This is a genomic window from Mycolicibacter sinensis (assembly GCF_001673565.1).
In the GTDB taxonomy this organism is placed as follows: Bacteria; Actinomycetota; Actinomycetes; order Mycobacteriales; family Mycobacteriaceae; genus Mycobacterium; species Mycobacterium sinense_C.
This window is the reverse complement of the sequence record NZ_LZMF01000129.1, coordinates 1-56,362: the sequence shown is the minus strand read 5'-3', so window position 1 is coordinate 56,362 and position 56,362 is coordinate 1. Positions and strand designations below refer to the sequence as shown.

Genomic DNA, 56,362 nt, shown 5'->3' with positions numbered 1-56,362 from the left:
GGGGCGAGCCCGCGCATCACCTTGGATGCGCTCGGCGCGACGTTCGCGATGAACGCCGGCAATATCGGCCGCGCCGCCGAGGCCGCCGCCGCGGTGCTGGCCGATCCGGCCGCCGACGACATGGCGGTGGCCTGGGCCGGCAGCGCCGCGGCGCTGTGTGCGGCGCGGGCCGGACGATTCGACGACGTCGGGCCGCTGGCCCACCGCGCGCTGGACGCCGAACATCCCGGGCTGCTGCGGTTCACCATCGGGCTGGCCGAGATCACCGTGCTGCTGATGACGGGACGGCTCACCGACGCGCGCGAACTCGCCCGGCAATTCACCGATTTCGCCGAACTGGCCCAGCCCGGGCGGGCGATCGGCGAGGTGCTGGTGGCCCAGGTGCTGATCGCGGCCGGCGAATTCGACGCCGCGACACAGCTACTGGTACCGGCCGCGGCCGCCTTGGAGCGCACCGGCTACTCGTGGGGCCCGCTGTCGCTGACCCTGCTGGCCACCGCGCTGGCCCGCCAGTCCGACATCGCCGGCGCGGCAAAGGCGCTGAGCCGCGCCGAGTCCCGGCACGGAACGAAGTCGGCGCTGTTCGCTCCGGAGTTGGGGATGGCCCGCGCCTGGCAACGGGCCGGGATGCGCGACCGGCACGGCGCCATCACCGCTGCCCGAGACGCCGCCCGGCTGGCCGAGCGCAGCGGCCAGTCGGCGGTGGCGCTGCAGGCCTGGCACACCGCCGTCCAGCTCGGCGATGCGCGCGCGGCCGACCCGCTGGCCCGGTTGTGCGACGAGATCGATTGCGCCCTGGGCAAAACGGCGTTGGCTCAGGCCCGCGCGCTGGCCGGCAGCTAGCCGGACAGGAACCGGCGCAGCAGCGCCGTCGCCGCACTGATCTGCTCGACCGGCACCCGCTCGTCGACGCAGTGCGCCAGATTGGGATCACCGGGGCCGTAGTTGACCGCGGGGATGCCGCGGGCGGCGAACCGGGCGACGTCGGTCCAGCCGTACTTGGCCCGTACTTGTCCGTCGGCGGCGGCCACCAGCGCGGCAGCGGCCGGCGCGGTGAGTCCCGGCAGGGCGCCGACGGCGGAGTCGGTCCGCTCGATCACCACGTGCAGGCCGTCGAACACCTCCTGCACGTGGGTCAGCGCCTCGTGAGGCGTGCGGTCCGGGGCGAAGCGGAAGTTCACCGTGACGCTGGCGGCATCGGGGATGACGTTGCCGGCCACCCCGCCGTCGATGCGCACCGCCGACAGGCCCTCGCGGTAGACGCAGCCGTCGATGTCGATACTGCGCGGCTGGTAGGCGGCGAGCCGGTTCAGCACCGCCCCCAGTTTGTGGATCGCGTTGTCACCCAGCCACGATCGCGCCGAGTGCGCCCGGGTACCGGCCGCGGTGATGACGACCCGCAGGGTGCCCTGGCAACCGGCCTCGATGTAGCCCCCGGTGGGCTCACCGAGGATGGCGAGATCGGCCGCCAGCCAGTCCGGCAGGTTGCGTTCGATGCGGCCCAGCCCGTTGGCCGCCGCCTCGATCTCCTCGCAGTCGTAGAAGACCAGCGTCAGGTCGTGGGCGGGTTCGGTGAGGGTGGCCGCCAGGTGCAGGAAAACGGCGTCACCGGATTTCATGTCGACAGTGCCGCAGCCGTGCAACATGTCGCCTTGGGCATCGGTGGTGCGCCGGCTGGGCAGGTTGCCGGCCACCGGCACGGTGTCCAGATGTCCGGCCAGCAGCACCCTGGTCGGTCGACCCAGCTGGGTGCGGGCCAGCACCGCGTCGCCGTCGCGGATGATCTCGAAACCGGAAGTCTGCGCCCGCAGCGCGGCCTCCACCTCGTCGGCGATCCGCGCTTCGTGCCGCGACTCGCTGGGGATGTCGACCAGCGCCGCGGTCAGCGCGATCGGGTCGGAGCGCAGATCCAGCACGGACCCAGCCTAACGGGTCGCATCTCCCGGCGAGCAGACGTGAAAGCGCCCGATTTCCACGTGCGCAGGGGCCTTTTGCGTCTGCTCGCGGAAAGAAATAGCCTGACCGGCGTGACTGGAGCTTCGGGCGTCGGAGTAGCGACGCTGGCCGCAGACGGATCAGTGCTCGACACCTGGTTTCCCGCCCCGGAGCTGGGCGGCTCGGGTGAGTCCGGAACCACCAGGATTGCCGGGGACGACGTGCCCGCCGAGCTGGCCGGGCTGCTCGGCCGCGACGAGGACCGCGGCACCGAGACGGTCGCGGTGCACACGGTCATCGGCTCGCTCGCGGACAAAGCCGTCGACGCCTACGACGCCTACCTGCGACTGCACCTGCTCTCCCACCGCCGGGTCGCGCCGCACGGACTCAACGCCGACGGCCTGTTCGGGGTGCTGACCAACGTGGTCTGGACCAATTACGGGCCCTGCGCGGTCGAGAGCTTCGAGTCGGTGCGCGCCCGGCTGCGCCGGCGCGGCCCGGTGACCGTGTACGGGGTGGACAAGTTCCCGCGCATGGTCGACTACGTGCTGCCGTCCGGAGTGCGCATCGCCGACGCCGACCGGGTGCGCTTGGGCGCGCACCTGGCGCCGGGCACCACGGTGATGCACGAAGGATTCGTCAACTTCAACGCCGGCACGCTGGGCGCCTCGATGGTCGAGGGCCGCATCTCGGCGGGCGTGGTGGTCGGCGACGGCTCCGATGTCGGTGGCGGCGCGTCGATCATGGGGACGCTGTCCGGCGGTGGCACAGAAGTGATTTCGATCGGCGAGCGCTGCCTGTTGGGGGCCAACGCCGGGCTGGGCATCCCGCTGGGCGACGACTGTGTGATCGAGGCCGGGCTCTATGTCACCGCTGGGACCAAGGTCGCCATGCCCGACGGCGGCACGGTCAAGGCCCGCGAGCTGGCCGGGGGGAACAACCTGCTGTTCCGCCGCAATTCGCAGACCGGCGCGGTCGAGGTGGTCGCCCGCGACGGTCAGGGCATCGCGCTCAACGAGGACCTGCACGCCAACTAGACCAGCGCCTCTTCACGGTCGCGCTCGATCGGCTGCGGCCAGGGCTGCGGAACCGGGCGCGGACGCACGATCTGGGGCCACCAGAACCAGCGCCCGAGCAGCGTGGCCACCGATGGCGTCATCAACGACCGGACGATCAGGGTGTCGAAGAGCAGACCCAGTCCGATCGTCGTGCCGACCTGACCGATCACGATCAACGAGCTGACCGCCATGGAGGCCATGGTGAAGGCGAACACCAGGCCCGCGGCCGTGACCACCGCGCCGGTGCCGACCATGGCGCGGATGAGCCCGGTGTGCAGGCCCGCGTGGATCTCCTCCTTGATGCGCGAGACCAGCAGCAGGTTGTAGTCCGCGCCGACGGCAAGCAGGACGATGACCGACATCGGCAGCACCATCCAGTGCAGCGGGATGCCCACCAGGTGTTGCCAGAGCAGGACTGACAGTCCGAACGCCGAGCCGAGACTGAGCACCACCGTGCCGACGATCACCGTCGCGGCGACCACGGCGCGGGTCAGCACCATCATGATGATGAAGATCAGGATCAGTGCGGCCGTGGCAACGATCAGCAAGTCGTAGTTGGCGCCCTGCTGCATGTCGTAGAACATCGCCGCGCTGCCGCCGAGGTAGATCTTGGCGCCCTCGAACGGGGTTCCCTTGATCGCGTCGGCCGCCGCGACCTTGAGCGCTTCGATGCGCGATATTCCCTCGGGCGTCAACGGGTCACCCTGGTGAATGATGGTGAACCGCACCGCATGTCCATCCGGCGACATGAACAGCTTGATGCCGCGTTTGAAGTCGGCGGTGTCGAAGGCTTCCGGCGGCAGGTAGAACGAATCGTCGTTCTTGGCGGTGTCGAACGCCTCGCCCATGGCCGTGGAGTTCTCCTGCATCGCCATGTTCTGGTCCTGCTGGGCCTTCTGCACCTGGTATTGGTTGAGCAACGTCTGCTTCTGGTTCTTCATCGACTGGATCTGCGCCGGCATGACGGCGACCATCCGCGGCATCAGCTCGGCCATGCGCTGCATGTCGGGCACGATCTCATCGAAGTCGGCAGACATGGTGTCGACGCCGTCCAGGGCGTCGAAAATCGACCGCAACGACCAGCAGATCGGGATGTCGAAGCAGTGCGGTTCCCAGTAAAAGTAGTTGCGGAACACCCGGAAGAAATCGTCGAAATCGGCCATGTGATTGCGCATTTCGCCGATGTCGACGGCCGTGTTGGACATCTTGTCGGCCATCCGCTGCGACACCTCGGCCAGATCCTGCTGGATGCTCATCATCTCGGTCATCGAGTCGATGCTGGCCTGCAGATCGTCGGCCTGCTTGAGCAAGTTCTCCAGGTTGGTCTGCATGTAGTCGTTGTTCATCAGCTGAGCGGTGCCGCTCTGGCCGAGGGTGTACGGGATCGTCGAATGTTTGATCGGGTCCCCATCGGGGCGGGTGATGGTCTGCACTTGGGCGATGCCGTGCACGTGCTTGAGTGCCTTGGCGATCTTGTCGATCACCAGGAAGTCCGCCGGGTTCCGCAGGTCCCGGTCGGCTTCGACCATCATCAGGTCGGGATTCATCTTCGCCTGGGAGAAGTGCCGGAACGCCGCCGAGTAGCCCACGTTCGCCGCGACGTCATCGGGCAGGTAGATGCGGTCGTTGTAGCTGGTGTGATACCCGGGCAGCGCAAGCAGGCCGATCAGCGCGGCCGCGACGGCCGCCACCAGGATCGCTCCGGGCCAGCGAACGGTGCTGGTACCGACCCGGTGCCAGCCGGTCGAGCGGGTGATGCGCTTGGGTTCCAGAACGCGACCGAAGCGACTGCACACCGAAATGACTGCGGGCCCCAGGGTTAACGCCGCGGCGACCACGATCACCATGCCGATCGACAGTGGGAAGCCCATCGTCTGGAAGTACGGCAGCCGGGTGAAGTGCAAGCAGAACGTCGCCCCGGCAATGGTCAACCCGGAGGCCAACACCACATGCGCAGTTCCGTGGAACATGTTGTAGTAGGCGGCTTCTCGATCCTGACCAGCTTTGCGCGCTTCTTGATATCGACCGATCAGGAAGATCGCGTAATCGGTGGAGGCGGCAATCGCCAGCGTCACCAGCATGTTGGTGGCGAAGGTGGTCAGGCCGAACAGGTTGTGGAATCCCATAAATGCCACCAGCCCCCGGGCGGCCGACAGCTCGAGCACGACCATCACCAGGACGATCAGTGTGGTGATGATGGACCGGTAGACGGTCAGCAACATCACCGTGATGACGGCGAAGGTGAGCATTTCGATGGTCTCCATGCTCTTGTCACCGACGTGGTTCTGATCGGTGCTGGTGGCCGCGGGCCCCGTCACGTAGGCCTTCACACCGGCCGGCGCGGGAACCTCGGATGCGATGTGGCGCACCGCCTCCACCGACTCGTTGGCCAGTGTCTCGCCCTGGTCACCGGCGATGTAGACCTGAACGTAGGCGGCCTTGCCGTCGGCGCTCTGGGCGCCCTTGGCGGTCAGTGTGTCGCCCCAGAAGTCTTGGACGTGCTGCACGTGGGCGGTGTCGGCACGCAGATCGCGCACCATTTGGTCATAGAACTCGTGCGCCTGCGCGCCCAGCGGCTCGTCGCCTTCGAGCACGATCATCACCGAGCTCGAAGTGTCGTACTCTTCGAACACCTTGCCGACGCGCTTGGTGGCGATCATCGACGGTGCGTCGTTGGGACTCATCGACACCGCACGCAGTTTGCCGACGTCCTCGAGCTGCGGAACGACGACGTTCAGCACGGCGATCAGGGCGATCCAGGCCAGGATGATCGGCACCGCGAACGTCCGGATGAACCGGGGCAGCCACGGCCGCCCGGTCGGCGCGGTCATGCTGCCTTCACAAAGCAGAAGGTCTCGGCATTCACTCCGGTAGCCGTCCTTTCCTGTTTGACCTCGTCGTCGACGGTGACCCGGCAGCTGATGCTGTCGCCGTCGCCCTGGGCCAGGATGTTGGGCATCACCGAGGGCAGGGTGGTCTGCAGCGTCAAAGTCCACGGCAACGCCACATCGGCGACGCGCTGCGGCTTGCCTTCGAGGTCCATGTAGTTGATGACCGCCGTCGTGCCCGAGCCGAAGATCTCGTACGTCACGAACTTCGGGTTGAAGTCCTCGGCGTTGTCCGAGGACAAGTCGGTCACCACCACGGGATGCGAACCGAACACCGTCCGCAGCTGGGCGACCGTGATGGCCCCCGCTGCGACCGCCACCGCGATCAGGGCCGGGAGCCACGCACGTTTGATGAGCCTGTTCATCGCTACCTTCCCGACGTTGATATTGCGGTCGACAGCCACGGCAGGCGCTTTCGCTGTTCCAGGTAGTCAAGCTAACTACGTAAGCGGATACAGTCAATCCACTTATGGCGTTGCTCACATTAGACTCGTCGGTGTGAGTTCCAAGAAGACGGCGGACCGCCCGCTGCGAAAGGATGCCGAGCGCAATCGGAAGCGCATCCTGGCAGCGGCCCGCGAGCTGTTTGCGAGCAAGGGCCTGGAGCCCAATCTCAACGATGTCGCGCACCATGCCGGTGTGGGAGTCGGAACCGTGTACCGGCGGTTCGCCACCAAGGAGGAGCTTCTCGAGGCGATCTTCGAAGACGGCGTCAATCAGCTCGCCGACTTGGCGGAAACAGCTCTGCAGCAACCTGACTCATGGCACGGGCTGGTCTGGTACGTCGAGCAGATGTGTGAGATCACCGCGACCGACCGAGGGTTGCGGGAGATCGCCTTCAGCAAGGCATACGGCGGCGATCGAGTGACGGCTGCCCAGGAGCGACTTGTCCCCGTGCTGAAAAGGCTCGTCGAGCGCGCGCGCGCCGACGGTCGCCTGCGTCCGGACCTCTCCGATACGGACATGCCGATCTTCGGGCTTCTGGCCGGCACGGTCAGCGAGTTCGCCGGTCACATCGACGCCGAGCTGTGGCGCCGTTATGTGGCCATCCTTCTTGACGGAATGCGTTACCGCAGTGACCAATTGCCGCTACCGGTTGCTGCGCTCGACGATGACGGCGTCGAAGCCGCGATGCGCACCTGGGAGCCCGCAGGCCCCTGCTCCCCGCCCAGGGTGGGCGTTACAGCATCGCGTTGCTGATCTTGTCGCTGTCCTTGCCGATCGTCTTGCAGTAGGCGCTGACCGCCACCCGCGTCGCCGAAAGCTCCATGTTGGACGGCTCATTGCCGTGCTTGTCCTTGAGCATCTTGGACACTTCCGACCGCTGCTTCTCGTCGTCGTGGCTGTTGAACTCCTGGCAGGTGGTGTCACCGCCCTTGTTGATGACCTTGCTGACGGACGAGCACCCGCCGAGCACGAATGCCGCGACGGTAAGGACCGTCACTATGGCGAGACTGAATCGCTTCATCGGCTTCACAGCCGCGAGCCTACGTCAGCAACGCTTTCTTGAGTACCTTTCCCATTGCGTTGCGCGGCAACGCATCGACCACCCGCACCTCGCGCGGCCGCTTGTGCGCCGACAGCTGTTGGGCCACGTACGCGATCAGCTCATCGGGTTGCGCCTCGCCGTCGGAGGCGGCGACCACGAAGGCGACGATGCGCTGGCCCAGGTCTTCGTCGGGCAGTCCGACGACGGCCACCTCGGCCACCGCAGGATGGCCGAGCAGGGCGGTCTCGATCTCGCCGGCCCCGACCCGGAAGCCCCCGGACTTGATCAGGTCGACCGATTCGCGGCCGACGATCCGGTGCATCCCGTCGGCGTCGATCACCGCGACATCCCCGGTCCGGTACCAGCCGTCGGCGTCGAACGCCGCCGCCGTCGCCTCCGGCAGGTTGAGGTACCCGTCGAACAGCGTCGGCCCGCGCACCAAGAGTCGCCCGATGCTCTCTCCGTCGTGCGGGACCGGCCCGCCGTCCTCGCCGACGAGCCGGGTCTGCACGCCGCGCAGCGGCAGGCCCACCCAGCCGGGTCTGCGCTCACCGTCGACGCGGGTGCTCAGCGTGATCAGCGATTCGGTGCTGCCGTACCTTTCGATGGGCGCATGCCCGGTGAGTGCGACGAGCCGATCGAACACCGGAACCGGAAGTGCCGCACTGCCCGATACCAGCAGCCGGGCCGGCCGCAGCGCCTCGCCGGCCGCCGAGTCGGCCACCACCCGCGACCACACCGTGGGCACCCCGAAATACAGTGAACCCCCGGCGGCCGCGTAGGACTGCGGGGTCGGCTTGCCGGTGTGCACGAACCTATTGCCGACCCGCAGCGATCCCAGCAGGCCCAACACCAGACCGTGCACGTGATACAGCGGCAGGCCGTGCACCAGTACGTCGTCGGGACTCCACTGCCAGGCCTCGGCCAGGGCGTCGAGATCCGCTGCCAGCGCACGCCGGCTCAACTGCACGCCCTTGGGCGGCCCGGTGGTGCCGGAGGTGTAGATCACCAGTGCGGTGTCGTCTTCCGGCTGTTGGGCCGACCCATACGACGATCCGGCGCCGCGCCGCGCCGGACAGTGCGGCAGGCCGGCGAGCTCGTCGGGCCGCTCCCCCAGCCACGCCTGCGCGCCCGAGTCACGCAGGATATGCGCGCGTTCGGCGACGCCGACGTCGGCGGGCACTGGCACCACCGGCACCCCGGCGAGTAGACAGCCGGCGACCGCCAGCACGGTCGACGCCGTCGGGGTCGCCAGCACCGCGACCCGCCCCACGCCGCCGAGGTCTTCGCGCACCGCGGCCGAGGCGGCCCGCAAGTCGGCCCGGCTAAGTACGGTGTCGTCGATGCGCACCGCATCGGCGATATCGTCGGTGTCGGTGTCCAGCGAGGTCAGCAGCACCTGAGCGACGTTACCGGTTAGCTGTCCGGACGGCCGCAGCCGATCGGCCGAGCAACTTTCACCCGCCGCCCCTGGTATCAATGAATTCGTTCCATTAAATTTGCGGACAACTGCTCACCGAGAGGCCTACCGATGCGCGACCAGTCCGACCCGCGGCGCGGCGCCAATCGCAGTCAGCGGTTGCCACGAAACCAGCAGCGGGAACGGGTGCTGCGGCTGGTCGCCTGCGCCACCGGCGCGGTGGACGCCACCGAGATCGCCGAGCAGATGGGCTTACACGTCACCACGGTCCGCTTCCACCTCGACGCACTGTGCGAGGACGGTTCTGTCGCGCGGACCCGGATCAAGCGGGACGGCGTCGGGCGCCCCCGCACCGGATACGTCGCCGTGCGTGACCGGTTGGACTACCGCAGCCTCGCCGAGATCCTCGCGATGGAGCTCGGCGACACCGCCGCCGAGCGTCGGCAGCGCGCCGAACGGGCCGGCCGACGCTGGGCCGGCCGGATCCTCGCCGAGGGCGCGTCCGCCGATCCGGCCGAGCCGAACGCTAGCGCTGTCGAGCCCGGCGTCGACGACTCCGCCGACCGGATCGCGCTGATCTTCGACCGAATGGGCTTCGGCCCTGAGATCACCGCGGCAGCCGACGCCGGCGAGGGCCGGCGCGAGTGCGCGATCCGGCTGCACAGCTGCCCGGTCCGCGATTTGGCGCGGTCACACCCGGAAGTCAGCTGCGCCATGCACCTGGGCCTGCTGCGCGGGCTGCTCAACCCGGACGGAACCGACAGCGAAAAAACTGCGCTGAGCGCGGAATTGGACCCGTTCGTCGAGCCCGAGCTGTGCATCGCCAAGGTGATCGCTCGCTAACCGCACCTGGATGCGTCGGCCTCACCCGGTGACGTCCTCCTTACGCCGGATGTGCAGCTCGTCGCGTAACCGGGGCACCATGTGCGGGTAGTGCATTTCGAAAGCCGGGCGCTCCGAACGGATCCTGGGCAGCTCGGTGAAATTGTGCCGCGGCGGCGGACAGCTGGTCGCCCACTCCAGCGAGTTGCCGTAGCCCCACGGATCATCCACGGTGACGACTTCGCCGAAGCGCCAACTGCGAAATACGTTCCACAGGAACGGCAGTACCGAAACGGCGAGGATGAACGCCCCGAGGGTGGAGACGATGTTGAATGGCTGGAAATCGTCGGTGGGCAAGTAGTCGGCGTAACGGCGTGGCATGCCCATGTTGCCCAGCCAGTGCTGCACCAAAAACGCGGTGTGAAACCCGATGAACGTCAGCCAGAAGTGCAGCTTGCCCAGCCGCTCGTCGAGCAGCCGGCCGATCATCTTCGGGAACCAGAAATAGATGCCGGCGAACGTCGAGAACACGATGGTGCCGAACAGCACGTAGTGAAAATGCGCCACCACGAAATAAGTGTCGTGGACGTGGAAGTCCAGCGGCGGACTGGCCAGCATCACCCCGGTCAGCCCGCCGGCCAAAAACGTCACCGCGAACCCGATCGAGAACAGCATCGGCGTCTCAAAAGTCAACTGGCCCTTCCACATCGTGCCGATCCAGTTGAAGAACTTGATACCGGTCGGCACTGCGATCATGAAGCTCATGGCTGCGAAGAACGGCAGCAGAACCGCACCGGTGGCGAACATGTGATGCGCCCAGACCGCCGTGGACAGGCCCGCGATACTCATCGTCGCGTACACCATCTGGGTGTAACCGAACATCGGCTTGCGGGAGAACACCGGGAAGATCTCGGTGACGATGCCGAAGAACGGCAGCGCGACGATGTACACCTCGGGGTGCCCGAAGTACCAGAACAGGTGCTGCCACAGCAGCGCTCCGCCGTTGGCCGCGTCATAAAGGTGCCCGCCCAGGTGCCGGTCGACCGCTAAGCCCATCAGGGCCGCGGTCAGCAGCGGGAAGACGATCAGCACCATGATCGAGGTGATCAGGACATTCCAGGTGAAGATCGGCATCCGGAACATCGTCATCCCCGGAGCGCGCATGCAGACCACGGTGGTGATCATGTTCACCGCGCCCAGGATGGTGCCCAGCCCGGAGACCGCCAGCCCCATGATCCACAGGTCTGCTCCGGCGCCGGGCGCATGCATCAGGCCGCTCAGCGGGGTGTAGGCGGTCCAGCCGAAATCAGCCGCGCCGCCGGGCGTCAGGAACCCGGCGACGACGATCAACGCGCCGAACAGGTACAACCAATAAGCGAGGGCGTTGAGCCGCGGGAACGCCACATCCGGGGCGCCGATCTGCAACGGCAGCACCAGGTTGGCGAAACCGAAGACGATCGGCGTCGCGTAGAGCAGCAACATGATGGTGCCGTGCATGGTGAACAACTGGTTGTACTGCTCGTTGGACAGAAACTGCAGTCCCGGCGCAGCCAGTTCGGTGCGCATCAGCAACGCCATCAGGCCAGCGGTCAAAAAGAAGCCGAACGTGGTCACCATGTACAAGATGCCGATCAGCTTGTGGTCGGTAGTGGTGATGACCCGGTAGACCAAGGCCCCGCGCGGGCCGCTGCGGGGCGGGTACGGGCGCACCGGTGACAGCGCCCTGCTCGGAACGCTCCCCACGCTCACGCGACGCCCCGGTTCGCCACGTCAGCCATCGGCCCGCCTCCCGCCGAAGTCCTAGCCCCGTCGGCAGCAAGCGTGCCGGCCAGACCAGCGGTTTATAACGGTCCATGCTACGTGAAATCGGTGCCGGCGGTCAGGCGATCGCCCGGCCCGCATATGCGACGGCGATCTCGGCGGCCAGCCGCGCATTAGCCAGCACCAGTGCGACATTGGCCGCGACCGAGGCGCCCCGGGTGCCGCGGTGAAAATAAGCGAGCAGGAACGGCGTGACGTCCTTGCCGCGCACCCCCGCCGCCTCGGCGGCGGCCAACCCGTCGGTGAGCACCCGATCATGCAGTGCCCGATCGAGTTCGGCCTCGGGGGCGATCGGGTTGGCCAGCACCAGCCCGTAGCCGTCGGTGCCCAGCCGGGCACGTGCCCGCAGCACCGCGGCGACCTGCTTCGGCGTGTCGACGCGCCAGTCCACCGGGTGGCCGGATTCGGCCAAATAGAACGCGGGGAACCGGTCGGTGCGATAACCGATGACCCCGACCCCGAGCGTTTCCAACCGCTCGAGCGTCGCACCGATGTCCAGGATCGACTTGACGCCCGAACACACCACCAGCACCGGAGTGCGCGACAGGGTCGTCAGATCCGCGGACTCGTCCCAGCTTTCGCGTGCGCCGCGGTGCACACCGCCCAGCCCGCCGGTGGCGAACACCGCGATGCCCGCCGAGGCCGCCAGGTGCGCGGTCGCGGCGACCGTCGTCGCGCCGTCTCCGCCGGTGGCCGACAGCATCGCGATGTCGCGGACGCTGACCTTGACCGCCATGCCCGCGGTGGCCAGATGGTGCAGCGCGCCGTCGTCGAGACCGACGTGCGGCTGGCCCCCGATGATCGCGATGGTGGCCGGCACGGCTCCGGCCGCGCGCACCGCGTTCTCGATCTTGCGGGCGATGCGCAGGTTCTCCGGGCGCGGCAGCCCGTGGGTGATGATCGTGCTTTCCAGCGCCACCACGGCCCGACCGGCGGCCAGCGCATCGGCGACTTCGGGATGGACACGCACCGGTCCAGCCTATTGCGCCCAACAAACATGTCGCAGCCGCCGATCGCGTCGGACCATGCTGATAGCGTCCGCGCCAGCACAGCGAGAGGGGAAGGTGCCGTGGTCGAGCAGAGACGCAGACGGCGGGGTTACGCCGCGGTGGCGGTGGCCTTGTCGCTGCTTGCGCCGGCCGCGCCCGCGGCCGCCGACCCGGTTGCGGTCGGTGCCGACGCATCTCTCGTACTGGCCAAGCTCGACACGCTCCCGATCAAGGGCCGGGCACCCAAGACGGGCTACGAGCGCGCACTGTTCGGCCAGGCCTGGAGCGACGACGTGACAGTGCCCGAAGGCCACAACGGTTGCGACACTCGCAACGACATCCTGCGCCGGGACCTGGTCGACATCGAGATCAAGCCGGGCAGCAACGATTGCGTGGTGCTCTCGGGTGTCCTGAACGATCCGTACACCGGTACCGCGATCGCCTTCCAGCGCGGCCGGGGCACCTCCCGTGCGGTGCAGATCGACCATGTCGTGGCGTTGTCGGATGCCTGGCAGAAGGGCGCTCAGCAGTGGGATGAGACCACCCGGCGCAATTTCGCCAATGATCCGCTGAACCTGCAGGCCACCAGCGGGCCGATCAACGAGCAGAAGGGCGACGGCGATGCGGCGACGTGGTTGCCGCCCAACAAGTCCTACCGCTACACCTACGTCTCGCGCATCGTCGAGGTGAAGGCCGCCTACGGGCTGTGGGTCACCCAGGCCGAGCACGATGCGATCGCGCGGATTCTGGGCGCACAATACGGTGCTCCCGACCAGCCGCTGCCTCCGGAAGCGCCGTCGGAGGCCACACCCCCGGTCGAGCAGACCCCGACCGAACCGGTGCCGTTCGCCGGTCCGGTTGACGGGGCGCCCGCGTTCTTCCCGAACTGCGCTGCCGCCCGGGCCGCCGGCGCCGCCCCGATACTGGCCGGGCAACCCGGATACCGCTCCGGGTTGGACGGCGACGGCGACGGCATCGCCTGCGAATAGCCGCCGCGACCGTCAGCCGGCGGAAAACGGGCGTGCCATCACCTTGTGCTGAAAGCCGTACCTGGGTCCGGATCCCCTGGCGCCGAGTCCGGCACCGGCCAGCGGCATCCCGCCCATCAGATGGCCGGAACCTTCCATATCGGGGCTGATGGCCGAGACGGTGCTGACCGGTATCGGCGCGACCGACGCCGCTGCGGGACCGGCCGTCCAGCTAGCCGGGACCGACAAACGCCCGGCCGCCGCGGCATTGCCCAGCCCAGCCGCCACCGGGGCGGCGCCGCCGAGTTGGGCGCCCAGTCCAGCCGCCGGCAGCGCCGCCGGTAGCGCCCCGGCGGCTGCCTTGGCACCGTCACCGGCCGCCTTCGCGGCGGCGGTAGCCGGCGCCAGCGCCTTGGACAGGGCCACCCCACTGTTGACCGCGCCGGTGGAGAAGTGCGCTATCGCAATGCTGCTCTGCGTCGGAGCGACATAGGACGTCCACGGGGCCAGCAAATTGGCTACCGGACTTCCGGGTGTGTATTTCAGACCCACCATCGTGTAGAGATCGCTCAACATGCTGTCCAGTGGCGACGTCGACGACTCCGCTGCTCCGACCGTCGATGAGGCAGGCGAGGTCAAGCTCGCCAGCGCGGACTGGAGCGCGGAGACCAGTTGCGCGTTCTGCGAGTCGTTCGTGGTGGTCGGATCCGGTGTGTGGAACGGTGCCACCTGCGACGCCGACGCGGACTCTCCCGCATACCCATACATGGCGGCGGTGTCGCGCGCCCACATCTCACCGTAATCCGCCTCGGTCACCGCGATCGCCGGGGTGTTCTGCCCCAGCACGTTCGTCGAGACCAGGGCAGACAACTGGTTGCGATTGGCATCGACAGCGGCCGGGTGCACCGTGGAAGCCAGCGCGGTCTCGTAGGCGGTAGCGGCCTGCCGCGCCCGGGTTGCGGCCTGCTCGGCTCGCGCAGCGGTGGTGTTCATCCAGTCCACGTAGGGCGCAACGGCGTGCGCCATCGACGCCGACGCCGGCCCCAGCCAGTCCTGCCCCGTCAGACCGGTGACGATGGCCTCATAGCCGGCGGCAGCCGAGTTCAGCTCGGCGGCCAGCCTGCTCCACACCGACGCGGCGGCGACCAGCGGTGCGGATCCGGCGCCGGCATACATGCGGGCGGAGTTGACCTCCGGAGGCAATGACCCGAAATCCATTGCTGCGGACTAACTCGCCACCGCAGCGTTGACCGCTTCGGTCACCGCATACGACTCAGAACTGCTGGCCAGGGTCCGGACGAACGCCTCGTGGATCGCTGCGGCCTGTGCGCTGACCTCTTGGTAGGCGTGCGCATGCGCAGCGAATAACGCTGCAGTCAAAGCCGATACCTCGTCAGCGGCCGCCGGCGGCAAGACGGTGGTCGGGCCCGCGGCGGCTGCGTTCTGAGCGGCCACCACCGCGCCGATACCCTGCAAGCCGCTGGCGGCAGCTGCCAATGCTTCCGGTTGGGTGTTGACGAACGACATCTGCTCACTCCTAATCGTTATCCGCGCCACCGCAGTTGGGGAGGCTCTCTACTTGGCAGACTATTCGGATCCGAAGCTGGTGTCGCCCGCCAACTCTGCCGGCGTGCGACCCCACCCGTGCGCCACACCCCGTTCAACGAAAGTTCACGAAAACATCCTGATCACTGCAAACACCACGGAGGGGGCGCCGGAATCCGTACCGTGCAACCAGCCGATCAGAGAAATAATCCCAACGCGGATAATATCTTTGGGCGCATCCCGGAACCCGCGTCCGGCTAGCCGCCGGCCGGGTGGTGCGTTAACACGTTGTACCGGAAGCCGTATCGGTTGACATACCCTTCGCTGCGCCGGGGCGCGCCGGCGCTCATCGGCATCCCCCGCAGCAAGCCCTTGGGCTGGTTCTCGATGGAGCCGGATGCGGGAACGGCCTGCGGCGCCAATGCCTCTGGACCTGTCGGCGGCGTGGCGCCGGCCCAGCTGGGAGGCACCGACAACTTGCCGACGGTTCCGGCTCTGCCGAAGCCGCCCGAAGGCGCCCCGGCCGACCATCCTGCAGCGACTGGCGCGGGAAGCGTTGGGGCGATCGGCGCAGCAACGGGCGGCACTGCGGCCGGCGCCGGCGGCACAAGCCCTTTCATGATGTTGAGGATGTTGGTCGGCGTGGAGGCGAGCCGCTGAACCACCTGTTCACTGGTGGTGAAGTTCTTCAGGATCTGTGGCAGGCTCGCCTTGAGCTCGTCCCATGTCGCTGATTGCGACCGCGACGAGGAAAGTTTCTCCAACACTTCGCGGATAGCGGTGACCAGATCTGTCGTGGCCCTGTGCTGGGCAGCCGAACCGACGGCTTGTGCGAGCGCTTCCTGTTGGCGTTCTTGCCCGCGCGCAGCGGTGGTCTGCGGTGGTGTTTCGAATGGTGTCACCATCGAGGCGACCCGGGACGCTCCTGCATAGCCATACATCACGGCGGCGTCCTGCGCCCACATCTCGGCGTACTGCGCCTCGGTCGCCGCGATCGCCGAGCTGTTCTGCCCGAGCAGATTCGTGGCCACCAGTAGGCTCAGCAGACTGCGGTTGGCTGCGACCTGTCCCGGAGGAACCGTTGCCGCATAGGCGATTTCATAGGCGCCGACGACCGAACGGGCATACCCAGACGCTTGTTCGGCCTGGGTGGCGGTCGCACTCATCCAGGCCACGTAGGGACCGACTGCGGTGAGCATCGCTATCGCCGAGGGCCCCCGCCAGGAGGCGTCGACGATCTGGGAGACCAGCGACTGGTAGAGCTCCGCTGCCGAATGGAGTTCTTCGGCGAGGGCGCCCCAAGCTGATGCGGCACCTACCAACGGTGCCGACCCGGCGCCGCAATACATTCGTGCCGAATTGACCTCAGGCGGCAACGCTCCGAAGTCCATCACCACAAACTCCTCACCTCGTCGCTGGACACCGACCCGCGTCGCCACCTGGGATCGTCGGTTTCGGTGAGGCTATTACGGCTGGCGGGCACTCCCGCAGGCGGAAGGGGTATGCGTCGCACCGATCGCGAACAGCTTCGACGGGAAACCACGTGGCAGCACAGCCCTTTTCGGCCACGGCGGGCAGATAGAATCTCGCGGCCGATAAATCCGCGGGTGCGCGGAAAAGGCCTAGCGGTCCGATCCCAGCCGGGCTGCCGCCGCGGCGATCCGTTCGTCGGTGGCGGTCAACGCCACTCGGACGTGCTCGGCGCCGGCCGGCCCGTAGAACTCCCCCGGCGCCACCAGGATGCCGCGCTCGGCCAACCACCCGACGGTGCGCCGGCACGCCTCGCCGCGAGTAGCCCACAGATACAAGCCGCCCTGCGACAGGTCGACGGCGAATCCGGCCGCGCGCATCGCCGGCAGCAGCATCGCGCGGCGGCGCGCGTAGCGGTCGCGCTGCTCGCGTTCGTGCGCGTCATCGTCGAGGGCGGCGACCATCGCTGCCTGCACCGGGGTCGGCACCATCATCCCGGCGTGCTTGCGCACCGCGAGCAGCTCGGCCACCACGGCGGCGTCGCCGGCGACGAAGCCGGCCCGGTAGCCGGCCAGCGAGGAGGTCTTCGACAGCGAGTGCACGGCCAGCAGGCCGCGGTGGTCGCCGTCGCACACCTGCGGGTGCAGCACCGAACGCGGGTCGGCGTCCCAACCGAGCCCCAGATAGCACTCGTCGGAGACCAGCAGCACCTGGTTCTCGCGGGCCCAGTTGACCAGGGCGCGTAGCTCCTCGGCGGCCAGGATGGCTCCGGTCGGGTTGCTGGGTGAATTCAGATACACCAGGGCCGGGGGCGCGTTATCGAGGCGGTCCGGCGCGTCACTGCGCACCCACGGCGCCCCGGCCAGCCGGGCTCCCACCTCGTAGGTCGGGTAGGCCAATTCGGGGACGACCACCACGTCGTCGCCGCCCAGGCCCAGCAGGCTCGGCAGCCAGGCGATGAGCTCTTTGGTGCCGATGACCGGCAGCACCGCCGACTCCGCGAGACCGGTGATCCCGTAGCGGCGCTCCAGTGCTGAGACCGCCGAGGCCCGCAGCCCCGGCGTGCCGGCGGTGGTCGGATATCCCGGCGCCGAGGAGGCCGCCGCGAGCGCGTCGCGGATGACCGGGGCGACGGGATCGACCGGGGTGCCGACCGACAGGTCGACGATGCCGTCGGGATGCGCCTTGGCCAGCGCCGTCACCTCGGCCAACGTGTCCCACGGGAACGTCGGCAGCGCGGCTGACCTGCCGCCGGGCACGGGGCTCACGGGGCTGCGGCCAAACGCGGCTGGTTCATCGGTTCCTGATATTAACCGCGTGGCCACGGTGACCGGCACCGCACGCTTGCTATGTGCACAGTTGCAGTGCAACTAGTTGCATAGATACACCCGGCGTGCCTATGCTCGCGCTCGTGGCTCTTCCCCACGCGATCTTGGTGTCGCTGCGCGAGCAGGCCGGCTCCGGTTATGAGCTCGCCAACCGATTCGACCGCTCGATCGGGTACTTCTGGAGCGCCACCCACCAGCAGATCTACCGCACCTTGCGCACCATGGAAGCCGACGGCTGGGTGCACGCCACCGAGGTGAGCCAGCGCGGCCGTCCGGACAAGAAGGTCTACACGGTCGCCGACGCGGGCCAGGCCGAGTTGGCCCGCTGGATCGCCGCACCGCTGGCCGGTCGCCGGAATGCGGTGGTCGACGCGCCGCTGCGCGACCTCGCGGTGAAGGTGCGAGCCGCCTGTTACGGCGACGCCGCGGCGGTAGCCGCCCAGGCCGCCACGCTGCGCGCCGAACGCGCCGAACGACTGGACCTGTACCGGGAGTTGGAGAAACGCCAGTTCCCGGACCCCGGCACGCTGACGGGGGCGGCGCTGCATCAGTACCTGGTGCTGCGCGGCGGGATTCGGGCCGAGGAAAGCGCCATCGACTGGCTCGACGAGATTAGGGCGGCACTGTGACAGCTAAGTACCCGATCCTGTTGTCCCCCTTGAACCTGGGGTTCACCACCCTGGCCAACCGGGTGGTGATGGGCTCGATGCACACCGGCCTGGAGGACCGCGCCTCCGACATCGGCAAACTGGCCGAATACTTCGCCGAGCGGGCCCGCGGCGGCGTGGGGCTGATCATCACCGGTGGATACGCCCCGAACCGGACGGGGTGGCTGCTGCCGTTCGCCTCGGCGATGACCACCCCGGCCGACGCCCGCCGCCACCGGCGCGTCACCGAGGCGGTGCACGAGGCGGGCGGCAAGATCCTGCTTCAAGTCCTGCACGCGGGACGCTATGCCTACCATCCCTTTTCGGTCAGCGCGTCGGCGATCAAGGCCCCGATCAACCCGTTCCGGCCACGCGCGCTCTCGTCGCGGGGGGTCGAATCGACCATCGCCGACTTCGTCCGGGCGGCCGAACTGGCCCGCGAGGCCGGCTACGACGGTGTCGAGATCATGGGCAGCGAAGGCTATCTGCTGAACCAGTTCCTGGCGCCGCGCACCAACAAGCGCACCGACCGCTACGGCGGCACCGCGGCCAACCGGCGCAGATTCCCGGTGCAAATCGTGGCCCGCACCCGTGCGGCGGTGGGGCCGGATTTCATCATCTGTTACCGGATGTCGATGGCCGACTATGTGGAAGAGGGCCAGAGCTGGGACGAAGTCCTCGCGCTGGCAACCGAAGTCGAGGAGGCCGGGACCACCCTGATCAACTCCGGCTTCGGATGGCATGAGGCCCGGGTGCCGACCATCGTGACGTCGGTGCCCAACAGCGCATTCGTCGACGTCTCCCACGCGGTCGCCGAGCACGTCAGCATCCCGGTGGTGGCGTCCAACCGGATCAACATGCCGCAGGCGGGCGAGCAGATCCTCGCCGAGACATCGGTGCAGCTGATCTCGATGGCCCGCCCGATGCTGGCTGATCCGCACTGGGTACGCAAGGCCGCCGCCGGCCGGGCCGACGAGATCAACACCTGCATCGCCTGCAACCAGGCCTGTTTGGACCATGCTTTTGTGCACAAGAAGGTCTCGTGTCTGGTCAATCCCCGAGCCGGCCACGAGACGATGCTGGTGCTCAGCCCGACGCGGCGTCGTCGGCGCATCGCGGTGGTGGGCGCCGGGCCGGCCGGGCTGTCGGCGGCGGTGAGCGCCGCCGAACGCGGCCACCAGGTGACACTGTTCGAGGCGAACGAGTTCATCGGGGGCCAATTCGACCTCGCCAAGCGGATTCCCGGCAAAGAGGAATTCGCCGGGACCATTCGCTACTACACCGCGATGCTGGACAAGTACGCGGTGACGGTGCGGCTGGGCCGCCGGGCACATGTCGACGAATTGACCGGCTTCGACGAGGTGATCCTGGCTACCGGAGTGACGCCCCGGATCCCGCAGATCCCCGGCATCGAGCATCCGATGGTGCTGTCCTACGCCGAAGCGATCACCGGCCGCCCGGTGGGAGCCGCGGTGGCGGTGGTCGGCGCCGGCGGGATCGGCTTCGATGTCAGCGAATTCCTGGTGGTGGAGAACCCGGAGTCCTCCCCGACGCTGAACCTCAAAGAGTGGAAGGCCGAGTGGGGTGCCGCCGACCCGTGGGATGCCCCGGGAGCACTGGTGGCGCCCGACCCGTCGCCTCCGGCTCGGCAGGTGTACCTGTTGGCCCGCACCGCGGGAGCCCAAGGCCGCAAACTGGGCAAGACCAGTGGCTGGGTGCACCGGGCGTCACTGAGAGCCAAAGGCGTCCAACAGCTCTCCGGGGTGAACTATGAGCGGATCGACGACGACGGGCTGCACATCAGCTACGGGCCGAAGAAGTCACACCCGCAGCTGTTGGCGGTGGATAACGTGGTGATCTGCGCCGGCCAGGAACCGGTGCGCGATCTGGAGGACGGGCTGCGCGAACGCGGGCTGCGCCCGCACGTGATCGGCGGGGCGGCGCTGGCGACCGAGCTGGACGCCAAGCGCGCGATCAAGCAGGGCACCGAACTGGCCGCCCGCCTGTAGCGCTGTACGTGCGAGGTGCCCCCAGCTCGCAGGGGAAGTCATCGGCCGAAAAGACCCACCGTGCGGGCGACCGCCATCTTCAAGTCCGCGATGGTCGCGGTCGACTCCGGCACCGGTGTCGCCGGCGTCAACCGGGCCGCCGCGCAGGGCTGGCGCCGATTTCGCTGCGAGCCTGTATGGCATGGCGAGCGTGCGCAATCCCGGCTGTCAGCCCGGTGTGTCGACCGGGGACGCGCACTCTCGCGCCGGGATCGGCGCGTAGTCGGTGGTGCGCTGGTGGGCCGGGCGGTCGATGCCCTCGGCGATCCCGACCAACTCGGCGATGGTCTTGGCCGACCCGTGTTCGGAGCCGGCCATCCGGGAGATGGTCTCCTCCATCAAAGTGCCGCCCAGATCATTGGCTCCGCCGTTGAGCATCACCTGGGTGCGCTCCACGCCCAGCTTGACCCAGCTGGTCTGGATATTGGGGATCCGGCCATGCAGCATGATGCGCGCCAGCGCGTGCACCGCGCGATTGTCGCGGTGGCTGGGTCCCGGGCGCGCTCCGCCGGCCAGATACAGCGGCGAACTCTGGTGCACGAACGGCAGCGGCACGAACTCGGTGAAACCTCCGGTGCGGTCCTGGATATCGCGCAGCACCCGGAAGTGTCCGATCCAGTGCCGCGGCGAATCAATGTGGCCGTACATCATCGTCGAGCTGGACCGCAGTCCGACCTCATGCGCGGTGGTGACCACCTCGACCCACGTCGAGGTCGGCAGCTTGCCCTTGGTCAGCACCCAGCGGATCTCGTCGTCGAGGATCTCCGCGGCGGTGCCCGGGATACTGCCCAGCCCCGCCTCGCGCAGGCTGATCAGCCACTCGCGAATACTCAAGCCGCTCTTGGACACCCCGTTGGTGATCTCCATCGGAGAGAACGCGTGCACGTGCATCGACGGCACCCGCTCCTTGACCGCCCGCACCAGATCGGCGTAACCGGTGACCGGCAGCTCCGGATCGATCCCGCCCTGCATGCACACTTCGGTGGCGCCGGCCAGATGCGCCTCGTAGGCGCGTTCGCCGACCTCGGCGTTGGACAGCGAAAACGCGTCGGCATCGCCCTTGCGTTGGGCGAACGCACAGAACCGGCAGCCGACGTAACAGACATTGGTGAAGTTGATGTTGCGGTTGACCACATAGGTCACGTCGTCGCCGACGGCTTCGCGACGCAGCGAATCCGCCAGTGCGGCAACCGCGTCCAGAGCCGGGCCGTCCGCAGTGGCCAGGGCCAGATACTCGGCGTCGCTGCACCCGGCCGGATCGCGTTCGGCTGAGCGCAGCGCGGCCAGCACGTCGGTGTCGACGCGTTCGGGCGCGCGGGCAGCCAGTTCGTGGATCTGTTCGCGAATCGACTCCCAGTCCCCGAATGCGCTGCCCAGATCACTGCGGGTCTCGGTGGCGCGCCCATCGACGTCGATCGCGGTGTGCAGGTCTATCCGGCCGGTGGACTGCACGTCGTCGGGCTCCTGCCAGACCAGCCCGACGGGGTTGACCTCGCGCGCCCATCCGGTGGCCGGATCGGCCAGCGCGGCGACATGCGGGCGCACCCGCGGGTCGATCCACGCCGCACCGGCCTGCACGTAATCGGGTTGGGCGGTCAGCCGCTGCACCAGGTCGTAACCGGCCCGCTCGGTGACCGCGGCCAACTCGTCCAGCGCCGGCCACGGCCGCTCCGGATTCACGTGATCCGGGGTCAGCGGTGACACCCCGCCCCAGTCATCGACCCCGGCGCCGATCAGCGCCAGACACTCCTGCGCCGAGACCAGGTTGGGCGGCGCCTGCACCCGCATCTTCGGGCCCAGCACCAGCCGGGTCGCGGCCACCGTGGCCAGGAATTCCTCGAAGCCCGCGTCGGGCGTCGACGCCATCGCGGTGTGCTCCTTGGCCCGGAAGTTCTGCACGATCACTTCCTGGATGTGGCCGAACTCCTTGTGCACCTTGCGGATCGCGTGCACGGTGTCGGCACGTTCGGCCAGTGTCTCGCCGATGCCGACCAGCAGGCCGGTGGTGAACGGGATCGAGAGTCGTCCCGCGTCGGCCAGCGTGCGCAGCCGCACCGCCGGGTCCTTGTCCGGGCTGCCGTAATGCGCCAGCCCCTTGGTCTCGAACAGCCGCCTCGAGCTGGTCTCCAGCATCATGCCCATCGACGGCGCCACCGGCTTGAGCCGCGACATCTCCGACCAGCTCATCACCCCGGGGTTCAGGTGCGGCAGCAGGCCGGTCTCCTCCAGCACCCGGATCGCCATCGCCCGCAGATAGGCCAGCGTGCTGTCGTAGCCGCGCTCGTCGAGCCATTGGCGCGCTTCGGGCCAGCGCTCCTCGGGCCGGTCGCCCAGGGTGAACAGTGCCTCCTTGCAGCCCAATTCGGCGCCGCGGCGTGCGATCTCGAGGATCTCGTCGGGCCCCAGGTACATCTGCTTGCCTTGGGCTCGCAGCACCCCGGGCACGGTCACGAAGGTGCAGTAATGGCAGGTGTCCCGACACAGGTGCGTGACGGGGATGAACACCTTGCGCGAATAACTGACCGGCAGCCGACCACCCGGCCCGCGCCGGCCGCCGGACACCAGACCGGCGTCGCGCACCCGGGCGGCGCTCGCACACAGGTCGGCCAGGTCGGAACCGCGCGCACTCATCGCGATGGCGGTCTCCTCGATATTGAGAAGTACGCCGTCACGGGCCCGCCGCAGGACACGCCGCAGCGCCGACGGGTTCGTCATCCGCGTTCCACCCGCATCCGGAATCTCGCGCATGCCATACGCGCCACAGTAGCCGCCGCGCCAACCGGCCCGACGGGCGCAGGTCGCGCCCGCCCGTCCCTCAGGGCTCGCCCACCGGCCGGGCTGCCGACAGCGCCTGGCGGCGCCGCCAAAGCAGCCACCCGGGCGGTGCGCTGCCCAGCACGATCATCAGCAACACGCCGTATGCCATCACGCCGCGGTCGGCGAAGATCAGGTCGTCGCCCGGGCCACCGAACGTCATCACCGCGATCGCCACCAGCCAGGCCCACAGCGGCAGCGCGGCCAACCGCAGCGACGACGTGCAGCGCAGAGCCAGCCACACCAAACCGGCATTGACCAGGCCGCCGACCAAGGCGCTGAGCGGAAACGGGACGGCGCCGATGTGCGCGGGCAGCAGCAGGGCGCTGGTCACGGCGCAGAGCACGCCATCGACGGCCAGCAGGGTCAGTACCGGGTAGTCGGCTGCCCGCCCCGGCGTAGCGGTATTCATCGCGGGCTCGGTGAGCGGCGCGACGCGGCTCAAGTGGGGATGCTGTCCAGCTGGCTGACCATCGAACCGACCATCCACTGGAAGCTGTCCAGCCACCACTGCCAGTGCTCCAAGTTCGGGTCCAGATCGGGATCCATGCCTACGCCTTCAGCTCTACGTCAGGGACTTGCTCAGCAGAGCCTACCCCGTGCCCGGCGTCGCCGAGCTCAAGTCCGGCCAGCAGATCGGATTCCCAGCCCCGTGCGTCACGCGGACCGGCGCGACCGGCGGCCAGCACGTAGTACTCGCTGTCCAGAATGGGCTGAGCCACGTTGTTGGACAACGCAAACGCCCGGCCGGTGGGCCCCACGGTGACCTGGGTGGCATGCGCCGCCATGGCCGCCACCTTGGCCGGGCGCGACTCGGCGGCCTCGATGACCGCGTCGATCCGTTCGTCGGGAAACTCACCCACCGCGTCGCCCTCGCCCGGCAGTGTCCAGTGCGGCAACCGGTCGGCATCCCGCAGTGCGTCCCGGGCGGCCCGCGATGCACTGGCGGCCGTCACGGCCCAGTAGAACTTCGGGGTGGTCCAGCCCTGGCCGGCCTTGTCGTCTGCCGCGGCCGCCACCGCCGCGGTGGTGACCCGGTGGGCGTGCACATGGTCGGGATGGCCGTAGCCGCCGTGCGGGTCATAGCTCACCACCACGTGCGGACGCAGCCGCCGGATGACGGCGGTCAGCGCCGCCACGGTCTCGGCGTCGTCGGCGTCGACGAACCGCTGTTGGCGGCGTGCGGGCGTGCCCTCCATCCCGGAATCGCGCCACCGGCCGGCGCCGCCGAGAAACTGCGGCGGACCGACACCCAGAGCCTGCAGCGCGGCGGCGAGCTCGCCGATCCGATAGCCCCCGAGCTGGTCGCCGTGATCGACCGCCAGCTGCGCCCAGCGGTCCCCGATGACCTCGCCCTCTTCGCCGAGCGTGCAGGTCACCACGTGCACGTCGGCGCCGCGGGCGGCGTAGTGGGCGATCGTTGCCCCGGTGGTCAGCGTCTCGTCGTCGGGATGAGCATGCACGAACAACAGTCGCGGGGTCCGATCTGACATCGGCCGAACCCTACCGCCCGGATCAGAAAAGGCCGAGGATGAAGCTCGCCAGGTAGTTGGGGATGTCGAGGTCGGTCAGCAGCAACGCGAGGTTGTCGTGCAGAACCGCCGAGACCGTGTCCGGGCTGAAGGAGGCCAGCAGGGCATCCCAGTCGGCTCCGAACGCGGCGCTGCCCGGATCGAAACTGCCGAACAAGCTGTTCTGCAGGGCGTCTCCGCTGAGGTCGATGCCGAGCAGACTGTTCAGCGCCTGTTCGTTCTGGGCCACGATCGAGTTGTTGGCGAGGAAGATGAAGTGGGCGACCTCGCTGGCTGCGCTGTCGCCGGGCATCTGTCCGACGACGTCCAGTTGCGCCTGCACCAGGGCGTTGTTGAACGCCAATTCGAGGCTGGCAATCCCGCTGAGCAGCGACTGGTAGGCCGCCGGCAGGCCCTGCATCAGGGCATACATGCCGGTTGTCAGGCTTGCCACCGCGGCGTTGGCGGCCTGCTCGCTGCCGCCGCTGAAGCTTGCCACCGACGGACCCGCGACACCACCGAAATCGACGACTGATGGCACAACGCCGAGCACGCTTTGCGGGTCCGGGGTTCCCCCCACGCCGAGCAGGTCGCTCAACTCCTTCTCGATGTCGCCGATGTCGACCGGCGACCCGGTGCCGAGTTCGTTCTCACCATGGCCGAACAGCAGATCGCCCAGCGTGACCTGCTGTGACTCCAGGCCACCGAGACCGGGGAAATCGATGCGCGCGTGGCTCTCGGCCACTTCGAGGCCGGGGTTGACGTCCACGTTCGCCGCCGCTGAGTTGGCCAGGTCGAAGGCGCGAATCTGCACGTCAGGCAGGGACTGGGTGGTCGGAGTCAGAGCCGCGACCAGTCCGCCGACGGCGAGCGCTGCAGCTGCCACGGTGGCGCACCGGTGAGCGAGGTGTTCCATCAACCGTCCTCTCCACTTGTCGGCGGCAAGTTGCTTAATACTAGCCAAGGATTATCTGTGCGCAAGACGCAGACGGGTCCGATTTCAGCTCGGACGACGGCTCCCCTCCCCCCGGCACGACGAACCTCCCAACCTTGCGACCTTAGCTCCGCCGACCGGCCGTCGGGGAGACCCGCAGGCCATCTCTCAGCGAACCAGAAGCATTTACTTCGGCTATTCTCCTGCCGGACCCGCCCCTACGGCCGCTTCACCCAGATTCCGGCGTCGCCGACGATGCCCACCGGCACCGCCCCGGACAGGCTGACGTTCGCCACGCTGGGACCGACGGCCACGATCGTGGTGTCTTGCAGGATCGGCAGCACGGTCGCCATGTTCCACAGCCGTGGTTCGACGGCCGCGATCACCTCGCTGATGGGCTTGCTGCCATCCAGTGCCGCATCGATCTCGGCCTGGATGCCGTGGTCGCAGACGCCGGTGATGTTCGACGGCGCCTGCACCAGCGCCGGGGAGCCGGCCGGCCGCGGCGGCACCTTCGACGTCGGTGTGGTCGACTCCGCCGCGGGTGAGGACGACGGAGGGACCGGAGCCGCAGACGGGGCTGGGCCACCGGACGTCGGCACGGTGGTGGCCTCCAGCGCGATACAGCCATACCGCGACGCCAGCAGTGTCGCCAGATCGCCGCCGGCCTGCTGCCAGCCGACGATGGCGTCGACCTGATGGGTCACCAGCGCCTCGCGGTAGAGCTTCACCGAGTCCAGCGGCAGCACCGTGGCCGCGATGCCCACGTTGCGCAGTTGGTCGGCGGCGGTGTTGGCCACGGCCACCGAGGTCGGGTCATTGGCCGCCACCCCGATGACGAGCGACAGCTGTTCGCCGTCCTGGCTGATTCGGCCGCGAGTGATCTCCGGCGGGTGCGGCAGGGTGGGCTCGGCGCCCGCCGGTGGTACCAGCGCGGAGGGCGGCGCATCCTTCTCGACCTGGTAGCCGGCCGCCTGTAGCAGCGCGAGCGCCGCCGAGTCGGACACGGCCGGCGGGGCGGTCGGCACGTAGCCGGGGTCGCTGGGCGTGCGGATCTGGGCCTGGGCCAAGGTGACGGTGTTGTCGCTCCCGGCGCCCACCGTGGCCAGCAGGCCGACGTCGAGAAGCCCCAGCAGCGCCCGGCGGACGCGCACGTCGGCCAGCTTGGGTTGCCCGGCCCGCAGCGCCAACTGCATCACCCGCGGTGTGACCACCCGGGCGGTCTGCACCCCCGGGATCACCGACAGCTGGGCGAAGGCCGCCGAGCCGCCGTGGACCTGGGCCACCTGGGTGTCACCGTTGCGGATCGAGTCGGCCAGGGCGGCCGGCGACCCGGCGCGGCGGAACAGCACCAGGTCCGGTTTGGCCGGCGGGCCCCAGTAGCGGTCGTTGCGGGCGAGCAGGATCGCGTCGCGCTGCGGATCGATGTTCTCGACCCGGAACTGGCCGCCGGTGACCGGCAGCGCCCGGGCCAGCCCGGCCGGGAAACCGCCGGGCACATCCTTGACGATGTGCGCGGGCAGAATGTTGCTGAACAGCTCCCGCCAGGCCGGATACGGCTTGGCGAAGGTGACCACCACGCGCTTGCCGCCGTCGACGGAGTGCACCCCGGTGATCAGGTCATACCCCGCCGGGTCGACGACGCCCGGCTGACTGACCATCTGCTGCCACAGGTACCAGAAGTCGTCGGCCGCGATGGGCGCGTTGTCGGTCCAGGAGGCCTCGGGCCGGATCCGATAGGTCACGGTGAACGGCGCGTCATCGGTCACCTTGGCCGACACCAACAGCGTCGGATCCATCTCCCAGCGGGAACCGGTCGGCGTGCCGGGATCCGGGATCGGCCGGAAGGCGCTGGGCAACACCAGCGCACTGATGGCTGCGGTGACCGGCGACAGATCGGAGCGCAGGTGCGGGTTGAACCCGGCGCCGATCGAGTCGATGCCCATGATGATCTGACTGATGCGCTGCGGCGGGGGCGCGGCGCTTTTCGGGGTCTCGGTGCTCTGCGGCGCCGGCGGCGGATTGACCGTGCACGCCTGGCTCAACACCAGCAGCATCGCCGAAACCAGTGCGCCCGCCGTCAGAGGAACGCGGCGGAGGGGCTTCGGCACGGCCACCAGGGTATCGGGGCGGCCCAAATCTAGAGGTTCTTGGCCCGGGCGCGGCTGCGCGCCCGCAGCGTCGAATCCAGCTCGACCTTGCGCACCCGCACCACCTCGGGGGTGACCTCGACGCACTCGTCGGCGGCGCAGAACTCCATCGCCTGCTCCAGGTCCAGCTCGATCGGCCGGGCCAGCGTCTCCATCACATCGGCCGTCGACGACCGCATGTTGGTCAGCTTCTTCTCTTTGGTGACGTTGATGTCGAGGTCCTCGGCGCGAGGGTTGATCCCGACCACCATGCCCTGGTAGGTGTCCTGCCCGGGCTCGACGAAGAACTGGCCTCGGTCGGCCAACTGGATCAGGGCGAACGGGGTGATGGACCCGGCCCGGTCGCTCACCAGCGAGCCGGTGTGCCGGGCCCGGATCTCGCCGGCCCACGGCTGATAGCCGTCGAAGACCGCGTTGGCGATACCGGTCCCGCGGGTTTCGGTGAGGAAGTCGGTGCGCCAGCCGATCAGACCGCGGCTGGGGATGATGAACTCCATCCGCACCCAACCGGTGGTGTGGTTGGCCATCTCGGTCATCCGGCCCTTGCGCCCGGCGGCGAGCTGGGTGATGGCGCCGACATACTCATCCGGGCAGTCGACGGTCAGGTGCTCGAACGGCTCGTGCACCTTGCCGTCGACCTTGCGGGTCACGACCTGCGGCTTGCCGACCGTCAGCTCGAAGCCCTCCCGGCGCATCTGCTCGACGAGGATGGCCAGCGCCAGCTCGCCACGGCCCTGCACCTCCCAGGCGTCCGGGCGCCCGATGTCCACTACCCGCACCGAGACGTTGCCGATCAGCTCGGTGTCCAGCCGGCTCTTCACCATTCGCGCGGTCAGCTTGTGGCCCGAGACCTTTCCGGCCAGCGGGGAGGTGTTGGTGCCGATCGTCACCGAGATCGCCGGCTCGTCGACGGTGATGCGCGGCAACGCGACCGGGGCGGCCGGGTCGGCCAAGGTATCGCCGATCATGATGTCGCCGATGCCGGCAACGGCGACGATGTCACCGGCGACCGCCTCCTCGGTCGGGGTGCGTTCAACCCCCTCGGTGACCAGCAACTCGGTGATCTTCGCCGTCGTGGTGACCGGCTCGCCGTCGACCTCGCGCATCCAGGCAACCTGCTGGCCCTTGCGGATCCGGCCGTTGTAGACCCGGATCAGCGCGAGCCGGCCCAAAAAGGCCGACGCATCGAGGTTGGTGACCAGCGCCTGCAGCGGCGCCTCCGGGTCACCCGAGGGCGGCGGTACGTGCTCGAGGAGCACGTCGAACAGCGGGTCGAGGTTCTCCCCATCGGGAACCGAGCCGTCGGCGGGTGCGGTGGTGCTGGCCACCCCGGCGCGGCCCGACGCGTACAGCGTCGGCAGCCCCAGCGCGTGCTCGGCGGCGGCCTGCGCCGCGTCGTCGAGGTCGCTGGCCACATCGAGCAGCAGATCGTGGCTGGCCTCGACCACCTCGGCGATCCGGGCGTCGGGCCGATCGGTCTTATTGACCACCAGAATCACCGGCAGATGCGCGGCCAGCGCCTTGCGCAACACGAACCGGGTCTGCGGCAACGGGCCCTCGGACGCGTCGACCAGCAGCACCACCCCGTCGACCATGGAAAGCCCGCGCTCCACCTCGCCGCCGAAGTCGGCGTGGCCCGGGGTGTCGATCACGTTGATGACGGTGACGGTTCCATCGGCGTGGTGGCGGTGCACGGCGGTGTTCTTGGCCAGGATGGTGATGCCCTTTTCGCGCTCCAGGTCACCGGAGTCCATCACCCGGTCGGCGGCCTCTCCCCGTTCCTGCAGGGCGCCGGACTGGCGGAGCATGGCGTCGACCAGAGTCGTCTTGCCGTGGTCTACGTGCGCGACGATGGCGACGTTACGAAAGTTCACCGGGCGATTCTGCCAGCGCACCCCGCCAATCGCGAAAACGAGAAGCCTAGAGCAACGAAGGTCACAGCCCCAGCGGGGACTCGGCGCTGAACCGCTCCAGCTCCTCGAGGTGCAGCTCGGTCAGCGATTGCAGGCAATGCGCCGCCGTTTCGGTGAGCTGCAGCCGGATCACCCGCTGGTCTTCGCTGTCGCGGACCCGGGTGACCAGCCCGGCCGCCTCGGCACGCTGGATCAGCTCGCCGGCACTGTGGTGGCGCAACAGCAGGTATTCGGCGACGTCACCGACCGTGGGTCCCCGCGAGTCACTGTGGCCACGGACCGCCAGCAGCAACTGGTGTTGCGCCGGGGTCAGCCCGGCAGCCTGCGCCTGGTCAGCGCTCCAGCGCTCGAAGCGCCGCAGCCGCGTCCGGAACGTAAGCAGCCGGGCATAGACGTCGTCAGGCAGGGCCACGCCGTCACTTTATGCCGCGCCCTGCCGGTCGCGCGGCAATCAGCGCAGCCGGGCGGTGATCCGAATCTCGACCGCGGCCCCGGGCGAGGCCAGTTCGGAGATGCCGACGGCGGTCCAGGCCGGATACGGCGCCGAGATGAAGGCGTCCTTGACCGCGCAGAACTCCTCGATATGCCCGGCGAGGCCGATGTGATACGTGGTCATCTCCGTGACGTCGGCGAAGCCGAGGCCCACCTCTCCCAGCAGATCGCGGAGGTTTTCAAACGCCTGAGTGAATTGCTCCGTGAGATTCTCCGAGACGGTCAGATCGGGACGGAGGCCGATCATTCCCGAGCAGCGCAGGTGATCACCGTCGATGACCGCCGGGGCGAAGTGATAGGTGTCGTGCATCGGCTGCATCCACGCCGGAATGATGGTGCGGGCCATGGGATCTCCTCGGGATTCAGCGCAGCTGCGCGAAGTATTCGGGATGGTAGGGGGCGCCGAGCGTCAGCGAAGGGTCGTTGAGTCCGCTGATGTCATGCCCGAAATCGGGCTTGGTAGACGGCAGCGGCCGGTAGAAGAGTTTGTCACCGAAGAACCGGAACACCAGTGTCTGGCGCTCCGGGCAGTCCGGCGTCACCGGGGCGCCGCCGTGCAGGATGCCGGAGTGGAAGACCAGCGCGTCACCGGGTTCGAGATCCCAGGAAATGACGTCCCAGGACGCCGGATCCTGCGCGCGCTCGGCCTCGATGTCGGGCAGCCGGGGCCAGCTGCCGTCACCCCACAGCGGCTTGGTGGGATCGGTCGGATCGGTGTAGGACGTGCCGTCGTACTGGGCACCGAGGTGCGAGCCGCGGACGAACTCGAGCGCGTTGCGTTTGGGGAGCTTCTCGAAGCTGATCCAGATGTTGAGCAGATGCGGCCCGTGGGCCGGCATGTAGGAGGTGTCCTGGTGCCAGGGTGAGCGACCGGCCTTGCCGCCCTTCTTCATGAAGAGCTCCTCGCCCAGGAACCACACGTGCTCGGAATCCCATAGCGCCGCCGCGAAGTCGGCCAGTCCCAGATCCTTGATCAGCACGAGGTACTGCTCGATGTTGTCCGGGTTGCCGTATTCGTTGAAGTGCTCGTCGGCGGTGCCCGGGTAGACCCGCTTGGCCTGCGGGCTCGGATGGGCGATCCCGTAGTCGTAGCTCTGCCTGACCCGGCGGAGCTGTTCGGTGTCGAAGAGATTCCGGACGACGACGGCGCCGTCGGTCGCCAAATCCTGCTTGAGCTGCTCGGTTACCTGCATGACCCGTACCTCATAACAGTTGTGATGTCCGTAACGAGTGTTATGCTCGTTCCCGTTTGCCGCGTTGTCAAGCCCCGGAGGAATCTGATGCCCACCGACGGAACCGCCTCGCGGCATTCGGCGCAGGCCGGCGGCGACCGGCGGGCGGAGGTCGTGGATGCGGCCGTGCGGGTGATCGCCCGCGACGGACTGTCCGGCGCTTCGCTGCGCTCGATCGCCCGCGAGATCGGCTACACCACCGGCGTGGTGATGCACCACTTCACCGGCAAGCAGGAGCTGCTGGTCGCGGCGGCCGACGCGGTGCTCGCCCCGTTCGAGGATCTGCTCGGCCAGGCCGTGTCGATGACAGACACCTTCGAGGGGCTGCGCCGGATGTGCGTGATCCCGTTACCGACCACCGAGGCCGAGCAGGTGATGCCGCGCTTCTACGCGCAGGTGCTGGCCAGCGCCGAGACCGAGCCCGCGTTCGCGGAGGCGTTCCGGGCCGGTTACAGCGCCATCCGCGGCGGCATCAGGTCCCTGCTGGCCAAGGGCCAGCAGAACGGCTCCTTGCGAACCGACTTCGATCCCGCCGCGCAATGCGACGTGTTGTGCGCACTGGTCGACGGGCTGGCGCTGCACGCGGTCAGCGAACCCGCCCGGTTCCCGCCCGCCCGGCTCGAGGCACTGGTCACCGACGAGCTGAACAAGCTGCGGCCGTAGCGCAGACCGCTACTGCGCTCCCGCGGCAGGGTTCTGCACCAGCTGATCCGGGCAGTACGACCGTGCGGCGATCCCGACGAACACCGTTCCGTGCTCGGTCGACAGCCCCGGATTGCGCTCCTTGAGGCCCTCGAGCACCTCCGTGCTCGGCTTGCCGTCCGTGATCAACTTGCACACCATCCGCGCGGTGACCACGGCCTGATCCGGGCGGTTGTAGGTGATGCCGGCCGCCTGCAGGGCCGCGAGGAAGTCGGTGTCGTCAGTGGCCGGATCGGCCTGGGCAGGCGCGGCCAGACCGATCAACATGAGCGCGGCGGGCAGCGCCGCGAACAGCCTCACCAGCCCCGCCGCGGCGGCCGGGAGCCCATCGGCTGATTCTTCTTGGCCACGTCCCGGCTGCGATAGACGATGTAGGGCCGGAACAGATATCCGATCGGCGCGCTGAACGCGTGCACCAGACGGGTGAACGGCCAGAGCGCGAACAGGCTCAGCGCGATCAGCACATGCACCTGGAAGTACAGCGGGGCCTGCAGCATCAGATCACCGCGCGGGTCGAGGGCGAAGATCGACCGGAACCAGACCGAGACCGTCTCGCGGTAGTCGTGTTGCTCCCCGTAGGCGGTGGTGCCCATCAGGGTGCAGCTCATGCCGACCACCAGCGCGCACACCAGCACCAGATACATCAGTTTGTCGTTGACGCTGGTGGCTTTGAACACCGATCGCTCGGTGCGCCGGCGATAGATGAGCAGCCCGACGCCGATCAGCGTGGCGATACCGGCGGGAAGGCCCAGGATCAGCGCCTGCAGGTGGTAGAGGCGGTCGCTCATCCCCAGCGCACGGGTCCAGGACTCCGGGACGAACAGGCCCACGATGTGGCCGATGATCACCACGAAGCTGCCGAAGTGGAACATCGGGCTGCCGATCCGCAGCAGCTTGGACTCATACAGCTGCGACGAGCGGGTGGTCCAGCCGAACTTGTCGTATTTGTACCGCCACCAGGTGGCGACACCGGCGATGGCCAGCACGAAGTAGGGCACGATGTCCCACCACAACTCCGCGGGGCTGATGACGGTGACTTCGGTCATCGTATCGGCACCTTCGGCATCCCCAGCGACACAGTCGCCGAGTATGGCTGCAGCCCAACGGCTTCGGCCGGTGGCCCAGACGCCATCAGCTCGGTCACGTTCTGCACCTCCTGATCGGTTGCCGCCGGTAGTGTCTCGCACACCGCGGCCAGCGTGTGGGCATACGCTGATTCTGCGTCGCTCAGCGACTTGTACAGCACGTCGATCGGCGCCCGGTGCGCCAGCAGCAGCCGGCGCCCGGCCTCGGGGTCGACCGTCGCGGCGAACTCCAGCACCACCGGCAGGTGATCGGGTGCCTCCCCGGCGGGCGGCTCGGCGCCGGCCTCGCGATAGGCGGTGGCGAACGCCAGCATCTGCATCCCCCGGTTGCGGGTGTCCCCGCCGGTCCAGTACGTCAAAAACATCGTCGAACGCCGTCGCATGTCGAAGGTTTCGACATAGTCGACGGCAGCCGTCATCGGATCGGAAGCGCGCAGCGCGGCCACCGTGCGCCGCAGCAGCTCCGCCGGGGTCGCATCCGCGTGGGCGAGCAGCGCTTCCACGGTGTCGAGCCGCTGCTGCAGCTGCTCGTCGGGGTAGGCCAGCAACAGCGACGCCGCCTGCCACACCGCTCGGTCGCCCGGCCCGCCGGGTTGGCGCCGCAGGGAGCGGATGAACCGCTTCACTGGTGCTCCGGGAACATCTCGGGCACCGCTTGATCGCCGCCGCCCCAGTTGAGCAGGTTGGTCCGGCCCCGCGGCCGTTGGGCGTGTCCGCCGTTCTCGACCATGTGGAACGACGACTGGTCTTGGCCGTCGGCGCTCACGAACGGGTCGTCCTCATACCCGTTCGGACCACCGGTGATCGAGCACCCCATGTGTTCGAGCTCGTGCGCCTTCTGGCTATAGGCAGTCGGAATCACGTAGCGCTCTTCGTATTTGGCGATAGCCAGCAAACGGTACATGGAATACATCTCCTCCTCGGTCATACCGACCGAAGCGGGGATATGCGGCTGGGTCTCTCGGCCCAGGCTGATGTCGCGCATGTAGGAGCGCATCGCCGCCAGGCGCCGCAGCACGCCCTCGATGACGCCGGTGTCGCCGGCGGTGAACAGCTCGGCGAGGTAGGCCATCGGGATACGCAGCGCGTCAAGGGCGCCGAACAGGTTGCCCAGGTCTTCCCCGTCGTGCCCGTCGCGGGCTACCGCGTCGACGACCGGGGACAGCGGCGGGACGTACCAGACCATCGGCATGGTGCGGTACTCCGGGTGCAGCGGCAACGCCACCTTGTAGGTGTTGATCAGCGCGTAGATCGGCGAGCGCTGGGCAGCCTCGATCCAGGTGTCGGAGATTCCCTCGGCGCGCGCGCCCGCGATCACCTCGGGGTCGGTCGGGTCCAGGAACACCCCGCACTGCGCCTCGTAGAGGTCGGTGTCTTTCTCCACCGACGCCGCTTCGAGCACCTTGTCGGCGTCGTAGAGCACCAACCCGATGTAGCGCAGCCGCCCGACACAGGTCTCCGAGCAGACCGTGGGCAGTCCGACTTCGATTCGGGGATAGCAGAAGTGACACTTCTCGGCTTTGCCGGTCTTGTGGTTGAAGTACACCTTCTTGTACGGGCATCCCGACACGCACAGCCGCCAACCGCGGCACCGGTCCTGGTCGACCAGCACGATGCCGTCTTCTTCGCGCTTGTAGATCGCCCCGGTCGGACACGACGCCACACACGACGGGTTCAGGCAGTGCTCGCAGATCCGCGGTAGGTAGAACATGAAGGTTTCTTCGAGCTCGCTTTTGACCTGATCGCTGACCTTCGCCAGGATCGGGTCGTTGACCAGGTTCTCCGGCGAACCGGCGAGGTTGTCATCCCAGTTGGGGCCCCACTCGATGTTCATCGGGTCGCCGGTGATCGAGCTGCGCGGCGCGGCGACCGGGATGGTGTCGCCCAGCGGCGCCGACGTGAGGTTCTCGTAGTCGTAGGTCCACGGTTCGTAGTAGTCCTTCAGACCGGGCAGGTTGGGGTTGGCGAAGATGTTCAGCAGCTTGTGGACGCGTCCGCCGGCCAGCAGCCGCAGCCGGCCCTTCTTGTCGAGCGTCCAGCCGCCCTTCCACCGGTTCTGGTCTTCGTAGGTGCGCGGATAGCCTCCGCCCGGGCGGGTTTCGACGTTGTTGAACCACACATACTCGGTGCCCTCGCGGTTGGTCCAGGCCTGCTTGCAGGTCACCGAGCAGGTGTGGCACCCGATACATTTGTCCAGGTTCATCACCATGGCCATCTGAGCCATTACCTTCATCAGTAACGAACCTCCTGGGTGCGGCGGCGCACCACCGTCACCTCGTCGCGCTGGTTGCCGGTCGGCCCCAGGTAGTTGAACGCGAACGCGTGCTGGCCGTAGCCACCGGCGAGATGGCTGGGCTTGACCCGGATCCGGGTCAGCGAGTTGTGGGTGCCGCCGCGCTTGTTGTTGGTCTCGGCCCGCGGGGTGTCGACCGTGCGCTCCTGCACGTGGTAGACGAACACCACCCCGTCCGGCATCCGCTGACTCACGATCGCCCGGCCGACGAACACCCCGTTGACGTTGACCGCCTCGATCCAATCGTTGTCTTTCACATTGATCTTCGCGGCGTCTCCCGGGCTCATCCACATGGTCGGCCCGCCCCGGGACAGCGACAGCATGTAAAGGTTGTCCTGGTAGGTGGAGTGGAACGACCACTTCGAGTGCGGGGTCAGGTACCGCACGGTGATGCCGATGCCGTCGCCGACCTCGCCGAGCTCGGGGGCGTCGAACAGCCGCACCATGTCCAGCGGTGGCCGGTAGACCGGCATGTGCTCACCGAGTTCTTCGATCCAGTCGTGCGCGGTGTAGAAGTGCATCCGGCCGGTCAGGGTGTGGAACGGCTTGAGGCACTCGATGTTGATGGTGAAGGGGGCGTAGCGCCGGCCGCCGGTCTCACTGCCGGACCATTCCGGGCTGGTGACCACCGGCACCGGGCGGGCCTGGGTGTCGGCGTAGGTGATCCGCTTCTCCTCGCTGCCCTCCGACAGGTGCGCCAGCCGCTGCCCGGTGCGCTTCTCCAGTTCGCGGAAGCCCTCCGTGGCGATCCGGCCGTTGGTGGTGCCCGACAGTGCCAGCACGGTATCGGCCATCCGCGTCGCGGTGGTCAGCGCCGGGCGCCCTTCTCCGGCACCGGATTTCATCACCCCGAACCGGCCGGCCAGGTCTTCGACCTCTTCGTGCGGGAACACGGTGTAGCCCTTGGTGGTCAGCCCCAAGGTGTCCACCAGCGGGCCGAGCGACTGCCACTTGTCGTGAATTGCGGTGTAATCGCGTTCCACCACAGTGACTTTGGGCATCGTCTTGCCGGGAACCGGCGTCTCGCCGGTGTTCAGCCAATCGCGTTCGGTTCCCTCGGGATAGGCCATCGCGTCGGCGGTGTCGTGCAGCATCGCGGTGAGCACGACGTCGCTGCGGACTCCCAGGTGCTTTTTGGCCAGTCCGCTGAAGGTGCGAGCGATCGCGCCGAACGCGTCGTAGTCGCTGCGGGTTTCCCACGGCGGGTCGATCGCCGCGGAGAACGAGTGCACATACGGGTGCATATCGGTCGAGGACAGGTCGGCCTTTTCGTACCAGGTCGCCGCGGGCAGCACGACGTCGGACATCAGGGTGGTCGAGGTCATCCGGAAGTCGATCGACATCAGCAGGTCGAGCTTGCCTTCGGGAATGTCGCTGTCGAAGCGCACATTCTTCGGCTTGACCCCGCCGGCCGGTGGCTCGCCGAGCACACTGGCGTCGGTGCCCAGCAGGTGCTTGAGGAAGTACTCCCCGCCCTTGCCCGAGGCGCCGATCAGGTTGGCCCGCCATACCGTGAGCACCCGCGGCCAGTTCACCGGGTTGTCCGGGTCGGTCACCGACAGCTTCAGCTCGCCGGCGGCGAGCTGCTCGGCGACGTACTCCCCCGCGTCCCGCCCGGCCGCGCCGGCCGCATCGGCCACATCCAGGCTGGACTTGTCGAACTGCGGATAGAACGGGCTCCAGCCCATCGCGGTGGCCGAAGCGAGGATGTCCATGGTGTGTTTGCCGTCGAACCGGCCCCGCCCCAGCGGCGTGGTCAGCTTGTCCGCCCCGTAGGCGTCATAGCGCCACTGGTCGGTGTGGGCGTACCAGTACGAGGTGCCCGGCACCTGGCGCGGCGGCCGCGACCAGTCGTTGCCGGCGGCCATCGTCTGCCACCCGGTCAGCGGGCGCACCTTCTCCTGGCCGACGTAGTGCGCCCAGCCGCCGCCGTTGCGCCCCATCGAGCCGGTCAGCATCAGCAGTGCCAGCACCGCCCGGTAGGTGGCGTCGCCGTGGAACCACTGGCAGATTCCGCTACCCATGATGATCATCGACCGGCCGCCGGATTCCTCTGCGTTGCGGGCGAACTCGCGCGCCACCCGGATCGCCTGGGCGGCCGAGACCCCGGTGATCGGCTCCTGCCAGGCCGGGGTGTTGACGGCGGTGCCGTCCTCGTACCCGGTGGGCCATTCGCCGGGCAGCCCGGGGCGGCCCACCGAGTAGTTGGCCAGCATCAGGTCGAAGACGGTGCAAACCAGGTGCTCGCCGACCTGACGGACCGGGACTCCGCGCTCGACGACGGTGCCGTGGCCGTCCACGGTGTCGAAGCCCGGCAGCGACACCAGGGCGCTGCGCCGGTGCCCGTTGTGGGACGCCGGGTCGAGCACGGTCAGCGCCGGCCGCACATCGCCGAGGTCGAGGTTCCACTTGCCCATGCCCTCGTCGCCCCACCGGAAGCCCAGCGAGCCGTGCGGCACCACGACGGTGTCGGTGGCCTCGTCGAGCAGGGCCGGCTTGAACGCGGCATTTTCTACCGTCTGACCCAGATCGGCGGCGGTCAGGTTCTTGCCCGGCACCAGCCGGCCGTCGCGCTGTTCCAGCTTGATCAGGAACGGCAGGTCGGTGTAGCGGCGCACATAGTCGGTGAAGAACGGCACCTCTTGCTTGACGTAGCACTCGGTGAGGATGACGTGGCCCATCGACATGGCCAGCGCACCGTCGGTGCCCGCCGCGCAGGGCATCCACTCGTCGGCGAACTTGGTGTTGTCGGCGTAGTCGGGGCTGACACTGACCACCTTGGTCCCGCGGTAGCGCACCTCGGCCATCCAGTGCGCATCGGGGGTGCGGGTGATCGGGACGTTGGAGCCCCACATCATCAGGTACGCGGCATCCCACCAGTCCCCGGATTCCGGGACGTCGGTCTGGTCACCGAACACCTGCGGAGAGGCGACCGGCAGGTCGGCATACCAGTCGTAGAACGACGTCATCACGCCGCCGAGCATCTGGATGAACCGGGACCCGGCGGCGAACGACACCATCGACATCGCCGGAATGGGCGAGAAGCCCGCGATCCGGTCGGGGCCGTAGGCCTTGATGGTGTGCACGTGCGCGGCCGCGATCATCTCGGTCGCTTCGGCCCAGGTCACCCGCACCAGCCCGCCCATCCCGCGGGCCTGCTGGTAGCGCCGCCGGCGCTGCGGGTCGGCCTGGATATCGGCCCAGGCCAGCACCGGGTCACCCAGGCGCGCCTTGGCCTCGCGGAACATCTCGACCAGCGGTCCCCGCGCGTAGGGGTAGCGGATCCGGGTCGGCGAGTAGGAGTACCAGGAGAAGGAGGCGCCCCGGGGGCAGCCGCGCGGCTCGTACTCGGGCCGGTCCGGGCCTACCGAGGGATAGTCGGTCGCCTGGTTCTCCCAGGTGATGATCCCGTCCTTGACGAAGATCTTCCACGAGCACGAGCCGGTGCAGTTCACCCCGTGGGTGGAGCGGACCACCTTGTCGTGGCTCCAGCGGTCCCGATAGAAGGTGTCGGCCTCGCGGCCGCCTTGGCGGGTGACGGTGCGCCGATCCGCCGAGACCTCGCCCGGGGTGAAGAACCGGCCACTGCGTTCCAGCAACTCCTCGAGCGGACCGCCGATGCGGGCCTGGGACGGCGGTGCCGGCGAGGTGGGCGGCGTAGCGCGTGTCATCGGAGTTCTCCTTAGAGGGGTCGCCGCACTCCAGCGGTTCAGGCAGCAGGCCGGGCCGCCGCAGCGCACCGTCTCAGGCCAAAATCCCAGCGTAGCGAGGTATATCGCTGAGCGACCCAATTCATCGGCACAATTTACAGAGCTGTTTCACTACAGTGCCCGAGCCAGCTCGGCCAGCCAAGCTCGATCGGCAGGTACCCAGTCAACGTCAGGTAAGTCCACAGCGGTCACCCAGCGAAGTGCCTGGTGATCGTCCGGCCGGGGTTCGCCGCGCGCCAGGCTGACCCGGTAGGCGCGCAAGGTCATGCCGGAGTCGAGCACGACGTCAGCGCCGAGGCGCTCCCCCACGGTGATCGCCTCGGTGTCCAGGCCCAGCTCCTCGGCGAGCTCGCGGGCCAGGGCCGCCGGTTCGGTCTCGCCGGGCATCACCTTGCCGCCGGGCAGTTCCCAGCGTCCGGCCAGCTCCGGCGGGCGGCGTCGCTGCGCGATCAGCAGCGCCGGCCCGACGATCACAGCTCCGGCGACGACGACCTGGGTGGGCATGGCGTGTGAGGCTATACCGTCCTACCGTCGGGTATGGCTTTGTTGACCGATGAACAAATCGACGCCGCGCTGACCGACCTCGACGGCTGGGAACACGCCGACGGTGCGCTGCGTCGCGCGATCAAGTTCGACTCGTTTCTGGCCGGCATCGACGCGGTACGGCGGGTCGCCGAGCGCGCCGAGGCGGCGGATCACCACCCCGACATCGATATTCGCTGGCGCACGGTGACCTTCGCGTTGGTGACGCACTCCGAGGGCGGCATCACCGACAAGGACGTGGCGATGGCCGGCGAGATCAACCGGACTTTGGCGAGCTGACCTGCGTGCGGGCCATCCAGGCCAGGGTGGCCACCGCGGCGGCGATGTAGACCAGGCCGGCCCAGGCCAGATACCACGGCCGGCCGTCTTGCCAGATGCTCGGCTGGGCGAAACTGAGCAGCCAGGGCACGCCGATCAGGGTCAGCGCCAGCCAGCCCCAGCCCAGTATCCGGGCGCCGCGGCGATCCGCGTACGGGCCGTGCAGCAGCCAGATCATCGACGGCACCAGCCACACCCAGTGGTGCGTCCAGGAGATCGGCGAGGCCAGCAGCCCGAAGAGTTCGACCACCAGCAGCAGGCCGAGCGGATCGGGCCGGGTGGGGTCGCTGCTCAGCGCGCGCCAGGCCAGCACGGCCAACACCGCGGTGACGGCGACCGCGATCAGCACCAGCGGACCGTAACCCGCGTCATGGCCGAGGATCCGGGAGAGGCCGCCGCGCCAGGACTGGTTGAACGAGGTGCCGATCGGCCCCACCCGGTGGGCGTCGCCGAGCAGTTCGGTGAAGTACCGGCGCGCCTGGTCCCCGGTGGCCCACACCGACACCGCGACAGTGCCGGCGAAGACGACCGCCGAGAACACCGCGGCGGCCCAGCGCCGCACCCCGGCCAGGTACACCCCGGCGATCGCGGGGGTCAGCTTCACCCCGGCGGCCAGCCCCACCAGCAGACCCGACACCCACCACCGGCTGCTGTAAACCGCGTAGAGCACCGCCAGCGCCAGGATCACGTTGATCTGGCCGTAGTCGAAGGTGCTGCGCAATGGTTCGGTCCAGATCCCGGCCGCGGTCCACAGCATCGCGACCCGGCGCCCGGAGGTGGCGGCGACCCCGAGCAGTCGCTGACTGAGCCGGACCACGCCGTAGAGGGCGGCCATGGTGCCGATCTGCCAGAGAAAGGCGACCAGCCCGAAGGGCAGCAGATGCAGCGGATAGAACACCACCGCGGCGAACGGCGGGTAGGTGAACGGCAGCGGGAAGTCGGGCGTCTGGTCGGCGTAGACGTAGTCATACAGCGCGCCGGGGTGGCCTAATGCGGCCGCACCGCTGATGTAGACGTGCAGGTCGACGAAGTTGGCGCCGCGCGGGGTCAGGTAGGTCCAGGCGAGCCGCGCCGCGATGCTGGCCGCCAGCAGTAGCGGGGCCGAGGCGGTCAATCGGTTCGTCCAGGAATGCGCGGCCGGGGGGTCGAGGGTGGTGTCTACGCGCACGACTTTAGCGAACGGCAGCCGGATCACCGTCGCGGCTCGGGTCCATAACGGTCCCATAAATGACACTCGTGTCACTTGAGCCTCACCAGCAACAAGCTAGCTTCGGATTTCGTAGAAGCCACCGCCGACGATTGGGGAAATCATGTCGCGCCTCCGGACGCTGTTCAACGCCACCACGGCGACCGTCGCGGTCGGATCCTCGGCCGCACTGCTCTTCGGCGGTCTCAGCGCGGTTGCTGCAGCCGACCCGGCCGTCCCGGCCCTGCCGCTGCCCACCGCGGGCTTTCCCGGCCTGCCCGCGCTCGAGCAATTGAGCCCGGTGATCCAGCAGGCGGCCGCCGACCCGACCGGGGCCACCTCGCTGCTGGCCGCCGCTGCCGCCGCGTTCGCCGGAAACTCCTCCGCGCCGGCCAATTCCCGGCAGGTGGCCGACTCGGTGGCGCAGTTCGTGCAGACACCGCCGGAAGCCATGTTGTCCAGTGAGCACGTGCCGACGGCCGGATCGGCGCCGGGCTTGGTGGCGCACCTGCCCAGCGGTGTGGACCCCGCCAAGTCGGTGGGACCGGTTCCGCAGGCCGCGCCGAGCGCACCGGAAGCCGTCCCGGCGCCGCCGGAGGCCGCCGGCGTCGCCGCACCGCCTGCCGAAGCCGTCCCGGCCGAGGCTGCCGCACCCGAGGCGACACCGGCCGCCGCCAATCCCGGATTCGGCCCGGACGCCCCGCCGACCCAGGACTTCATGTACCCCTCGATCGGCCAGAACTGCCTGGCCGACGGCGGCAACGTCATCGCCACCGCACTCTCGGTGGCCGGCCCGGCTACCATTCCCACCCCTGGTCCGAAGCCCGGCCAGACCGCCTACGTCTTCACCGCCGTCGGCACCCCCGGCCCGGCCGAGACCCAGAAGCTTCCGCTGAACGTCACCTGGGTCAACCTGACCACGGGCAAGTCCGGCAGCGCTACCCTGCAGCCGCGCTCCGACATCAACGCGGACGGGCCGACGACGCTGACCGCGATCGTCGACACCGGCTCGGGCAGCATCATGTCGACGATCTTCGGTCAGGTCAGCACCAAGGACCACCAGTGCAACTTCCTGCCGACCATCGGCTCGACAGTGGTGCCGTAAGGCCCCAGTAGGCCATGCCTCCAACGCCGAGACCGACGTTTTGCAGGAGTGCTCCCGGGCACTTTCCCTGCAAAACGTCGGTCTCGTGCTATCGCACGGACAGCGTCAGTAGGCCATGAACAAGATGGCGTCCCGGTCGTAGCTCATACCGGGGTGCGCATCCGCGAGATGCTTCTGGGTCAGGTCGACCAGGTCGTCTTCGTCCTTACCGACGATGGCCTCGCCACACGGACAGTTCAGATGGGTCTTCACGTCGCCGCCTTTCCGCTCTCGCGTGCTTGTTTTGCCGCCTGTTTCTGCGCTTTCTTGGTGGACCGTACCTGTTGCAGCGACGCCGCATCGACGACATCGGCGATCGACAGACGGGTGTCGGCACCGCCGTACGCCCCGGCGGCCTCCCGCCACCCCGGCGGGGTCACGCCGTACTGCTTGCCGAGCAAGGCCACAAAGATCCGCGCCTTCTGCTCACCGAAGCCGGGCAACGCCTTGAGCCGCTTGTACACCTGGGCGCCATCGGGCTCGCCGGCCGTCCACAGCGCGGCCGTGTCGCCGCCGTACTGGTCGACGATGGCTTGCGCCAACGCTTGCACGCGGCCTGCCATCGATCCTGGGAAGCGATGCACCGCAGGCTTTTCCGCACACAGGGCGGCGAACTCCTCGGGGTCGCGTCCGGCGATTTCGTGCGGGTCGAGGCCACCCATCCGGTCGGCGATCTTCTTCGGCCCGGCGAACGCGACCTCCATGGGTATCTGCTGATCGAGCAGCATGCCGACCAGCAGCGCGAACGGGTCGGTGCTCAGCAACGCGTCGGCGTCCGGGTCTCCCACCAGCTGCAGCTTCGGCACGCCGACAGTCTAGGACCACCCGACTTGGCGAGTACAAGTGTCCGTGTCGGTGGAGTGTGCAACCGTATAGGCGACAACCGATCTCCAGGAGACAGGCATGAGACGTGTAGCGGCAGCTCTTATCGCAGCGATGGCTTGCGCCCTCGCCTTGGCCGCCACGGCCGGCGCGATACCGGAGCAGGGCACCCCGGAATTCGACGCCTACATGCAGGGCCTGGAACGCAACGGGTTCAACCTCAACCCCGACACCGCGTGGCGGGTGGCCCACCAGTCGTGTGAGGGCGGCCTTCCGGGCCTCATCGGCTGGGAACTCACCGCGCAGGGAGTCATCGGCCCAGGAGCCGGCCAGCGGCTGATGGATGTGGCCCGCCAGTACGCCTGCCCGGTGCAGTAACTATCCGCTCTTGCGCCGGAACTCCCGGCGGCTCTCCAGCGGGCCGTGCGATCTGGGCTGCTTGGCGCCGGCGTCCTTGTGGTCGGAGCCGCCCGCCGACTTCGCCTTCTTGCGCTCCAGGGCCTCACGGAACTTGCGCTTGTTCTCGTCTGCGGCGGAATCTGATTCGGGCATGACCGGAGCGTAGCTCAGCGGATGCCCGGCGGCATGCCGTACAGGTGCGTGATCGGCAACGTCAGCAGCACGCGGCGATCGGTCACCATCGCCTCGCGGTACTCGTCCCAATCCGGGTGCTCGCCGGCGATGTTGCGGTACAACGCCACCAGCGCCTCGACGGTGTCATCGCCGGGAGCCGCGGCCGGCGGCGTCAGCTGCGCATCCCCTTCGGCGACGGCATAGGACCAGCCGTCGTCGGAACTGACCAACAGCGAGGCCCTCGGATCGCGACGCAGGTTGCGGGTCTTGGCCCGCGGTTCGGTGACCGACACCTGCACCGCGACCACGCGCGGGTCGAAGTGATACTGCACGTTCGACAGTTGCGGACGCCCGTCGCGTTTGACGGTGGCCAGCACGCCGAGCGAGTTCCCGCTGATCACTGCCAGCAACTTGTCGTCGAATACCTGGCGTCCCATGCCGGAAGCGTACCGATTGAAGCCGGTGTGCGCCGTCGTTACTATCGCGCAGATGACCCGGTACGCGGCGTTCTTACGCGGCGTCAACGTCGGCGGCGTCAACCTCAAGATGGCCGACGTTGCTGCCGCACTGACCGAGGCAGGCTTGGCCGAGGTCCGCACCGTTCTCGCCAGCGGCAACGTCGTGCTGGAATCACCAAAGGGTGCCGCGGCGGTGCGCAGCACCGTGGAAGCCGCCCTGGGTAAGCGCTTCGACTACCCGGCCCGGGTGCTGGTCTACGACATCGACACGGTGCGCGACATCGTCGCGGCTTACCCGTTCGAACCGGAGGTCGCCGGCTCTCACTCCTATGTCACCTTCGTCGCCGACGAGGCGGCGCTGGCCGAGCTGTCCGCGCTCGCCGACGAGACCCAGATCGGCCCCGGCGAAAAGATCGCGCCGGGCGACGGGGTGATCTATTGGCAGATCCCCAAGGGCAACACCCTGGACAGCACCGTGGGCAAGACGATGGGCAAGAAGCGGTACGCAGCGTCGACCACGACCCGCAACCTGCGCACCTTGACCAAGACGCTGCGCTGAACCGCCACCGGTAAGGTCGCACAGGTGAGCCAGGCACAGAAAGTCACCCTGACCGGCGTCTCCGAGACCGCGTTGCTGACCTTGAACGCGCGAGCGACCGAGGCTCGCCGTCCCGACCGGATCATCAACGATCCGATGGCGGTCCGGCTGGCGGACTCGATCGACTTCGATTTCGCCAAGTTCGGCTCGACCCGCCAGGACATCGCCGTGCGCGCACTGGGCATCGACACCGAGGCGCTGCGCTTCCTTCGCCAGCACCCGACGGGCACCGTGGTGGCACTGGCCGAGGGATTGCAGACCAGCTTCTGGCGGCTCAGCGAAGCGGTTGAGGATCCGCAATTCCGTTGGCTCACTGTCGATCTGCCGCCGATCATCGAGATCCGCGAGCGACTGCTCCCGGCAGAGTCGCGGGTCTCGGTGTGCGCCCAGTCCGCACTGGACTACAGCTGGATGGACCGCGTCGACACGTCTGACGGAGTGTTCATCAGCGCCGAGGGCCTGCTGATGTACCTGCAGCCCGAGCAGTCGCTGGGCCTGATCGCCGAGTGCGCCCGCCGGTTTCCGGGCGGCCGGATGATCTTCGACCTCCCGCCCGCCTGGATCGGCTGGCTGCTCCGTCACGGCGTGCCGACATCGCTGCGCTACCGGGCGCCCTCGATGCCGTTCACCCTGTCCGCCGCCGACAGCGCCAAGCTGGTGGACACCGTGCCCGGCGTCCGGGCGGTCCACGATCTGCAGCTGCCGCGGGGCCGCGGGTGGCTGTTCAACACTGTGCTGCCGACCATCTACGGGCTGCGTTCCCTCGCCGACGCGCGCCCGTCGCTGACCCTGCTGGAATTCGGCTAAGAACCGCCGACGTTGTCGAAGGCCACGTCGAGGTAGCGCAGCGCGTCGGCCTTGCCGAGGCCGACCGCGCGGGCCGCCGCGACGAAAGCGCCGGCGGCCGCCGTCATGGCCGCACCGGTCGGATCGCTGCTCGCCACGAAAGTGCCGAAACGGCCGCGGGTTTCGACGACCCCGGCGGTCTCCAGCTCCCGGTACGCCCGGGCCACCGTGTTGACCGCCAGGCCCAGCTGACCGGCCAGCTCGCGCACCGTCGGCAACCTGGTTCCCGCCGGCAGGGCGCCTTCGCGGACCGCCTCGATCATTCGTGTCCTGACCTGCTCGAACAACGGAGCGCCCGGCTGCGCATCGATCCCCAGCAGTTCCGTGAAGTCCATCGACCCAGTATCCCGGCTATGTTGGTGGCGTGCAGGTGGCGGTGTTCAGCGGCGCGGGGATCTCAGCGGAGAGTGGGGTGCCTACTTTCCGTGACGACAAGAACGGTCTGTGGTCGCGCTACGACCCCTATGAGGTGTCCAGCATCGACGGCTGGAACCGGCACCCGGAACTGATCTGGGGCTGGTACCTGTGGCGCCATCACCTGGCCAGCCGAGTCGGGCCGAACGCCGGCCATCGCGCGGTCGCGGACTGGGAGCAGCACGCCGAGGTCCAAGTCATCACCCAGAACGTCGACAATCTGCATGAGCGTGGCGGCAGTTCCACGGTTCACCATCTACACGGCAGCATGTTCAAATTCCGTTGCGCGGACTGCGATCACCCCTATACGGAGAAACTGCCGGAGATGTCGGAGCCGCAGCTGGAAGTGGCCCCGCCGGTTTGCGGCTGCGGCGGTTTGATCCGCCCCGACATCGTCTGGTTCGGCGAAAACCTCCCGGAGGGCCCGTGGAGCGCCGCGATCGGGGCCATCGACGCCGCCGATGTGCTGGTCGTGGTGGGAACCTCTGCGGTGGTCTATCCGGCGGCCAGCCTGCCCGAGCTGGCGCTGGAGCAGCGCAAGACCGTCATCGAGGTCAACCCCGAAGCGACGCCGTTGTCCGCCAGAGCCACGGTGAGCATCCGCGACACCGCCTCGGCGGCATTACCCGGCTTGTTGCAGCGGCTGCCCTCGCTGTTGGGTTAACGCGGCTCAGGCCGGGCGGTTGGCACGACCCAGCGCGAACTCCGACACCGGTACCGGCGCCCACGCCGGAAACTGATGGCCGCGCCGGGATGTCCCGACGGTGAAGCCGGCGTCGGTGATCATCTGCTCGGTGTCGCGGTGGGTATGGCAATTCCCGAACAGCTTCGGCCAGATCGTGGCGTCGGCCAGTCGCTGCAGCCCGCCCCGCGCCCCGGCGCTGGCGACGTGCTCGAAATAGCGCAGCTCTCCGCCGGGCTTGAGCAACGCGAGCAGTTGGCGCAGCACCTCGCGGGGCTGCTCGACCGAGCACAACACCAGAGAGCACACGATCGCGTCGAACGGTTCGCCGGCATCCAGCGCTTCGACGGTGCTGGCCACGACGCTCACCGGCACCGGCGCCGCGGCCGCTGCTTGACCGGCGGCCTCGCGCAGCCGGGACTCCGGCTCGGGGGCGACAACCTCGGTGACGGTCTCGGGATAGAACGCGAAGTTGCTTCCGGTGCCCGCCCCGACCTCCAGCACCCGCCCGGACAGGCCTTCCAGGTTCTCCCGGCGCCGGTCCCGCAGCCAGTCGGTCTCGCGGCTCGACATGAACGTCCAGATCCGGGCGAACAGCGGGTTGTCCAAGGTCGAAGGTGATGTCATGGGGCCACCCTAGCGTCTCAGCGGTGTGGCCCGGCCGTACCGGCGTGCACGCAAAAAGCACAGTCCCAGCCGAAAAGACCGGCAAAGGCTACCCGCCGGTAGTATTGCCACAGTTTCCCGAAACGTGACTCAATGATCCCTTAATAGTGACCCATACGCTCAGTGTCATGTGGATCGACGACTCAAGTTCCGACGTCATCAAGGTCGACTTCGAGGCCCTGTACCACGGCGATGTCCTGGTCGAAGGCGACACCTCCGAGCAGCTCGACGACTGGCATCCGCTGGCCAGTTGAGTGACGGGCGCCGCGGTAGCGGCGCCTTTCACTATGCGCCATTGCGCGACGGCGGCCGCCCGCATCCGGGCAGTCCGCGATCCGTGAGTCATTCATTTCTCTTGCATTCAGGTTTGAGCCGCTAGACGCCCGCATCGCAGCTCCAGTCGCGTAGCCGCTCAGCACGCCGAGATCGTCCAGCGCATCGGCGGGCTGACATCAACGCCGAACATGCACTCAGTACGAAAATCCGGCGCGTCAGCCGGAGACTGGCGCCGTCAGGCGACGTTCTCCTCGTCGTCGAGCTCGAGCATGCCGGCCAGGCGCCCCGAGATCAGCTCCTCGGCCTCGGAAACGATTCGCGACACCAACTCCCCAACGGTGGGGATGTCGTTGATCAGCCCCATCGCGGTGCCCACCGACCAGATGCCGGCCTCGACGTCGCCGTCGTCGAAAACCTTGCGGCCCCGGACCCCGGCCACCAACTCCTGCACATCGGGGAACTGCCCGCCCTTGTCGAGGATGTCGACGACCTCGCGCGAGACGGTGTTGGACGCCACCCGGGCGGTGTTGCGCAACGGCCGGAAGATCAGCTCGGTGCCGCGCTCGTCGCCGGCGACGATGGCTTCCTTGACGTTCTGGTGGATGCACGATTCCACGGTGCACATGAACCGCGAGCCCATGTTGATGCCGTCGGCGCCGAGTGCCAGGGCAGCGACCAGGCCGCGGGCGTCGGCGAAGCCGCCGGAGGCGATCATCGGGATCTCGATCTGGGCGGCCGCGGCCGGGATCAGCACCAGACCGGGGATGTCGTCCTCGCCGGGGTGCCCGGCGCATTCGAACCCGTCGATGCTGATGCCGTCCACGCCGAGGCTCTGCGCCTTGACCGCGTGGCGTACCGAGGTACATTTGTGCAGCACCTTGATTCCGTTGTCGTGGAACATCGGTAGGTGCGGCGCCGGGTTGGACCCGGCGGTCTCGACGATCTTGATGCCGGCGTCGACGATCACCTGGCGGTACTCGTCATAGGGCGGCGGGTTGATCGTCGGCAGGATGGTCAGGTTCACCCCGAACGGCTTGTCGGTCAGATCGCGGGTCTTGGCGATCTCGTTGGCCAAATCGGCCGGGGTGGGCTGGGTGAGCGCGGTGAGGAACCCCAGCGCCCCCGAGTTCGCCACCGCCGCAACCAGTTCCGCACGGCCCACCCACTGCATGCCGCCTTGGGCGATGGGATGCTCCACACCGAACGTCTCGGTGAATTTCGTTGTCAGGGACATGTGGACTCCTTGCTGTGCTTAGTGCTCTTTGCGCAAGCGCTCATCGCGGTGCCATCCGGATCGCACCGTCGAGGCGGATCACCTCGCCGTTGAGCATCGGATTCTCAATGATGTGCTCGGCCAGCGCGCCGTACTCGTCGGGGTCGCCGAGCCGGGCCGGGTGCGGCACCTGCCCGCCGAGCGAACGCTGCGCCTCCTCGGGCAGCGAACCCAGCAGCGGGGTCTTGAACAGGCCCGGGGCGATGGTGCAGACCCGGATCAGGTCGCGGGACAGGTCCCGCGCGATCGGCAGGGTCATGCCGACCACGCCGCCCTTGGACGCCGAATAGGCGGCCTGGCCGATCTGACCGTCGAACGCGGCCACCGAGGCGGTGTTGATGATGACGCCGCGCTCCTCACCGACCGGTTCGGTCTTGGCGATGCGCTCGGCGGCCAGCCGCAGCACGTTGAAGGTGCCGATCAGGTTCACCTGCACCACCTTGGTGAACTCCTCGATCGGGAAGGCGCCGTTTTTGCTCAGCGTCTTGATCGCGTTGCCGATGCCCGCGCAGTTGACGTTGATTCGCAACGGCCCCAACGACTCAGCGACATCCAGCGCCGCGGTGACCGCCTCGGGGTCGGTGACGTTGGCCTCGGCGAACCGGGCCCGGTCCCCCAACTCCGCCACGGCGTCGGCGCCGCGCAGGTCGACCACCACCACCTGCGCGCCGGCGTCGAGCAGGCGTTTCGTCGTCGCCAAACCGAGCCCAGAGGCACCGCCGGTGACGACTGCCACCGCATCCTTGATCTGCACCGTGTCATCCCTTCGTCAACCAACCAGCCGGTTGGTCGGGACTATACCCAGTCGCTCAGGATGGTGTCGTTGTCGGCCCCCAGTACCGCCGGCGGCGTCGGGACGGCGGGGACGCTGCGGGAGAACCGCGGCGCCGGCATGGGCTGCAGGGAACCGTCGGCCTCGTAGAAGGTGTCGCGCTCGGCGACATGCGGGTCCGAGAGCACCTCATTGAAGGCCAGGACCGGTGCGACGCAGGCGTCGGAGTCGGCGAACACCTTGGCCCAGTGGTCCCGGTCGTGCGCCGCGAACGCGGCGGTGAATACCTCACGCAGCTCCGGCCAGCGGCTCTTGTCGTTCTGCTCCGGCACCTCGGCCGGGTTCAGGCCCAGCTTGGCCAGCAGTTCGGCGAAGAACTGCGGCTCGATCGAACCCACCGAGACGTAACGGCCGTCGGCGCACTCGTAGGTGTCGTAGTAGGGGGCGCCGGTGTCGAGCATGTTGACGCCGCGCTCGTCGCTCCACATGCCTTGGGCACGGAAGCTCCACATCATCGCCCCGAGCATGCTCGAGCCGTCGACCATGGCCGCGTCGATCACCTGCCCCTTGCCGGAGCTCTGCCGCTCCCACAACGCCGACAAGATGCCGACCAGCAAAAACATCGATCCGCCACCGAAATCGCCGACCAGGTTCAGCGGCGGCACCGGGCGCTCCCCCGCGCGGCCGATCGAGTGCAGGGCGCCGTTGAGCGAGATGTAGTTGATGTCGTGACCGGCCTGCAGTGCGCGCGGTCCGGTCTGCCCCCAGCCGGTCATCCGGCCGTAGATGAGCTTGTCGTTGACCTTGGCGCAGTCCTCCGGTCCCAGGCCGAGCCGCTCGGTGACGCCGGGGCGGAAGCCCTCGATCAGCACGTCGGCCTTTGCGACCAGGGCGAGCACCAGGTCGCGGCCCTCCGGCGACTTCAGGTCGGCGGTCACCGACCGCCGGTTGCGCAGCATGGTGTCCTTCGACGCACCGCCACCGAATTTCGGCGGGCGGTCCACCCGTACCACGTCGGCACCCAGGTCGCCGAGAATCATCGCCGCGTGCGGCCCCGGTCCGATCCCGGCCAGTTCGATGACCCGCAGCCCCGCCAGTGGTCCCGCCATGTCTGCCTCCTCGTCGTCTGCACCTGTGATGTGCATCCTAAGGTGAGGGTCATGACGACAATCGACTCCGGCATCGACACCCTGGCCCCAGTGGAGGGCCTGACCGTGACTTTGGCCGACGGGGTGCTCTCGGTGACCATCGACCGCCCGGACAGCCTCAACTCGCTGACCACCGGCGTGCTGGCCGGTATCGCCGACGCCATGGAGGGCGCCGCCCGCGACCCGCGGGTGCGCGCAGTGCGGCTCGGCGGGGCCGGCCGCGGGTTCAGCTCCGGCGCCGGGATCAGCGCCGAGGACGCATCGGACGGCGTGCCGACGGAGATCATCGTCGAGGCCAACCGCGCGATCCGGGCGATCGCCGCGCTGCCGCGGCCGGTGGTGGCCGTGGTGCAGGGCCCGGCCGCCGGTGTCGGGGTGTCGCTGGCTTTGGCCTGCGACCTGGTGCTGGCGTCGGACAAGGCGTTTTTCCTGTTGGCGTTCACCAAGATTGGGCTGATGCCCGACGGTGGCGCCTCGGCGCTGGTCGCCGCGGCGATCGGCCGGATCCGCGCCATGCGGCTGGCGCTGCTGGCCGAACGGCTGCCGGCCGCCGAGGCTTTGGAGTGGGGCTTGATCAGCGCGGTCTACCCGGCCGAGGACTTCGACGCCGAGGTGCACAAGGTGCTGGCCGGGTTGCTGGCCGGTCCGGCGGCGGCCTTCGCCAAGACCAAGCACGCCATCAACGCCGCGACGCTGACCGAGCTGGACGCGACGCTGGACCGCGAATACGTCGGCCAGTCGATTCTGTTGAACGCCCACGACTTCCGCGAGGGCACCCGCGCATTTCAGGACCGGCGCACGCCGAAGTTCACCGACTCCTGAGCGGCTACCTGCCGAAGATCGGCGGCAGCGCGAGCACCATCATCAGGCCCCACACCAGATGCGTCAGCACCGGGGCCAGCACGCCGCCGGTGGCCCGGCGCTCGATCGCACAGACGCTGCCGAGCACCAGCGCGGCGACACCGATCATCAGATTGCCGGCGGCCATCATCGCCGCGATGTAGAGCAGCGTCGACAACACCAGCGGGTAGCGGCGGCCGAACGCACTGAAAAGCGCACCGCGGAAGAACATCTCCTCGGCGACCGCATTGACGATGGCGATCAACACCACCAGGCGCCAGGACACCTGCGTGGTGTAGTCGAGGATCGCGGTCACCTGGTCGGCCAGCGGCGGGATCTGCTGCACCGCCAGCCCGCCGAGCAGGAACACCCCGCCGAGCACCAAGCCGACACCGGTGCCGGTGAACACCGGCCGCTCGTTGCGGCCGCGGAAGCGCACCGCGCCCAGGTGCAGCGGACCGGCCACCACCGCCCCCACCGACCAGACCGCCGCCAGGGCCAGCGACAGCCAGTAGAACGCGGCGTCGCCCGGGTTCTTGGTGTGCATCGACGCCAGGACGGCGGCACCGAGCAGCACCACCACCGAGACCACGACACGACGACGGTGCACGACGGACCGCGGCTCGTGATACGGCGCGGAGACCTTGGTGAAGATGTCGGTGAACTCGCGCAGCAGGCCGGGCCGGGCCGAACTGGTCTGGGTCATGATCCAAAACCTAGCGGCCGAACGGCAGTCGGTGGCCTGATTGCGTCAGTTCGCCCGGTGGACTTCGATCAGCCGGCGGTAGGCCGCGGCGTTGTGCCGGTTATTGCGGATTTCGGCCTCGCTGAGCTCCCGTCGCACCCGGCCCGGCACCCCCGACACCAGTGATCGGGGCGGCACCACCATGCCCTGCGGGATGACGGCACCGGCCGCGATCAGAGAGCCGGCACCCACCACGGCACCGTTGAGGATGATCGCGCCCATCCCGATCAGGGAGTCGTCCTCGATGGTGCAGCCGTGCAACACCGCGTTGTGCCCGACGCTGACCCGGGCGCCCACCCAGGCCGGGAACTCCTTGTCGACGTGGACGGTCACCCCGTCCTGAATGTTGGTGTCGACACCGATCTCGATGGGCTCCACCTCGGCGCGCAGCGTCGCCGAATACCAGACACTGGCTCGGGCGGCCAGGTGGACCTGCCCGATCAGGCTGGCGTTCGGCGCCACCCACGACTCCGGGTGCAGCTGCGGGGCGCGACCGCGAATGGGGATGATCAGCGGCTCGGGCACGTCGCTCAACGCGCCTTCCACACCGGGGCACGCTTCTCGGCGAACGCCCGTGGACCCTCCTTGGCGTCCTCGGACTTCAGCAGCGCGCTGAACTCCCGGCCGGTTCGGGCCCAGTCGGCCGCCTCGCCGGGGATGGCGCCGTCCTCGACGCCGTAGGCAATCCGCTTGGTGGCCCGCACCGACAGCGGCGCGTTGCCGGTGATCTGTTCGGCGAGTTCCAGGGCGGCCTGCAGTGCCCCGCCGTCATCGACCACCCGGTTGACCAGTCCCCAGCGGCCGGCGTCGGCAGCCGAGATCGGCTCCCCGGTATAGAGCAGCTCCTGGGCGATCTTGCGGGGAAGTTGATCGATGATGCGGAACACTCCGCCGGCACCGGCGAGCAGGCCGCGTTTGACCTCGGGCAGCCCGAACTGAGCGCGCTGTTCGGCGACCACCAGGTCGCTGGCCAGGGCGATCTCGGTGCCACCGCCGAGCGCGGTGCCGTTGACGGCCGCGATGGTCGGCTTGTCGATGAAGTGCTGCACGTAACCGGCGAAACCCCACTCCGGGTGGTCGGGGTGGTAGATGTTCTCCCGGTTGGCGATCGCCTTGAGATCGGCTCCGGCACTGAACGATTTGTCGCCGGCGCCGGTGAGCACCACCGCGCGCACCTCATCGTCGTCCTGCGCCTGCGCCAGGGCGTCGCCGATGCCGGCGCTGACCGCGCCGTTGATCGCGTTGCGGGCCTCAGGCCGGTTGATCGTGATCAGCAGTACGTTTCCGCGCCGCTCGACGAGAACGGCCGCCTCACTCACAGCAGCTCCAAGATGGTGGCGTTAGCCTGGCCGCCGCCCTCACACATGGTCTGGAGCCCGTAGCGAATCCCGTTGGCCCGCATGTGATGCAGCATGGTGGTCATGATCCGGGCGCCGGACCCGCCGAGCGGGTGACCGAGCGCGATCGCTCCGCCGTTGGGGTTGAGCTTCTTCGCATCGGCGTTGATGTCGGCGAGCCAGGCCATCGGTACCGGCGCGAACGCCTCGTTGACCTCGAACACCCCGATGTCGTCGACGCTCAGACCGCTGCGCTGCAGCGCCTTCTGAGTCGCCGGGATCGGGGCGGACAGCATCATCACCGGGTCGGCACCGGCCAGCGTCGCGGTGTGCACCCGCGCCAGCGGGGTCAGCCCCAGTTCCTTGGCCTTGGTCGCCGACATGAACAGCAGCGCTGCCGCCCCGTCGGAGATCTGGCTCGAGTTGCCGGCGTGGATGACGCCGTCCTCTTTGAAGGCCGGCTTGAGCTGAGCCATCTTCTCGATGGTGGTGCCGCGGCGGATGCCCTCGTCGGCGCTGATCACGTTGCCCTCGGCGTCCTTGATCCCCACAATCTCGTCGGTGAACGCGCCGGAATCCTGTGCTGCGGCGGCCTTTTCATGCGACGCCAGTGCGAACTCGTCCAGGGCGGTGCGGTCCAGACCCCAGCGTGACGCCATCATCTCCGCACCGATCCCCTGGTTGGGGGTCTGGGTGTAGCGGTTGCGGAACGCCTCGGGGTAGGGGTGCCCGCCGTTGGCCAGCGAGGAGCCCATCGGGGTGCGTGACATCGACTCCACGCCTCCGGCGACGACGACGTCGTAGTGCCCGGCGACCACACCGGCGGCGGCGAAGTGCACCGACTGCTGGCTGGAGCCGCACTGGCGGTCCACCGTCACCCCGGGCACGGTCTCGGGCCAGCCCGCGGTTAGCAGTGCGGTCCGGCCGATGTCCAGGGCCTGCTCACCGGCCTGCATGACACAGCCCCAGATCACGTCGTCGACCAGGGCCGGGTCCACCCCGGCGCGGCCGACCAACCCGTTGAGTACCTGGGCGGACAGTTCGGCCGGGTGCACCCCGGACAGTCCGCCGTTGCGCTTGCCGATCGGCGAGCGCACCGCTTCTACGATGACGGCTTCGGCCATGGGTGCTCTCCTTCATCAACGAGGGTCCTTGACGACGATTGTCAACCAACCCACCGAAGGCACCCGCGGGCGGGGTGGCCGGCCCCTGCTCAGCCGACCGGATCGAACTCCAGGTGCAGGTCCTGCAGGCCCCGCATGATGAAGGTCGGCTCGTAGTTGTATCGGCGCGCGTCGGGCGGGCCGTGCCGCTCCTCGCAGATGCGGATATTGGCCATCCGGTCCAGGATGCGGTTCAGCGAGATCCGGCCCTCGGCGCGGGCCAGCGGCGCCCCGGGGCAGGAGTGCACCCCGCGCCCGAACGCCACATGCTCACGCACGTTGGGCCGATCGAGCCGGAAGTCGTCGGGCTGCTCGAACTTGCGCGGGTCGCGGTTGCTGGCACCGGGCAGCAACATCACCGTGGTGCCGGCGGGCACCGTCGTCTCCCCAACCGTCGTGGTGGTGCGCGCCATCCGGAAATGCGATTTGACCGGGCTCTCGGTCCGCAACGCCTCCTCCAAGAACACCGGAATGCGGCTGCGGTCGTCGCGCAGCAGCGCCTGAATCTGGGGCTGCTCGGCGATCACCCGCAAGCCGGCGCTGAGCAGTTTGACGGTGGTCTCCTGACCGGCGGCGAACAGGAAGGTGGCAACGCGCACCACGTCGATGATCTCCGGCGTGGACCCGTCCTGATATTTCGCCTGGGCCAGCTCGGTCAGCACGTCCCCGCGCGGTTGCTCACGCCGGTTTTCGATGTAGGCGTAGAACGTGTCGTCGAGCCACTGCAGCGGGTTGTGGGATACCGGATCGTCGTCCAGGGAGCCCACGTGCTCGCCGGCCATCACCCGGCGGAATTCTTGATGGTCGGCGGTGGGCACCCCGAGCAGGTCGGCGATGACCAGCATCGAGAACGGTTTTGCGTAGTCCTCGATGAACTCGGTGCTGCCGCGGGCGACGAACTTGTCGAGCTGCTCGTCGGCCAGCCGCCACATGAACTCCTCGTTCTCCTTGAGCCGCTTCGGGGTGAGCAGCCGGCTGAGCAGCCCGCGGGTGCGGGTGTGTTCCGGCGGGTCCTGGGTGACGATGTGCTCACTCATCGGAATCTCGGCCCGGTGCGCCTCGATCAGGTCGCTGACGTCGTCGCCAACGGCTTCGAACGACAGCCCGGAGAACGGACCCGCGACCGACACGCACGCGGAAAACGCCGGATCCTTGTACACCGCAAGCGCTTCGGCGTGCCCGGTCACGGCGAGCACGCCCTGATGCGGTTCGTGCACGACCGGGCACTTGGCCCGCAGATGGTCGAAATACGGGTACGGGTTGGGGATCAACGATTGGTCGGTGAAGAAGTCGA

General features: G+C 68.4%; 56 protein-coding genes and 1 pseudogene. 16 read left to right on the top strand and 41 right to left on the bottom strand.

Translation table 11 applies throughout. The annotated features are described in order from the left end of the window. A pseudogene (locus A5648_RS18715) lies at positions 1–843 on the top strand (AAA family ATPase); the annotation flags it as partial. Here the strand turns inward: A5648_RS18715 and dapE are convergent. Further along, positions 840–1,916, bottom strand: a complete 1,077-nt coding sequence (gene dapE / locus A5648_RS18710; RefSeq protein WP_065025976.1) for a succinyl-diaminopimelate desuccinylase — start codon at positions 1,914–1,916, stop codon at positions 840–842. The pseudogene A5648_RS18715 and the gene dapE sit on opposite strands and share 4 nt — an antisense overlap. Positions 1,917–2,018: 102 nt before the next feature. On the opposite strand from dapE, the gene dapD reads away from it, so the two are divergent. Further along, positions 2,019–2,972 carry a 2,3,4,5-tetrahydropyridine-2,6-dicarboxylate N-succinyltransferase gene (gene dapD, locus A5648_RS18705; protein WP_109470846.1) on the top strand — a complete coding sequence of 318 codons (954 nt, stop codon included), beginning with the start codon at positions 2,019–2,021 and terminating at the stop codon, positions 2,970–2,972. Here dapD and A5648_RS18700 read toward each other — a convergent pair. Next, on the bottom strand, positions 2,969–5,824 hold the full coding sequence (locus tag A5648_RS18700; protein WP_065025974.1) for an RND family transporter: 2,856 nt from the start codon (positions 5,822–5,824) through the stop codon (positions 2,969–2,971). The genes dapD and A5648_RS18700 overlap by 4 nt on opposite strands. After that, entirely contained in the window at positions 5,821–6,246 is a 426-nt protein-coding gene (locus A5648_RS18695; protein ID WP_065025973.1) for an MmpS family transport accessory protein, read from the bottom strand. The genes A5648_RS18700 and A5648_RS18695 overlap by 4 nt, the downstream gene beginning before the upstream one ends. 133 nt (positions 6,247–6,379) lie before the next feature. Here A5648_RS18695 and A5648_RS18690 point away from each other — a divergent pair, with 133 nt between their 5' ends. Beyond that, on the top strand, positions 6,380–7,081 hold the full coding sequence (locus tag A5648_RS18690) for a TetR/AcrR family transcriptional regulator (RefSeq protein ID WP_065025972.1): 702 nt from the start codon (positions 6,380–6,382) through the stop codon (positions 7,079–7,081). Here A5648_RS18690 and A5648_RS18685 read toward each other — a convergent pair. Together A5648_RS18685 and A5648_RS18680 are read right to left on the bottom strand one after the other, a co-directional pair. After that, positions 7,062–7,349, bottom strand: a complete 288-nt coding sequence (locus tag A5648_RS18685) for a hypothetical protein (RefSeq protein ID WP_065025971.1) — start codon at positions 7,347–7,349, stop codon at positions 7,062–7,064. The genes A5648_RS18690 and A5648_RS18685 overlap by 20 nt on opposite strands. Positions 7,350–7,368: 19 nt before the next feature. Next, on the bottom strand, positions 7,369–8,769 hold the full coding sequence (locus tag A5648_RS18680) for an acyl-CoA synthetase (RefSeq protein ID WP_065025970.1): 1,401 nt from the start codon (positions 8,767–8,769) through the stop codon (positions 7,369–7,371). A gap of 132 nt (positions 8,770–8,901) precedes the next feature. On the opposite strand from A5648_RS18680, the gene A5648_RS18675 reads away from it, so the two are divergent. Continuing rightward, a complete protein-coding gene (locus A5648_RS18675; protein ID WP_065025969.1) occupies positions 8,902–9,633 on the top strand; it encodes a helix-turn-helix transcriptional regulator in 732 nt (243 codons plus the stop codon). Between the two features lie 21 nt (positions 9,634–9,654). Here A5648_RS18675 and ctaD read toward each other — a convergent pair whose 3' ends face one another. Next, entirely contained in the window at positions 9,655–11,361 is a 1,707-nt protein-coding gene (ctaD, locus tag A5648_RS18670) for an aa3-type cytochrome oxidase subunit I (RefSeq protein WP_065025968.1), read from the bottom strand. Positions 11,362–11,491: 130 nt separating this feature from the next. Continuing rightward, positions 11,492–12,403: a pseudouridine-5'-phosphate glycosidase gene (locus A5648_RS18665; protein WP_065025967.1), complete on the bottom strand. Its 912-nt coding sequence runs from the start codon at positions 12,401–12,403 to the stop codon at positions 11,492–11,494. 27 nt (positions 12,404–12,430) lie between these two features. Between A5648_RS18665 and A5648_RS18660 the strand changes: the two genes are divergently transcribed. Further along, positions 12,431–13,411 (top strand): GmrSD restriction endonuclease domain-containing protein, encoded by a 981-nt coding sequence (locus A5648_RS18660; RefSeq protein WP_082966583.1) that lies wholly within the window; start codon positions 12,431–12,433, stop codon positions 13,409–13,411. Positions 13,412–13,423: 12 nt separating this feature from the next. Here A5648_RS18660 and A5648_RS18655 read toward each other — a convergent pair whose 3' ends face one another. The 4 genes from A5648_RS18655 to dapC form a co-directional block, all read right to left on the bottom strand. Continuing rightward, positions 13,424–14,608: a PPE family protein gene (locus tag A5648_RS18655; protein WP_065025965.1), complete on the bottom strand. Its 1,185-nt coding sequence runs from the start codon at positions 14,606–14,608 to the stop codon at positions 13,424–13,426. A 9-nt stretch (positions 14,609–14,617) separates the two neighbouring features. Further along, positions 14,618–14,917, bottom strand: a complete 300-nt coding sequence (locus A5648_RS18650) for a PE family protein (protein ID WP_064854541.1) — start codon at positions 14,915–14,917, stop codon at positions 14,618–14,620. 275 nt (positions 14,918–15,192) lie between these two features. Beyond that, positions 15,193–16,326 carry a PPE family protein gene (locus A5648_RS18645; RefSeq protein WP_065025964.1) on the bottom strand — a complete coding sequence of 378 codons (1,134 nt, stop codon included), beginning with the start codon at positions 16,324–16,326 and terminating at the stop codon, positions 15,193–15,195. A gap of 231 nt (positions 16,327–16,557) precedes the next feature. Next, positions 16,558–17,664, bottom strand: coding sequence for a succinyldiaminopimelate transaminase (gene dapC, locus A5648_RS18640; RefSeq protein ID WP_065025985.1), 1,107 nt, complete (start codon positions 17,662–17,664; stop codon positions 16,558–16,560). Between the two features lie 152 nt (positions 17,665–17,816). On the opposite strand from dapC, the gene A5648_RS18635 reads away from it, so the two are divergent. Beyond that, positions 17,817–18,362, top strand: coding sequence for a PadR family transcriptional regulator (locus tag A5648_RS18635; protein WP_065025984.1), 546 nt, complete (start codon positions 17,817–17,819; stop codon positions 18,360–18,362). Next, positions 18,359–20,389, top strand: a complete 2,031-nt coding sequence (locus tag A5648_RS18630) for an NADPH-dependent 2,4-dienoyl-CoA reductase (protein ID WP_065025963.1) — start codon at positions 18,359–18,361, stop codon at positions 20,387–20,389. Before A5648_RS18635 ends, A5648_RS18630 begins: the two co-directional genes overlap by 4 nt. 207 nt (positions 20,390–20,596) lie before the next feature. Here the strand turns inward: A5648_RS18630 and A5648_RS18625 are convergent, their stop codons facing one another. The 9 genes from A5648_RS18625 to A5648_RS18585 form a co-directional block, all read right to left on the bottom strand. Beyond that, a complete protein-coding gene (locus A5648_RS18625) occupies positions 20,597–23,176 on the bottom strand; it encodes a bifunctional FO biosynthesis protein CofGH (protein WP_207511762.1) in 2,580 nt (859 codons plus the stop codon). Positions 23,177–23,243: 67 nt separating this feature from the next. After that, a complete protein-coding gene (locus A5648_RS18620) occupies positions 23,244–23,654 on the bottom strand; it encodes a hypothetical protein (RefSeq protein ID WP_109470845.1) in 411 nt (136 codons plus the stop codon). A gap of 139 nt (positions 23,655–23,793) precedes the next feature. Beyond that, positions 23,794–24,735: an N-acetyl-1-D-myo-inositol-2-amino-2-deoxy-alpha-D-glucopyranoside deacetylase gene (mshB, locus tag A5648_RS18615; protein ID WP_065025961.1), complete on the bottom strand. Its 942-nt coding sequence runs from the start codon at positions 24,733–24,735 to the stop codon at positions 23,794–23,796. 22 nt (positions 24,736–24,757) lie between these two features. Next, on the bottom strand, positions 24,758–25,669 hold the full coding sequence (locus tag A5648_RS18610; protein WP_234787476.1) for a hypothetical protein: 912 nt from the start codon (positions 25,667–25,669) through the stop codon (positions 24,758–24,760). Between the two features lie 236 nt (positions 25,670–25,905). Beyond that, complete coding sequence (locus tag A5648_RS18605) at positions 25,906–27,804, bottom strand: ABC transporter family substrate-binding protein (protein ID WP_109470843.1); 1,899 nt, start codon at positions 27,802–27,804, stop codon at positions 25,906–25,908. 23 nt (positions 27,805–27,827) lie between these two features. Further along, positions 27,828–29,711, bottom strand: coding sequence for a translational GTPase TypA (gene typA, locus A5648_RS18600; protein WP_065025980.1), 1,884 nt, complete (start codon positions 29,709–29,711; stop codon positions 27,828–27,830). 61 nt (positions 29,712–29,772) lie between these two features. After that, positions 29,773–30,162: a MarR family winged helix-turn-helix transcriptional regulator gene (locus tag A5648_RS18595; RefSeq protein WP_065025960.1), complete on the bottom strand. Its 390-nt coding sequence runs from the start codon at positions 30,160–30,162 to the stop codon at positions 29,773–29,775. A 39-nt stretch (positions 30,163–30,201) separates the two neighbouring features. Further along, a complete protein-coding gene (locus A5648_RS18590; protein WP_065025959.1) occupies positions 30,202–30,588 on the bottom strand; it encodes a RidA family protein in 387 nt (128 codons plus the stop codon). A gap of 16 nt (positions 30,589–30,604) precedes the next feature. After that, entirely contained in the window at positions 30,605–31,435 is an 831-nt protein-coding gene (locus A5648_RS18585) for a phytanoyl-CoA dioxygenase family protein (RefSeq protein ID WP_065025958.1), read from the bottom strand. An 87-nt stretch (positions 31,436–31,522) separates the two neighbouring features. Between A5648_RS18585 and A5648_RS18580 the strand changes: the two genes are divergently transcribed. Beyond that, complete coding sequence (locus A5648_RS18580) at positions 31,523–32,137, top strand: TetR/AcrR family transcriptional regulator (RefSeq protein WP_065025957.1); 615 nt, start codon at positions 31,523–31,525, stop codon at positions 32,135–32,137. 9 nt (positions 32,138–32,146) lie between these two features. Here the strand turns inward: A5648_RS18580 and A5648_RS18575 are convergent, their stop codons facing one another. The 6 genes from A5648_RS18575 to A5648_RS18550 all read right to left on the bottom strand — a co-directional run bounded on the left by A5648_RS18575 (position 32,147) and on the right by A5648_RS18550 (position 39,768). Next, entirely contained in the window at positions 32,147–32,476 is a 330-nt protein-coding gene (locus A5648_RS18575; RefSeq protein ID WP_065025956.1) for a DUF732 domain-containing protein, read from the bottom strand. After that, positions 32,473–33,222, bottom strand: a complete 750-nt coding sequence (narI, locus tag A5648_RS18570; RefSeq protein ID WP_207511760.1) for a respiratory nitrate reductase subunit gamma — start codon at positions 33,220–33,222, stop codon at positions 32,473–32,475. The genes A5648_RS18575 and narI overlap by 4 nt, the downstream gene beginning before the upstream one ends. Beyond that, on the bottom strand, positions 33,219–33,887 hold the full coding sequence (narJ, locus tag A5648_RS18565; protein WP_065025955.1) for a nitrate reductase molybdenum cofactor assembly chaperone: 669 nt from the start codon (positions 33,885–33,887) through the stop codon (positions 33,219–33,221). Before narJ ends, narI begins: the two co-directional genes overlap by 4 nt. Further along, positions 33,884–35,494 (bottom strand): nitrate reductase subunit beta, encoded by a 1,611-nt coding sequence (gene narH, locus A5648_RS18560; RefSeq protein ID WP_065025954.1) that lies wholly within the window; start codon positions 35,492–35,494, stop codon positions 33,884–33,886. Before narH ends, narJ begins: the two co-directional genes overlap by 4 nt. After that, positions 35,494–39,225, bottom strand: coding sequence for a nitrate reductase subunit alpha (locus A5648_RS18555; RefSeq protein ID WP_065025953.1), 3,732 nt, complete (start codon positions 39,223–39,225; stop codon positions 35,494–35,496). The genes narH and A5648_RS18555 overlap by 1 nt, the downstream gene beginning before the upstream one ends. Positions 39,226–39,375: 150 nt before the next feature. Beyond that, on the bottom strand, positions 39,376–39,768 hold the full coding sequence (locus tag A5648_RS18550) for a (deoxy)nucleoside triphosphate pyrophosphohydrolase (protein WP_065025952.1): 393 nt from the start codon (positions 39,766–39,768) through the stop codon (positions 39,376–39,378). A 33-nt stretch (positions 39,769–39,801) separates the two neighbouring features. Here A5648_RS18550 and A5648_RS18545 point away from each other — a divergent pair, with 33 nt between their 5' ends. Further along, complete coding sequence (locus tag A5648_RS18545; protein WP_065025951.1) at positions 39,802–40,086, top strand: 4a-hydroxytetrahydrobiopterin dehydratase; 285 nt, start codon at positions 39,802–39,804, stop codon at positions 40,084–40,086. On the opposite strand, the gene A5648_RS18540 is transcribed toward A5648_RS18545, so the two are convergent. After that, a complete protein-coding gene (locus tag A5648_RS18540; RefSeq protein WP_065025950.1) occupies positions 40,064–41,350 on the bottom strand; it encodes a mannosyltransferase in 1,287 nt (428 codons plus the stop codon). The genes A5648_RS18545 and A5648_RS18540 overlap by 23 nt on opposite strands. Before the next feature lie 85 nt (positions 41,351–41,435). On the opposite strand from A5648_RS18540, the gene A5648_RS18535 reads away from it, so the two are divergent. Continuing rightward, positions 41,436–42,416: a hypothetical protein gene (locus tag A5648_RS18535; RefSeq protein WP_065025949.1), complete on the top strand. Its 981-nt coding sequence runs from the start codon at positions 41,436–41,438 to the stop codon at positions 42,414–42,416. Between the two features lie 105 nt (positions 42,417–42,521). On the opposite strand, the gene A5648_RS18530 is transcribed toward A5648_RS18535, so the two are convergent. Together A5648_RS18530 and A5648_RS18525 are read right to left on the bottom strand one after the other, a co-directional pair. Beyond that, the gene (locus tag A5648_RS18530) at positions 42,522–42,668 is read right to left on the bottom strand and encodes a hypothetical protein (RefSeq protein WP_019737787.1); all 147 of its coding nucleotides are present in this window, start codon (positions 42,666–42,668) and stop codon (positions 42,522–42,524) included. After that, entirely contained in the window at positions 42,665–43,261 is a 597-nt protein-coding gene (locus A5648_RS18525; protein ID WP_065025948.1) for an HhH-GPD-type base excision DNA repair protein, read from the bottom strand. The genes A5648_RS18530 and A5648_RS18525 overlap by 4 nt, the downstream gene beginning before the upstream one ends. Before the next feature lie 97 nt (positions 43,262–43,358). On the opposite strand from A5648_RS18525, the gene A5648_RS18520 reads away from it, so the two are divergent. Next, positions 43,359–43,655 (top strand): DUF732 domain-containing protein, encoded by a 297-nt coding sequence (locus A5648_RS18520; protein WP_065025947.1) that lies wholly within the window; start codon positions 43,359–43,361, stop codon positions 43,653–43,655. On the opposite strand, the gene A5648_RS23515 is transcribed toward A5648_RS18520, so the two are convergent. Both A5648_RS23515 and A5648_RS18515 read right to left on the bottom strand, forming a co-directional pair. Next, entirely contained in the window at positions 43,656–43,829 is a 174-nt protein-coding gene (locus A5648_RS23515; RefSeq protein ID WP_109470841.1) for a DUF5302 domain-containing protein, read from the bottom strand. It abuts the gene before it with no gap. Between the two features lie 14 nt (positions 43,830–43,843). Next, positions 43,844–44,287: a PPOX class F420-dependent oxidoreductase gene (locus A5648_RS18515; protein WP_065025946.1), complete on the bottom strand. Its 444-nt coding sequence runs from the start codon at positions 44,285–44,287 to the stop codon at positions 43,844–43,846. A 52-nt stretch (positions 44,288–44,339) separates the two neighbouring features. Here A5648_RS18515 and A5648_RS18510 point away from each other — a divergent pair, with 52 nt between their 5' ends. Both A5648_RS18510 and A5648_RS18505 read left to right on the top strand, forming a co-directional pair. Further along, positions 44,340–44,867: a DUF1697 domain-containing protein gene (locus A5648_RS18510; RefSeq protein ID WP_065025945.1), complete on the top strand. Its 528-nt coding sequence runs from the start codon at positions 44,340–44,342 to the stop codon at positions 44,865–44,867. A 24-nt stretch (positions 44,868–44,891) separates the two neighbouring features. Continuing rightward, the gene (locus tag A5648_RS18505; protein WP_065025944.1) at positions 44,892–45,713 is read left to right on the top strand and encodes a class I SAM-dependent methyltransferase; all 822 of its coding nucleotides are present in this window, start codon (positions 44,892–44,894) and stop codon (positions 45,711–45,713) included. Here the strand turns inward: A5648_RS18505 and A5648_RS18500 are convergent. After that, positions 45,710–46,087 carry a GntR family transcriptional regulator gene (locus A5648_RS18500; protein WP_065025943.1) on the bottom strand — a complete coding sequence of 126 codons (378 nt, stop codon included), beginning with the start codon at positions 46,085–46,087 and terminating at the stop codon, positions 45,710–45,712. The genes A5648_RS18505 and A5648_RS18500 overlap by 4 nt on opposite strands. Positions 46,088–46,116: 29 nt before the next feature. On the opposite strand from A5648_RS18500, the gene A5648_RS18495 reads away from it, so the two are divergent. Beyond that, positions 46,117–46,830, top strand: a complete 714-nt coding sequence (locus A5648_RS18495; RefSeq protein WP_065025942.1) for an NAD-dependent deacylase — start codon at positions 46,117–46,119, stop codon at positions 46,828–46,830. Positions 46,831–46,836: 6 nt separating this feature from the next. Here the strand turns inward: A5648_RS18495 and A5648_RS18490 are convergent, their stop codons facing one another. Continuing rightward, positions 46,837–47,475, bottom strand: a complete 639-nt coding sequence (locus A5648_RS18490; protein ID WP_065025941.1) for a class I SAM-dependent methyltransferase — start codon at positions 47,473–47,475, stop codon at positions 46,837–46,839. A gap of 167 nt (positions 47,476–47,642) precedes the next feature. Here A5648_RS18490 and A5648_RS24945 point away from each other — a divergent pair, with 167 nt between their 5' ends. Continuing rightward, positions 47,643–47,768 carry a hypothetical protein gene (locus A5648_RS24945; protein ID WP_267887459.1) on the top strand — a complete coding sequence of 42 codons (126 nt, stop codon included), beginning with the start codon at positions 47,643–47,645 and terminating at the stop codon, positions 47,766–47,768. Between the two features lie 257 nt (positions 47,769–48,025). Here the strand turns inward: A5648_RS24945 and A5648_RS18485 are convergent, their stop codons facing one another. From A5648_RS18485 to A5648_RS18475, 3 genes are read right to left on the bottom strand one after another with little or no spacing between them, the layout of a single operon-like run. Then, positions 48,026–49,024 (bottom strand): NAD(P)H-dependent flavin oxidoreductase, encoded by a 999-nt coding sequence (locus tag A5648_RS18485; protein ID WP_065025940.1) that lies wholly within the window; start codon positions 49,022–49,024, stop codon positions 48,026–48,028. Positions 49,025–49,064: 40 nt separating this feature from the next. Continuing rightward, positions 49,065–49,817, bottom strand: a complete 753-nt coding sequence (locus A5648_RS18480; protein ID WP_065025939.1) for a 3-hydroxyacyl-CoA dehydrogenase — start codon at positions 49,815–49,817, stop codon at positions 49,065–49,067. Positions 49,818–49,858: 41 nt separating this feature from the next. Continuing rightward, positions 49,859–50,944, bottom strand: a complete 1,086-nt coding sequence (locus tag A5648_RS18475) for a CaiB/BaiF CoA transferase family protein (RefSeq protein WP_065025978.1) — start codon at positions 50,942–50,944, stop codon at positions 49,859–49,861. A 51-nt stretch (positions 50,945–50,995) separates the two neighbouring features. Between A5648_RS18475 and A5648_RS18470 the strand changes: the two genes are divergently transcribed. Beyond that, positions 50,996–51,805, top strand: a complete 810-nt coding sequence (locus tag A5648_RS18470; RefSeq protein WP_065025938.1) for an enoyl-CoA hydratase — start codon at positions 50,996–50,998, stop codon at positions 51,803–51,805. A 4-nt stretch (positions 51,806–51,809) separates the two neighbouring features. On the opposite strand, the gene A5648_RS18465 is transcribed toward A5648_RS18470, so the two are convergent. The 5 genes from A5648_RS18465 to A5648_RS18445 all read right to left on the bottom strand — a co-directional run. After that, a complete protein-coding gene (locus A5648_RS18465) occupies positions 51,810–52,529 on the bottom strand; it encodes a CPBP family intramembrane glutamic endopeptidase (protein WP_065025937.1) in 720 nt (239 codons plus the stop codon). Between the two features lie 45 nt (positions 52,530–52,574). Next, positions 52,575–53,093, bottom strand: coding sequence for a gamma carbonic anhydrase family protein (locus A5648_RS18460; RefSeq protein WP_065025977.1), 519 nt, complete (start codon positions 53,091–53,093; stop codon positions 52,575–52,577). A gap of 5 nt (positions 53,094–53,098) precedes the next feature. Further along, positions 53,099–53,887: a crotonase/enoyl-CoA hydratase family protein gene (locus tag A5648_RS18455; protein ID WP_065025936.1), complete on the bottom strand. Its 789-nt coding sequence runs from the start codon at positions 53,885–53,887 to the stop codon at positions 53,099–53,101. Next, on the bottom strand, positions 53,884–55,029 hold the full coding sequence (locus tag A5648_RS18450) for a thiolase family protein (protein WP_065025935.1): 1,146 nt from the start codon (positions 55,027–55,029) through the stop codon (positions 53,884–53,886). Before A5648_RS18450 ends, A5648_RS18455 begins: the two co-directional genes overlap by 4 nt. An 89-nt stretch (positions 55,030–55,118) precedes the next feature. Further along, a partial coding sequence (locus tag A5648_RS18445; protein ID WP_065025934.1) for a cytochrome P450 occupies positions 55,119–56,362 on the bottom strand: 1,244 nt, incomplete at its 5' end.

What these genes read in the sequence shown, in the direction of transcription:
- A5648_RS18700 (WP_065025974.1), bottom strand. Translation starts at nt 5,824, where the DNA reads ATGACCGCGCCGACCGGGCGGCCGTGGCTGCCCCGGTTCATCCGGACG.
- A5648_RS18695 (WP_065025973.1), bottom strand. Translation starts at nt 6,246, where the DNA reads ATGAACAGGCTCATCAAACGTGCGTGGCTCCCGGCCCTGATCGCGGTG.
- A5648_RS18685 (WP_065025971.1), bottom strand. Translation starts at nt 7,349, where the DNA reads ATGAAGCGATTCAGTCTCGCCATAGTGACGGTCCTTACCGTCGCGGCA.
- A5648_RS18675 (WP_065025969.1), top strand. Translation starts at nt 8,902, where the DNA reads ATGCGCGACCAGTCCGACCCGCGGCGCGGCGCCAATCGCAGTCAGCGG.
- A5648_RS18660 (WP_082966583.1), top strand. Translation starts at nt 12,431, where the DNA reads ATGTCGCAGCCGCCGATCGCGTCGGACCATGCTGATAGCGTCCGCGCC.
- A5648_RS18655 (WP_065025965.1), bottom strand. Translation starts at nt 14,608, where the DNA reads ATGGATTTCGGGTCATTGCCTCCGGAGGTCAACTCCGCCCGCATGTAT.
- A5648_RS18650 (WP_064854541.1), bottom strand. Translation starts at nt 14,917, where the DNA reads ATGTCGTTCGTCAACACCCAACCGGAAGCATTGGCAGCTGCCGCCAGC.
- A5648_RS18645 (WP_065025964.1), bottom strand. Translation starts at nt 16,326, where the DNA reads ATGGACTTCGGAGCGTTGCCGCCTGAGGTCAATTCGGCACGAATGTAT.
- A5648_RS18625 (WP_207511762.1), bottom strand. Translation starts at nt 23,176, where the DNA reads ATGCGCGAGATTCCGGATGCGGGTGGAACGCGGATGACGAACCCGTCG.
- A5648_RS18620 (WP_109470845.1), bottom strand. Translation starts at nt 23,654, where the DNA reads ATGAATACCGCTACGCCGGGGCGGGCAGCCGACTACCCGGTACTGACC.
- mshB (WP_065025961.1), bottom strand. Translation starts at nt 24,735, where the DNA reads ATGTCAGATCGGACCCCGCGACTGTTGTTCGTGCATGCTCATCCCGAC.
- A5648_RS18610 (WP_234787476.1), bottom strand. Translation starts at nt 25,669, where the DNA reads ATGGAACACCTCGCTCACCGGTGCGCCACCGTGGCAGCTGCAGCGCTC.
- A5648_RS18590 (WP_065025959.1), bottom strand. Translation starts at nt 30,588, where the DNA reads ATGGCCCGCACCATCATTCCGGCGTGGATGCAGCCGATGCACGACACC.
- A5648_RS18585 (WP_065025958.1), bottom strand. Translation starts at nt 31,435, where the DNA reads ATGCAGGTAACCGAGCAGCTCAAGCAGGATTTGGCGACCGACGGCGCC.
- A5648_RS18580 (WP_065025957.1), top strand. Translation starts at nt 31,523, where the DNA reads ATGCCCACCGACGGAACCGCCTCGCGGCATTCGGCGCAGGCCGGCGGC.
- narI (WP_207511760.1), bottom strand. Translation starts at nt 33,222, where the DNA reads ATGACCGAAGTCACCGTCATCAGCCCCGCGGAGTTGTGGTGGGACATC.
- narH (WP_065025954.1), bottom strand. Translation starts at nt 35,494, where the DNA reads ATGAAGGTAATGGCTCAGATGGCCATGGTGATGAACCTGGACAAATGT.
- A5648_RS18555 (WP_065025953.1), bottom strand. Translation starts at nt 39,225, where the DNA reads ATGACACGCGCTACGCCGCCCACCTCGCCGGCACCGCCGTCCCAGGCC.
- A5648_RS18550 (WP_065025952.1), bottom strand. Translation starts at nt 39,768, where the DNA reads ATGCCCACCCAGGTCGTCGTCGCCGGAGCTGTGATCGTCGGGCCGGCG.
- A5648_RS18545 (WP_065025951.1), top strand. Translation starts at nt 39,802, where the DNA reads ATGGCTTTGTTGACCGATGAACAAATCGACGCCGCGCTGACCGACCTC.
- A5648_RS18540 (WP_065025950.1), bottom strand. Translation starts at nt 41,350, where the DNA reads ATGGGACCGTTATGGACCCGAGCCGCGACGGTGATCCGGCTGCCGTTC.
- A5648_RS18535 (WP_065025949.1), top strand. Translation starts at nt 41,436, where the DNA reads ATGTCGCGCCTCCGGACGCTGTTCAACGCCACCACGGCGACCGTCGCG.
- A5648_RS18520 (WP_065025947.1), top strand. Translation starts at nt 43,359, where the DNA reads ATGAGACGTGTAGCGGCAGCTCTTATCGCAGCGATGGCTTGCGCCCTC.
- A5648_RS23515 (WP_109470841.1), bottom strand. Translation starts at nt 43,829, where the DNA reads ATGCCCGAATCAGATTCCGCCGCAGACGAGAACAAGCGCAAGTTCCGT.
- A5648_RS18515 (WP_065025946.1), bottom strand. Translation starts at nt 44,287, where the DNA reads ATGGGACGCCAGGTATTCGACGACAAGTTGCTGGCAGTGATCAGCGGG.
- A5648_RS18510 (WP_065025945.1), top strand. Translation starts at nt 44,340, where the DNA reads ATGACCCGGTACGCGGCGTTCTTACGCGGCGTCAACGTCGGCGGCGTC.
- A5648_RS18500 (WP_065025943.1), bottom strand. Translation starts at nt 46,087, where the DNA reads ATGGACTTCACGGAACTGCTGGGGATCGATGCGCAGCCGGGCGCTCCG.
- A5648_RS18490 (WP_065025941.1), bottom strand. Translation starts at nt 47,475, where the DNA reads ATGACATCACCTTCGACCTTGGACAACCCGCTGTTCGCCCGGATCTGG.
- A5648_RS24945 (WP_267887459.1), top strand. Translation starts at nt 47,643, where the DNA reads ATGTGGATCGACGACTCAAGTTCCGACGTCATCAAGGTCGACTTCGAG.
- A5648_RS18485 (WP_065025940.1), bottom strand. Translation starts at nt 49,024, where the DNA reads ATGTCCCTGACAACGAAATTCACCGAGACGTTCGGTGTGGAGCATCCC.
- A5648_RS18475 (WP_065025978.1), bottom strand. Translation starts at nt 50,944, where the DNA reads ATGGCGGGACCACTGGCGGGGCTGCGGGTCATCGAACTGGCCGGGATC.
- A5648_RS18470 (WP_065025938.1), top strand. Translation starts at nt 50,996, where the DNA reads ATGACGACAATCGACTCCGGCATCGACACCCTGGCCCCAGTGGAGGGC.
- A5648_RS18465 (WP_065025937.1), bottom strand. Translation starts at nt 52,529, where the DNA reads ATGACCCAGACCAGTTCGGCCCGGCCCGGCCTGCTGCGCGAGTTCACC.
- A5648_RS18450 (WP_065025935.1), bottom strand. Translation starts at nt 55,029, where the DNA reads ATGGCCGAAGCCGTCATCGTAGAAGCGGTGCGCTCGCCGATCGGCAAG.